Here is a 55,785-nt window from a genome sequence, read left to right as displayed (position 1 = left end):
CGGGTGGCCGCACCGGGGTCGAGCATCGAGCGACCCGAGGCGACGGTCCGGACGGCGGCCACCAGGTCCGTCCCGCTGATCTGCTTCAGCACGTATCCGGCGGCGCCCGCCATCACGGCGTCCAGCAGTGCCTCCTCGTCGTCGAAGGAGGTCAGCATCAGGCAGGCCAGCCCGGGCATCCGGGACCGCAGCTCCCGGCAGACCGACACCCCGTCCCCGTCGCCCAGCCGGACATCCAGCACCGCCACGTCGGGCCGCAGCGCGGGCACCCGGACGAGCGCCTGCTCGGCGGTGGCGGCCTCCCCGACCACCTCCAGGTCCGGTTCGCCGTCCAGCAGGTCGTGCACCCCTCGGCGCACCACCTCGTGGTCGTCCAGCAGGAACACCCGGACCGGCGCCGGCGCTTCGGCGCCCGCCGTCTTGGTCGCCATCACGCGGCTCCACCTTCGTCACCCCCGCACACTCCCGGCGGGGCCCAGCGGCATCATCCCCGGTCACCGGCCCCGGGCCCAGGGCCCAACGACCCCATTCCGGCCCGACGAACGGCCCCCGGGCCGCTCCCGCACCCCGGAGCGCAGCAGCGGCGCGGCTCCCGGAGGAGACGCGCCGCCCGTACCGCAGGACGCCTCAGCGCCGCCGCGCGCTGCCCAGCCCCGCCAGCAGGAAGGCGAGCGCGACCACCGCCCCACAGGCCGCCGCGAGCGCCACCCGGAGGCCCTGGCCGCCCTCGCCCGACAGCAGGATCGCCACCGCGCCCAGCGAGGCGACCGCCGCACCGACGACCAGCCACCCCGCGAGGGCGACGGCGGCGGGACGCCCGGAGCGCGGCGCCGGCCCGGCGTCCAGCGCGGCCCAGTGGACGGCGCACTCCCGCTGCTCCCCGCGCCGTTCCGATCGGGCCCGGACCCGCAGCGCCGCCCCGCCGACCAGCCCGGCGAGGGCGATCTGTGCGGCGGGCCGCCAGTCGGGCTGGGCGAGCAGCAGCCCGCCGGCCAGCGCCAGGGCCGCCCACCAGAGGACGCAGGCGGCCGCGGCCGTACGGGTGGAGCGGGGCCGGTCGGCGCCGGCCTGGAGGTCGGCGATGGCGGGCAGGTACCAGACGCAGCCGCTCGCGGTGAGGGCGGCGGTACCGATGGCGAGGACGGTGTGGGTCATGGGGCCGGCCTTCCGGGTCGCAGGGGTGGAGCCGTCCCCGCCCGACCGGTGACGGGGGCGGCGGGCGGGGACGGCGTTCGGGGTGTGCGGCGTTCGGGGGTGGCGACCGCGTCAGCCGTCCGCGGCGGACCGCGCCCGCTCCGCCCGGGTGCGCGGCCGGTCGTAGGCCGCCGGGGTCACGTCGCCCAGGTGGGTGGCCGGTGCGCCGCTGTTCTCCAGGACGTCCCGCGCCGCGATGTCGGGGTGGTGCAGGTCGAAGGCCGGGGACTCGGAGCGGATCCGCGGCAGCCGGACGAAGTTGTGCCGCGGCGGCGGGCAGGAGGTGGCCCACTCCAGCGAGCGGCCGAAGCCCCACGGGTCGTCGGTCTCGACCTTCTCGCCGTACCTGGCCGTCTTCCAGACGTTGTAGAGGAACGGCAGGATCGACAGCCCGAGCAGGAAGGAGCCGATGGTGGACACGGTGTTGAGGGTGGTGAAGCCGTCCGAGGCGAGGTAGTCGGCGTAGCGGCGCGGCATGCCCTCGGCGCCGAGCCAGTGCTGGACCAGGAAGGTGGCGTGGAAGCCGATGGTGAGGGTCCAGAAGCTGATCCGGCCGAGCCGTTCGTCGAGCTTCCGGCCGGTCATCTTGGGCCACCAGAAGTGGAAGCCCGCCATCATCGCGTAGACCACCGTGCCGAACAGCGTGTAGTGGAAGTGGGCGACGACGAAGTACGAGTCGGAGACGTGGAAGTCGATCGGCGGGGCGGCGAGCAGCACGCCGGTGAGACCGCCGAACAGGAAGGTGACCAGGAAGCCGACGGTCCACAGCATCGGTGTCTCGAAGCTGAGCGAGCCCTTCCACATGGTGCCGACCCAGTTGAAGAACTTGACCCCGGTCGGGACGGCGATCAGGAAGGTCATGAAGGAGAAGAAGGGCAGCAGCACCTGCCCGGTGACGTACATGTGGTGCGCCCACACCGTCACCGACAGGCCCGCGATGGCGACCGTGGCGGCGATCAGCCCCGCGTAGCCGAACATCGGCTTGCGGCTGAACACCGGGATGATCTCCGACACGATCCCGAAGAACGGCAGCGCCAGGATGTACACCTCGGGGTGGCCGAAGAACCAGAACAGGTGCTGCCACAGCATCGCCCCGCCATTGGCCGGGTCGAAGACGTGCGAGCCGAACTTGCGGTCGCATTCGAGGGCGAGCAGCGCGGCGGCCAGGACGGGGAAGACCAGCAGCACCAGCACCGAGGTGAGCAGCACGTTCCAGCAGAAGATGGACATCCGGAACATGGTCAGCCCGGGGGCGCGCATGCAGATGATCGTGGTGATGAAGTTGACCGCGCCGAGGATGCTGCCGAAGCCGGAGAGCGTCACACCCATGATCCACATGTCGGCGCCGACGCCGGGCGAGTGGACGGCGTCGGACAGCGGCGCGTAGAGGAACCAGCCGAAGTCGGCGGCGCCCTGCGGGGTCGCGAAGCCGGCGGCGGCGATCAGCGAGCCGAACATGAACAGCCAGAAGGACAGCATGTTCAGCCGCGGGAAGGCGACGTCCGGGGCGCCGATCTGCAGCGGCATGATCCAGTTGGCGAAGCCGGTGAACAGCGGCATCGCGAAGAGCAGCAGCATCACCGAGCCGTGCATGGTGAAGGCCTGGTTGAACTGCTCGTTGGAGAGGATCTGGGTGCCGGGCCGGGCGAGTTCGGCGCGCATGACCAGCGTCAGGACACCGCCGATCAGGAAGAACCCGAACGCCGACACCAGGTACATGGAGCCGATCGTCTTGTGGTCGGTGGTGGTCAGCAGTCTGACCACGGCCGAACCGGGCCGTCGGGCCCGAACCGACTCCGGTGGTACGGCGGTTGGCGGTGGCGTGGGGTCGCCCTGTGCCGGGGTGGCGCTCAAGGACGCACTCCTTAGGAACGTCGTGCGAATAGCTGGCGATCCATGATCGGGACGCACCGCACCGGCGCCCTAGGGCCGTTCGGCCCGCGCGCCCGGGGCCGCTCGGCCCGCGTTCCGGCGCCCGGACCGGGACCTCCGGTGGCCTCCCGCCGACGCCCCGGTCCCTCGGGCGACGCTCACCCCGTCGACGAGCGCCGCTAGAGAAACACCGGAAGCGCCCCGCGCCCGCGCCCCCGGACCACCCCTGACCGGTAGTCGGCCCGCGCCCCCGCCGCCGGCCCACCGCCGCACCCCGCCGCCCCCGCCCGCCCCGCCCCACCTGCCGCGACACCGCACACCGCGGCGGCCGCCACCCCCTGACGTCCCCTCCCCCGGGTGACCGAAGTGTGCGGGTCGGGTGACCGAACCGGTCCGATTCCGTGCCCTACAGATCGGATCGGCCGTCAAGTAGCCTGCGCCCACGCCGCACCACCGCCGGTCACGCCCCCGCACGCCCCCACCCACGCCCCGGAGGTACGCCGATGCCCCTGGCCCAGCCCGCCGCCCCCGCCCGGCCGCGCTTCTCCGTGCTCGGCCCGCTGACCGGCGAGGTGGACGGCCGGCCGCTCGCCCTCGGCCCGCTCAAGCAGCGGCTGGTGCTCGCCGTCCTGCTGAGCCGCGCCAACACGGCCGTCCCGGTCGACCTGCTCACCGACGCGGTCTGGCCCGAGGAACCGCCGCGCACCGCCCGTAAGAACCTCCAGGTCTACATCTGCACCCTGCGCACCCTGCTCGGCCGCGGCGCCGGCCCCGACCGGCTGGCCCACACCGCCGGAGGCTACCTGCTGCGGGTCGCCGAACCCGAGCTCGACGTCCTGCAGTTCCGCGCCCTCGCCCGGGCCGGCCGGGCCGCCGCCGACGGCGGCGCGCTCGCCCCCGCCGCCCGGCTGCTGCGCCAGGCCCTCGACCTGTGGCAGGGCCCGCCGCTCGCCGACCTGCGCTGCTCGCCCGCCGTCGAGGCGGAGGCCGACCGGCTGGAGGCCCGCTGCCTCGGCGTCCACGAGGACTGGGCGGAGACCGAGTTGGAGCTCGGCAACGCCACGGCCGTCGCCGAGGAACTCGCCGAACTGGCCGAACGCCACCCGCTGCGCGAACGCCTCCAGGCCGCCCGGATGAACGCCCTGCACCTGTCCGGCCGACAGGCCGAGGCACTCGCCGTCTACGACGCCCACCGCCAGCTGCTCGCCCGCGAGTTGGGACTGGAACCCAGCCCCGCCCTGACCACCCGCTACCGGCAGCTGCTCGCCCGCGGTCCCGCCCGGCCCGCCACCTCCGGACCGGCACAGAACGCCGGCCCGAACAGCGCGCTGCTACCCGCCGGCACCGCCGACTTCACCGGTCGCTCCGCCGAACTACGCCACTTGATCGACGAGTTGGGCGAAAGCGGCGAACGCGTCGCGGTACTCTCCGGCCCGGCCGGCATCGGCAAGACCGCCCTGGCCGTGCACGCCGGACACCTGCTCGCCGACCGTTTCCCGGACGGCCGGCTGCTGATCCGGCTGCGCACCGCGGACGGTACCCCGCGCCCGCTCGCCGACGTCCTCGCCGAACTCGCCGTCCTCACCGGCCGGTCGGGCCCCGGCCCGGCCGACCCGGCCCAGGCCGCCGCCCTCTGGCGGGCCGCACTGGCCGGACGCCGGATGCTGCTGATCCTCGACGACGCCCCCGGCGAGGCCGTGGTCCGCGAACTGCTGCCGGGCTTCGGCCCGAGCGCCACCCTCGTCACCTCCCGCAGCCAACTCGCCGGGCTGGCCTCGGTGCACCGGGTCACCGTCCCGCCCTTCGCCCCCGCCGAAGCCCTCGACCTGCTCGGCCGGATCGTCGGCACCGGGCGGATCGGCGCCGACCGCGCGGCGGCCGCCCGGATCGCCGAGGCCTGCGGGCTGCTGCCGCTCGCCGTCCGGGTCGCCGGCACCCGGCTCGCCGTCCTGCGCCACCTGCCGCTCGCCGAGTACGCGGCCCGCCTCGCCGACCCGGCCGGCGCCCTGGACGAACTCGTCGCCGGGGACGTCACCGTCCGCGCCCGCCTCGACTCCGGCTGGCGCGACCTCACCGACCAGGGGCGCCTCGCCCTCGGCCGCCTCGCCGCCCTCCCGCTCTCCCTGCTCTTCACCCTCCCCGAGGCCGCCGCCGCCCTCGGCCGCCCCGAACGCCTCGCCCTGCGCGCCCTGGAGGCCCTCACCGACACCGGCGCCGTCACCTCCCCCACCGGCGAGGTCACCGCCCACGCCGCCCTCTACGCCCTCCCCCGTCTCACCCACCTCCACGCCCGCGAACACGCCACGACCCTCTCCAACACCCTCACCTGAAGCCGGCCCGGCCCACCGCGCCCCTCACCCCAGCGTCAGCACGTCCAGCGACTCCCCGCCCTCCAGCGCCCGCAGGGCCAGCAGCACGCCCGCCGCCCCGGTGTGCAGGTCCGCCGAGAACCGCCGCAGCCGCATCCCCGGGACGAGCAGCCCCTCCGGCCGCGCCACCAGGTGCCACTGCAGCTTCCGCACCTGCCCGAGGACGCTCTCCCGGCTCGCCGCCCCACCCAGCCGGTCCAACGCCAGCAGCAGCCCGGTCCGGCCCCGGAACAGCCCTGGCTCCCGGACGAACCCGGGTGCGCACACCCGCCGCACATCGGCCAGGAACCCGTCGAACCCGCCCGCGCCGAGCGCCTGGTACTCCCGGGCGACCAGCGCGATCCCGCTGCTGCCCCGGTCGAGGTAGGCCAGCCGCCGCCCCCGGTCGAGGACCTGGACGGACCCGTCCGGCACCCGCACGCACTGCGCCATGGCCCGGGCCAGCGCCGCGCGCCCCGAGGCCAGCAGCCAGTCCGCGCCGGTCCGCTGGTACAGCCTCAGCTGCACCAGGGCGATCCCCGCGAGCCCGTACAGCAGTCCGGCCGCCGCCGGCTCGGCGAGCCCGGCGACGGCCTCGCCGCGCAGCACCGCGTCGAGCGCCCGCGCGTCGGCGAGGGCGTCCGCGAGTTCGCGCGGGCTCCCGAGGGTGTCGGCGAGTCGCAGCCGGGCGAGCGCGGTGCCGGCCCGCCCGCCGTACAGGGCGACGGTGGGCGCGGGCCGGGCCTCGCGGACCTGTGCGACCAGCTCGACCGCCTCCTCGGCGCGCCCGATCCGGGCCAGGACCGCCGCCACCCCGAGCGGCCCGTCGTACAGGCCGCCCGCGCCCGGCCGGGGGCCGCGCCGCCGCATCGCCGCGACCAGCCAGTCCGTGTACTCCTCCGGGCAGGGCGCCCCGGCCCGGTGCAGCGCGTACAGCACGCCGGCCGCGCCGTGCGCGACGCCGGTGCCGCCGTCGGCGAATCCGGCCGGGTCGCCGGGAAAGAGCCGGTCGGGCCGGTCGGGTGTGGCCCCGGCGTGGATCCCGGCGACGAGTTCGCCGCCGACCGCGTCGAGTGCGGGCCCGGCGAGCAGGTCCCGCACCCGCCGCTCGGCGACCGATTCCACCAGCGCCACGGCACCCGGCCGCACCGGCCCCTCCTCCGGCCCGAGCCCGAACCAGTCCCGGGCCCGCCGTTCCAGTCCGGCCAGCTTGCCGGGGTCGCGCTCGGCCAGTTCCGTCACCGGCATCAGCAGCATCAGCCAGGTGGCCCAGAGCATGTAGCGGTCGGCGTCGGCACCGTCGAGCCCGGGCGGGGGCTGGAGTCCGCCCGCGCCGGCCAGCGGCACCCGGCGGCCGGTGAGCTCGTCCGCGTACTCGAAGTCGACGAGCACCACCGAGCCGTCCGGCCGGACGATGACATTGGCCGGGTGCAGGTCCCCGAACCGGACGCCGCGCTCGTGCAGGGCGCCGAGCGCCTTCTCCAGCCCGGCGACGACCCCGGCCACCCACCCGGCGTACTCGGCCCGCTGCTCGGCGGTGCAGTTCTGGTGCACCAGCGGATAGCGCCGGATCGCCTCGGCGTACAGCTGGACGCCCTCGATATGCTCCTGGACGAGGAAGGTGTGCTCCCAGACGGTGCGGACCTCGTGCAGCCGGGGCACGCAGTCCAGGCCGGCGAGCCGTTCCAGCGCCCGGCGCTCACGCCGCAGGCGGGTCACGGCATCGTCCCCGGCGGCGTCCAGCCCGGCGTACGGGCGGGCCTCGCGCAGCACCACCCGCTCCCCGGTGCTCCGGTGCTCGCCGAGGTAGATCCCGCCGGCGCTGGAGAACTGCAGCACCTCGACGATCCGGTACGGGAGGTCACCGCCGGCCGCTTCCCGGGCGGCCAGGTGCGGGCGCAGCGCCTCGGGCGGCTCGACCCAGGCGGGCAGCCGGAACACCGGGTCGCGCCGATCGGGGACGAGCGCGCCGGACGGGTCGCGCAGCGCGGGGACGGGCCGCCCGTCGCCGTCCTGGCACCACAGCTCGACGAAGGCGCCGTAGCGCACGTACACCGGGGCCGTCCCGATCCGCAGGTCGGTGAGCACGTACGGCCCTCGGCGGCCCGCCAGCACCTCGGCCAACTCCCCGGCCACCGCGAGGAATTCCGCCTCCGACCCCGGGTAGACGGTGACGAACTTGCCGCTACTCCCGCGCCCCGTGTACTTGCCGTTCGCGACCCGCAGCGCCGCGTCGCCGCGCAGGAACTTGAAGGTCGTCCGGCGTGCCGTGCAGATCCGCGCGACGGCCGCCAGCGTCTCCGCGGCCTCCTCCGGAACGGCCGAGACGTGGATCTTCCAGCCCTGCTCCGGCAGCCGGGCGCCGTCCGGCCGCAGCACCGCCCACAGCCCGCGCTGCTCGCGCCGCCAGCCGGCGGGCGGCGCGCCGAGCCCCAGCGGGTACCGGTCGCCCCGGTCGCGGAGCCGGCCGGGGGTGTCGTAGTACGTCGGGTCGGCGAGACAGTACAGCTGGGTCTCCTGGGCGCCGGCCATGGCACGCCTCCTCTTCCGGGTCGCTGGACGGTTCAGACCGCCTGGCACATGGTGAGCGGCGTCGCGGCGTTGGGGCACGCACCTCGCCGCGTTGTCGTCAGTCGCCGCAGCTCCGCTGCTACTCCCTCCTCCGCCTTGCGATGCACGCACCCCAACGCCGCTCCTTCACCCACCCACCATGTGCCAGGCGGTCTCAGACGGCGGGCACCGGCGCCGGGCCGCGCCGGACCGGCGGCGCCCAGGTGACCACGGCCGCGCAGAGCGCGATGCCGAGCGCCAGCAGGGCGAAGGTCCTGGTGCCGCCGAGGGTGCCGAGCAGCGCGCCGCCCGCCAGCGGGCCGAACGGCTGGACCAGGGTGGAGAGGAAGCCGGCGGCGCTCTGCACCCGGCCGATCCGGTCGGGCGGCGCGGCGAGCAGCATGCCCGAGACGAAGCCGATGCTGGCGACCGTGGACAGGCACATGCACACCGCGCAGAGCAGCCCGATCAACACCGGCACCCGGGTGAGCACCAGCACGCCCGCGGTGGCGGCGGCCGCCCAGCAGCTGAGCGCCACCAGGCTGCCGTCGCGCGCCCTGGCGTCCAGCTTCGGGGCGAGCAGCGCGCCTGCGAGGGCACCGGCCGCGGTGCAGGAGACCACGGTGCCGCCGCCGACGCCGGAGCGGCCGCCGTCGGAGGCGACGGCCAGGGTGGCGAACATCAGCGCGCTGAACGCGAAGTTCATCCCGAGCCCGAAGATCAGCAGCAGGGTGCGCAGGTAGGGCTGGCGCCAGATGAAGGTCAGCCCGGCGGTCAGCTCGCTGCGGCTGAACACCGCCCCGCTCCTGGCGGCGGGCACCGAGCGGGTGCGCATCAGCGCCACGCAGATGGTGGAGAGCAGCAGCCCGACGCCCTCCGCGAGGAAGGGCAGCACCGGGTGCCAGGCGAACAGCGCGCCGCCGCCGAGCGGCCCGATCAGCCGGGCGGCGGCGCCGCGCGCCTGCATCCGGGAGGAGGCCGCGCGGACTTGTTCGCGCGGCACCGCCGCCCGCAGCAGGCCACCGGCGGCGGGCCCGTAGGTGCTGGCGATCAGCGCCCCGGCGGCGGCCACCAGCAGGACCAGCGGCAGCGGGGTGTGGCCCCGCAGGACGGCGATCACCAGTGCGGTGACGGCGAGCAGGCTGCCGACGTCGCACACCCGCATCAGCCGGCGTCGCTCGATCCGGTCGGCGAGGACGCCGCCGGGCAGCATGGTGAGCAGCAGTGCGCCGACCGACACGGTGCCGATGGCGCCCGCCTGGGCGGCCGATCCGGTCTCCCGCAGGACCAGCAGGGGCAGGGCGATCGAGGCGAGTTGGGAGCCGAGCGAGGCCAGCAGGCCGCCGACCCAGAGCAGTCGGAAGTCCCGGTTACGGGAGAGCGGGGTGGGCTCCATGGCCGTCCTCCGGCGTGGGGGGGTGGTGGAATCGGGCCGGGGCGGTCCCGCGTCGGCCGGACCGCCCCGGAACGCCTTGCGCCGCCCGGCGGTCGGGGGCGGCGGTGCGACCGCCCCCGTGCCGGACACCGCTGACCTGCCGCCGGTCAGGAGGCGGACGTCTCGGCGGAGTTGACGTAGCTGATCAGGCTGAAGCAGTTGCCGTCGGAGGCGTCCTGAAGGACCTTCATCGCCTGCAGGTCCAGGACGTTGGCGGTGTGCGCCTCGACCTCGGGGGTCTCCTCGCCGTCCTCGCCGACGGTCTGGTCGATGTTCTCGGCCATGGCTGAACTCCCTTCACTGGGTTGATCGGTAGGGGTTCGACGGAGGGTGGTCCGCCGTGCTGAAGACGGTAGGGACATGGGGCTGCGCACGGCCTGGGAACCGGTACGGCGGCGGTATGGCCGCAGGTCACGGCGCCGTCGACGGCCCCCGTCAGCCCCACGGGCCCGCCCGGCGGGCCCCCGCACCCGCTCCGAGCTGCGGCCATACCGCCCGCAAGCCGGCTGCGAACCGGGCCCGAAGCCGGCCCGGGGAGCCTGGCCCGGCACGCCCGCACGCCCGGACCCGCCCCGCGCTCCCCGCACCGCGAAGGACTAGCGAAGGACTGCCGCCATGCCCTGCCCACTCTGCGCCCAACTCGCGAGCACGAACGACCAGTTCTGCCCCTCCTGCGGCACCTCCCGGGCCGCCGCCCTCGACCTGGCCGCCGAGGAGCGCAAGCTGGTCACGGTGGTCTTCTGCGACCTGGTCGACTCCACCGCCCTGTCCGGCGCGCTCGACCCGGAGACCCTGCGCGAGGTGATCCTGCGCTACTTCGAGCGGATGCACCGTCAGATCGAGGCGCACGGCGGCACCTTGGAGAAGTTCATCGGGGACGCGGTGATGGCGGTGTTCGGCGTCCCGGTGATCCGCGAGGACGACGCCCACCGGGCGCTGGCCGCCGCGCTCGCCATGCTGGAGGACCTGGAGGACCTCAACACCGAGCTGGACGCCACCCTCGGGGTCCGCCTGGACGTCCGGATCGGCGTCAACACCGGCCAGGTGGTGGCGGGTTCGGACGCCTCGGCGCGCCAGGCCCTGATCTCCGGCGAGACGGTGAACATCGCCGCCCGGCTGCAGACCCAGGCCGCGCCCGGCCAGGTGCTGATCGGCCCGCAGACCCTGCGCGCGGCCGGGCCGGCCGCCCAGGTGCACGAGGTCGGCCCGCTGCGGCTCAAGGGCAAGACCGAGCCGGTCACCGCCTACCGCCTGGTCGGGCTGGACGAGGACGACCCCGAGCTGCTGCGCCGCTTCGACGTCCCGCTGGTCGGCCGCGAGCGCGAACTCGCCCAGTTGGACGCTGCGTTGGCCCGGACGGCCGGCGGCCACGGCGCCGAGCTGCTGCTGGTCGTCGGCGAGGCCGGGATCGGCAAGACCCGGCTGGTGCGCGAGTGGCAGGAGCGGGTGGGGCGGCACAGCGCGCGCTGCGGCACCGGCCGCTGCCGCAGCTACGGCGAGCAGGGCGTCCTGGCCCCACTGGCGGACGCCGTCCGGGCCCTGCTGGGCGACCGGGGGGCGACCGCGCCCGTCGAGGCGCTGGCCCGGCTGGACGCGGCCACCGCCCCGGGGGTGGGCGCCGAGGAGTCCCTGGACCGGCTGGCCGCGATCCTGCGCGGGCGCACCGTCGAGCGCCCGGCCGTGCTCGTCCTGGACGACTGCCAGTGGGCCGGCCCGGTGCTGCTGGACGCCGCCGAGCGGCTGGTCGCCGCACTCGGCCCGGCCCCGGTGCTGCTGCTCTGCCTGACCCGCCCCGAGCTCCCGGCCTCCCGCCCGGAGCTGCCGGCGCTGCCGGTCGGCGGCCTGTCCTGGGACGAGTCGGCCCTGCTGGCCGCCCAGTTGACCGAGCTGAGCGCCCACCAGGACGCGGTGCCGACCCGCCTCCTGGAGCGCGCCGAGGGCAACCCGCTGCACCTGGAGGAACTGCTGGCCGCCCTCACCGAGGCGGACGGCCCCACCCTCGCCGACGAACTCCCGCCCACCGGCCGGGCGCTGCTCAGCGCCCGGATCGACGACCTGGAGCGGGACGAGCGCACCACCCTGGACCTCGCCGCCGTCCTCGGCCGTGCCTTCACCGCCGCCGAACTCGCCGAACTCGCCCACGGCGGCGCCGACCAGGACGTCTTCGCCGACCCCGAGGACGACGTCTTCACCGGCCCGATCGACGGCCTCCCCGGCCTGCCCGAGACCGGCGACGCCACCCCGCCGCGGTTGCACGCCGCGCTCGCCCGGCTGGCCGAGCGCCGCCTGGTCGAACCGGCCGGCACCAGCTTCCGGTTCAGCAGCGGCCTGGTCCAGGAGTCGGTCTACCAGTCGATGTCCAAGCGCGCCCGCGCCGAGCGCCACGAGCGCGCCGCCGATCTGCCGGCCGTCCGCGCCGCCGGGGACGCCGCCGTCGGCGGCCACCTGGAGCGCGCCCACCGCTACCGGCTCGAACTCGGCCTGCTGGACGCCCGGACGGACTCCCTGCGCACCCGCGCGGCGGCCGCGCTCGGCCTGGCCGGCGCGCAGGCCCTCGGCCACGCCGACCTGCCCGCCGCCACCGACCTGCTGGAGCGCGCCGTCCGGCTGCACTACCCGAACGAGCGCACCGCCGGCCCCACCCTGCGCCGCCTCGGCGAGGCCCGGCTGGCGCTCGGCCGCGCCGAGGAGGCCCTGCCCGTCCTGGCGCAGGTCCGCGATTCGGCCGCCGACCCGCTGGACGCCGCGCACGCCCGGCTCGCCCTGGCCGCCCGCGGTCTGCCGCCCGGCCCGGAGCAGCCCGCCGCCACCGCCCGCGCCGTCCTGCCGCTGTTCACCGACCTCGGGGACGACCTCGGCCAGGCCCGCGCCCGGCTGCGGCTGGCCGAGGAGCACCTGCTGGCGGGTCGGCACACCGAGGCGGAGCGGCTGCTGGACGACGCCCTCGGCCACGCCGCCCGCACCGACGCCGAGTTGGACCGGGCCGCCGTGCTGGCCGCCCTGGCCGCCTCGCTGCTGGCGGGCCCCGAGCCCGTGCCGAACGCCGTCTTCCGGCTGCGGGCCCTGCTCGCCGGGCACGGCGCCGGCCACCGGACCGTCCGGGTCGCGCTGAACGGCCCGCTGGCCGTCCTGCTCGCCCTGCGCGACCGGCCCGGCGAGGCCGAGCTGCTGCTGGCCGAGGCCAACGGCCTGGCGGGCGAGCTGTCGCTGGCCGACGCGATGATCTCGCTGCCGGCCCTGACCGCCCAGGCCGCGGCAGCCACCGGCCAGACCGGGCAGGCCCTGGACCTGCTCGCCGACGCCGCCGAGGTCGCCCGCCGGCTGGGCGCCGCCGCCCCGCTGCCCCGGCTCGCCCTCACCACCGCCCGCGTCCTGCTGGACACCGACCGCCCGGGCCCGGCCGCCCGCCACCTGGACGGTGTCGACGCCGCGACCGCGCTGCCGCCGGTGCTGGCGATCGAGCTGGACGCGCTGCGCGGCCGGCTCGCCGCCGCCGGGGGCGAGGCCGAGCCGGCACTGGAGCTGACCGGGTCCGCCGTCCGGGCCGCCGAGGCCACCGAGTCGCTGCTGCTGCAGGCGCTCACCACGCTGGACCGCGCCCACGCGCTGCTGCTGCTCGACCGGCCCGCGGAGGCCGCCGTGGCGGCCGCCACCGCCCGGGACCGGTTCGCCGCCAAGGGCCACCTGCCGGGTGTGCGCCGGGCCGAGCGCCTCGGGGGCACCCGGTGAGCGGCCCGGCCGGCCTCACCTGGAGCCTGCGTGGCCGGGCCGCCGCGGACCTCCCGGTGCTCGCCGACACCGCCGCCCCGGACGGCGGGAGCACCGGCAAGGGGGTGCGGGTCTGCGTCGTGGACTCCGGCATCGAGCCGGACCACCCGCTGGTCGGCCCGCTGGACGGCTCCTGGGCGGTGGTCAAGGACCCGACCACCCGGGAGCTGGTGATCCGCCCCGACCGCACCGGCGACACCTGCGGCCACGGCACCGCCTGCGCGGGCATCATCCGCCGCACCGCCCCGGACTGCGAGCTCTACAGCGTCCGGGTGCTGGGCGAGCGCTTCACCGGCACCGGCGACATGCTGATCGCCGGGCTGCGCTGGGCCGTCGAGCAGGGCTTCGACGTCGTCAACCTCAGCCTCTCCACCACCCGGACCCGCTTCCTGGAGGAGCTGCACGCGATCGCCGACGACGCGTTCTTCGCCCGCACCGCGATCGTCGCCTCCGCCCACAACACCCCGGTGGAGAGCTACCCCTGGCGGTTCTCCTCGGTCATCTCGGTCGGCAGCCACCAGGAGGACGACCCGGCCCTGCACCTGTACAACCCGGCGCCGCCGGTCGAGTTCTTCGCCCCCGGCCAGAACGTCCGGGTGCCCTGGCTCGGCGGCGCCACCATCCGTACCACCGGCAACAGCTTCGCCACCCCGTACGTCGCCGGGCTGTGCGCCCGCATCCTGTCCGGCCGCCCGAGGCTGACGACGTTCCAGCTGAAGAGCGCGCTCTACCTCACCGCGGCCAACGTCCAGGTCGGCGGCGGCACCCGCCCGTCCACCCCCACCACGTAGGCGCCCGATGACCCTCAGCACTGATCCCGCCGTCGACCCGCTGGCCCGCGAGCTGCTGCAGTCCGTGGTGGACGTGGCCCGCGCGATCTTCGGCGCCGAGGCCGGTTCGGTCTGCCTGCTCGACGAGGCGGCCGGCGAGCTGGTGTTCCAGGCCGTCTCGGGGCGCGGCGAGGAGTCCCTGGTGGGCCGCCGGTTCCCGGCGGGCAGCGGCATCGCGGGCTGGGTCGCCGCCTCGGGCGAGCCGATGGTGGTCGACGACCTGGGCGCCAACCGCACCTTCGACCGGGCGTTCGCCGAGTCCACCGCGTACGTGCCGAACGCGCTGATGGCGGCGCCGCTGACGCACGGCAGCAAGGTGCTGGGCGTCCTGGAGGTGCTGGACCCGGCCCCGCAGGCCCGGGCCAGCCTGCCCGAGCTGGACCTGCTCGCCCTGTTCGCCCGCCAGGCCGCCGCCGCCCTGCGGGTGATCGCCGAGCGCGCGCCCGCCCCGGCGGCGGTGCCCGACCGCGCCGCCGCGCTCGACCTGCTGGCCGATCTGGAGGAGCTGCTGCGCCGTCAGCCGTAGGGCTCGCCCTACGCCGGTGCCAGCCGTACCAGCTCGCCGCGCTCCAGCGCCGCGTACACCGCGCCGTCCGGGCCGAGGGCGATGCCGTGCGGCTCGGCGCCCGGGCCGGGCAGCCGGTAGCCGTCGAGGTGTCCGTCGACGGCGAGCACCCCGATCCGGCCGGCGCCCCACTCGGTGAACCAGAGCCGGCCGTCCGGTCCGCAGGTGATCGCGTGCGGCCGGGCCGCCCGGTCGGCCAGCGGGTACTCGGTGGCCTCGCCGTCCACCGTGATCCGGCCGACCAACCCGCCGCCGATGCCGACGTACCAGAGCGCGCCGTCCGCCCCGGCGGTGATCCCGACCGGGGCGGTGCCCTCGGTGGGCAGCGGGTGGACGGCGACCTCGCCCCCGACGGTGATCCGGGCGACGGCGTTCGCCTGGTTGAGCGTGCACCAGAGCGCGCCGTCCGGGCCCGCCGTGATCAGCGACGGGAAGGACCCGGGCTGCGGCAGCGGGTACTCCGTCACCTCGCCGTCCACGGTGATCCGCCCGATCCGGTCGGCGTTCAGCTCGGTGAACCAGAGCGCCCCGTCGGGCCCGGCGGCGATCCCGTACGGCCCGGCGCCCGCCGTCGGCACGGCGAAGGAGCCCGCCTTCCCGTCGGTGTCGATCCGCCCGATCCGGTGGTCGCGCATCCGGGTGAACCAGAGCGCGCCGTCCGGGCCGGCGGTGATCACCGAGGGCCCGCACTCCGGCGCCCCGAGCCCGTACCGCTCGACCGTGCCGTCCGCCGCCAGCCGCCCGATCTCCCCGGTGTGCACCAGCGTGAACCACACGCCGCCGTCCGGCCCCACCGCGACCCCGTACGGTCCGGCCCCCTCCTCGGCGACCTCGATCAGCTCCATGACCCGTTCCATGCGAACCCCCTCACCGCTATCGCGACTTCCGTCGCATTAGCGATCTTCGCACGCCTGTCCCGGCCCCGGCAACCGGGTTACCTCCGTTGCCCGCACGGCGGGCGGCACGCGGGGCGGGGACGCCGCGCAGGACGGAGACGATGCCCACCCCGGCAGCGCAGACCGGCACGGCGAGCAGGGCCCCGAGGATGCCGGCGATCCCGGAGCCGGCCACCACGGCGACCATGATGGTGGCCGGGTGCAGCTCCACCGTCCGGCTCTGGATGAGGGGTTGGAGGACGTTGCCCTCGATCAGCTGGACCGCCATCACCACGGCGAGCGCCCATGCCGCCGTCCCGAGCCCACCGTCGGCGAGCGCGACCAGCACGGACACCGCCCCGGACAGGAAGGCCCCGACGAACGGGATGTAGGCGCCCATGAACACCAGCGCGCCCAGCCCCGGCGCGCCCGGCACCCCGAGCGCCACCAGACCGATGGTGATGAAGGTGGCGTCGATCAGCGCGATCAGCGTGGTGCCGCGCATGAAGCCGGCCATCGCGTCGAAGGCCCGCTCGGCGCAGGCGGTGACGGTCTCGGCGCTGCGCTCGGGCAGGTAGGAGCGGATCGTGTCGCCGGTGCGGTGGCCGTCCCGGAGGAAGAAGAACACCAGCGCGAGCGCCAGCACCCCGCCGGCGATCAGCTGGGTGGCCAGGCCCAGCCCGGACAGCACGCCGTTGGTGATGGTCGAGACCAGCGAGTTGGTCTCCCCCTTGGCGTTGTCCAGCGCGTGCCGGATCTTCTCGCCGGTCGGGCCGAGCCACTCGGCGAGCCTGCTGCCGGACTGCTGGAGGGACTCGGCGATCTGCGGGGCGCTGTGCACCAGCGCGTTGACCAGCAGCGCGATCACCCCGCAGACGGCCGCGACCAGCAGCACGCAGGTGAGCCCGGCGGCCAGCCCCCGGCTGACGCCCCGCCGGACCATCCACGGCACCGCCGGGTAGAGCAGCGAGGTCCCGAGCAGCGCCAGCACCACCGGCACGGTGGCGGCCCGCAGCTCGACCAGCGCGAAGACCAGCAGCGAGGCGACGGAGAGCAGCAGGATCACCGCCGCCGACCAGGCGGCCGCCTGCCGGACCACCGGCGGCAGCATCAGATACGGCCTGCGGTGGTCCGGCGCGTAGTCCACCGGCTGCTCCGCTCGCGCACGTTCCTCATCCGCACGCTGCTCCGGCACGGCCACCTCCGCCTGGCTCGTCGACGAGTCCGAATCGCCCCATCTCAACAGACCACCCGACATCGCGCCCCTTTTCGCCGGCACCCCTGGCGGGCCCGGGCCGGCACGATGCCCGGCCCACCGCCGGGAGAGGCGCCGCCGGTCAACGGTGCAGCCGATTCAATCCGCCCCCGTACGTCGCGTACAGAGCGATCGGCGCGCCTCACCTCATCGAGCGAGCCGCCCTGACACCGGCCTTCGAGCGCCGGACGTCAGTTCTCCTCCAAGGAGCCGCCGAGGTGGCGGACCACCGCGAGGGGCTCCAGGGTGCTGCGGGTGAGCAGGTGCTGACGGGTCGGCAGGGCACCGCCCGGTTCCCGAGGGGTCAGCACGCTTACCGGCGGCCGTCCAGGACGGCGCGCAGCACGTCGATCCGGTTGCTGGTGATGGAGGCGACCCCGGTGTCGCGCAGCCGGCGCATGGTGCGGCGCAGGTCGGCGGTCCAGGTGGAGACCGCGAGCCCGGCGTCCGCGGCGGCGGCGGTGAACTCGGGGGTGACGAGGCCGAACGGCGGATTGAGGTAGCGCGGGCGCAGGTCGTCGAGCAGGGCGCGGACGGGCAGCCGGGGCCGAGTCCAGGTGAGGGCGATCTCGGTGTCCGGGGTCAGCGCGCGGACGGCGAGCATGGCGGTGGCGGGACCGCAGAAGGCGACCAGCCGTTCGGCGCCCAGGTCGGTGACGACGGACCAGGTGGCGGCGGCGGGGCCGGGGTCGTCGAGGTCGATGAGCAGCCGGGGGCCGTCGGCGGCCGCCACGACCTTGATCGCCTCGGCGAGGGTCGGGACGACGAGCGGCCCCTGGCGCAGCCCGTCGAGCTGCTCGGCGGTCACCCGGCCGATCGACCGCGGGTCGCCCCAGAGGCGTTCCAGGGTGCGGTCGTGCAGCAGGACGGGCACCCGGTCGCGGGTGAGCTGGACGTCCACCTCGACGGCGTCGGCGCCGGCAGCGAGCGCGGACTCGATCGAGGGCAGGGTGTTCTCGCGGTGGCGGTACGGATCGCCGCGGTGGGCGACGGCGAGCACCGGGCGGCGGTCGGCGGGGGCGGTGCGGTCGGCGGCGGTCATCGGATCAGCCCCGCGATCCACGGGGTGAGGTCGCGCATGCCGACGCTCTCGCGGTAGCCGGGCTCACCGGGAACGGTGACGATCATGGTGGTGGACGGCGGGAAGGTCCGCGCCTTGACGTGCACCAGGCCGCTCCAGACCGAGTTGAGGAAGGCGGGCACGCTGTCGCGCCGGACGTCGAAGGCGATGCCGTCGAGCGTGACCACGGCCTCGTCGTGGGTGAACAGGCGGACGGCGATCTCGGGGCGGCCGCCGAACTCCAGCAGTGCCTCGTGCGGGATCGGGGCGGGTTCGCCGTCCCCGCCGTAGTTGCCGACCAGGCCGGCGAAGGTCTGGTCGCGGCCGATGTCGTGCTGGGCGCGGACCTCCCGGCCGTGCCGGGCGGCCAGCTCCTCGACCGCGCGGACGGCGCTCTGGGTGGTCGGCAGGTGCGGGTGGGACATCCCTGGCGGGGCCTCTCGTTCGGAACCGGATCGGGCGGGACTCGGTACGGGCGGGACTCGGTACGGGACTGGGGACTACGGACTAGCGCCGTTCGATCATCACATTGGTGGACTTGATGACCGCCGTGGCGGGTGCACCGGGGACGAGGTTCAGCTCCTCCGCCGACTCCCGGCTGATCAGCGACACCACCCGGAACGGCCCCGCCTGGATCTCCACCTGGGCGGCCACGTCGCCGAGCACCACGTTGGTGACGATCCCGGGAAAGCGGTTGCGGGCCGAGGACGGGCGGCCCTCGGCCTCGACGTTCTCCGGCCGGGCCAGCTCACGGGCGAAGGCGGCGAGGTCGGCGCCGGGGATGATCCGGTGGCCGTGCTCGTCCCGCTCGGCCGCGACCCGCCCGGCGTCCACCCAGCGCCGCAGGGTGTCGGCGCTGACGCCGAGCAGCGCCGCGGCCTCGCCGATGCGGTACGGGTTGACCGGCGCCTCGGGCTGGCCCATGTGCGACTCCTGACACTGACTCTGGCTCTGGCTCTGACTCTGGCTCTGCGGATGACACCGGCCATGGGGCACGGGGACGGCGCACCCGGGGCGGGCCGTCGCCGTCATCCTGCCGTACCGGCGGCCGGGGCCGCCAAGCGAGCCGGGTCAGGGCTCGCCGAAGAGGTCCCGCCGCACCGCGTCCCCGGCGGTGAGGACGGCCCCGGCCAGCACCGCGCCGCCGCCCGCCGTCCCGGCCCGGACCTCGGTGCGCAGCGGGGAGAGCTCGGCCAGCCGCCGTTCGACCCGGCCGGCCAGCTCGGCACCGCCGGCCCGGCCGATCTCGCCGCCGAGCACCACGCAGCCCGGGTCGAGGACGACGCAGATGCCGGCCGCGCCGATGGCGATCCGCTCGGCCAGCGCGTCCAGGAACGGCCCGCCGGGCTCGCCCGGGCCGAGTGCGGTCAGCGCCGCGCGGACGGCCGCCTCGGCGGCGGGGGCGTCCCCGGCCGCGAGGACGTCCCCGGCGGGGAGGGGCAGCGCATGGGCGCGGGCGAGGTCACAGACCGCGGCGCTGCCGGCCAGGCTGTGGAAGCCGCCGTCGCAGCCGGTGGCGCTGGGCAGGCTGCCGGTGCCGGGGACGGGCAGGAAGCCGATCTCGCCGGTACCGCCGGAGAAGCCGCGGCGCAGCCGCCCGTCCAGGACGACGCCGGCGCCGACGCCGTGGCCGAGCCAGAGCAGCACGAAGGTGTCGCGGTCGCGGGCGGCGCCGATCCGGTACTCGGCCCGGCCGGCCAGGTTGACCTCGTTCTCCAGGATCACGTCGGTGCCGGGCAGCCGCCGCAGTTCGGCGAGCAGGTCGGCGTGCCAGGCGGGGAGCTTCCCGGTGCTGTTGAGGCTCCCGGTGGCGGGGTCGACCAGCCCGGGGGCGCCGACCGCGACGGTGTGCAGCCGCTCGACCCCGACGCCGCGCGCGGTGTCCAGCAGGGTGCGCACGAGGCGCCCGGCGAGGTCGGGCGCCTCGCCCTCCTCGACCGGGACCTCGGCGCCGGCCAGGGTGCGCCCGGCGAGGTCGGCGACGACCAGGCTGACGCCGCCGGAGCGCACGTCGAAGGCGGCGATGTGGGCGCGGGAGGCGACCAGCGCGTAGAGCCTGGCGTTGGGGCCGCGGCGCTGCTCGCCCCGTTCGCCGACGAGGGCGACCAGGCCGGTGCGCTGGAGGCGGTCGAGCAGGTCGGCGACGGTCGGCCGGGAGAGGCCGGTGAGGTCGCGCAACTCGGTCGCGGTCAGGGGGCCCTGTTCGAGGAGCAGGTTGAGCGCCAGCCGGTCGTTGATCGCCCGGGCGGTGCTCGGTGTGGCCGAACGCGCGGTGGTCATGGCAGCTCATCCTTCCAGAGTGTTTCTATCAGGGTCCCTTCCTGATAATTTTATCGAACCCTCCGCCGGACGGCTGACTCCGCCGCGCGGACCGAACGGGGTACACGTACACCACCCACAGGGCACCGTCGCGCCCCACCACGCGCGACCCGGGAGGGACCACCGGATGAGCACGACCGCACAGCCACTGGAGCCGCTGACCGCCCCACGCCGGGCCAGGGCGAGCATCGCCCTGGTCTTCGGCGTGCACGGCGCCGTCAGCGGCAGCTTCGTCACCCGCATCCCATGGATCCAGGACCGCCTCGACCTCTCCCCCGGCCAGCTCGGCCTGGCCCTGGTGATGCCCGCCATCGGCTCCTCCCTCGCGATGCCGCTGGCCGGCCGGTTCGTCCACCGCTACGGCGGCCGGGCGGCGGTCCGCGGACTGGTCTCGCTCTGGTGCCTGGCCCTCGCCCTGCCCGCGCTCGCCCCCTCGCTGCCGGTGCTGTGCGCGGCGCTGCTCGCCTACGGCGCCACGGCCGGGATGGCGGACGTCGCGATGAACGCGCAGGGCGTGGAGATCGAGCAACGGCTCGGCCGCTCGATCATGTCCGGGCTGCACGGGATGTGGAGCGCGGGCGGGCTGCTGGCCTCCGGCTTCGGCATCCTCGCCGCCCACCTCGACCTCGACGCCCGGCTCCAGCTGGCCGTCACCGCGCTGGTGCTGCTCGCCCTGGCGCAGCCGATCTGCCGGGGCCTGCCCGACCTGCGGGCGCCGGAGGAGGCGGAGGCGCCGCCACGGTTCGCACTGCCGCCGCGCAGTTCGCTGGTGATCGGCCTGGTCGGCTTCTGCGCCGTCTTCGCCGAGGGCGCCTCGATGGACTGGAGCGGCGTCTACCTGCGGGACGTCACCGGCGCCTCGGCCGCCGTCGCGGCCGCCTCCTACACCGCCTTCTCGCTCACCATGGCCGCCAGCCGCCTCGCCGGGGACGCGGTGATCCGCCGGCTCGGCGCCGTCCGCACCACCCGCCTCGGCGGCGCCGTCGCCACCGCCGGCGGCCTGCTGGTGGTGGCCGCCGACAGCCCGGCGCTCGCCATCCCCGGCTTCGCCCTGATCGGTGTCGGCATCGCGGTCACCGTCCCGCTGGCCTTCGCGGCGGCCGGACGGATCGGCAGCAACCCCAGCCAGTCCATCGCGGGCGTCGCCACCGTCACCTACACCTCCGGCCTGGTCGCCCCGGCGATCATCGGCGCCCTCGCCCAGGCGACCTCGCTGACCGTCTCCTTCGGCCTGGTCACCGCACTCGCCTTCGCCCTGCTGCTGAGCGCCGGAGCCCTGCGCCGGGCCGAGCCGAATTCCACCGACGCCGCCGGGAATGTGACCGCAATGTCACCGGAAAGCACTTCCAATAAAGATCTTTCCGCGATATGATCAGAGAATTCCGGGGAATTCCTCGCTAATATCGCCGACTGCCGGGCGCATCCGCGTCCGGCAGTTTTCGCGATCCGCGGAGGAATCCCCCGTGTGCTACGACCCCGACGCCGCCCCGCCCGCCTTCACCCCCGCGCTCTGGCCCCTGGCCGAGGCCTCGGCACTCACCCTGACCTCGGCGGACGGCACCGAGTTCGCCGCCTTCCTGGCCCGCCCGGAGGTGGCCACCGGGGCCGGCGTCCTGATTCTGCCGGACAACAAGGGGCTTTCCGGCTTCTACCGGCAGACCGCCGCCCGACTCGCCGAACAGGGCCACCCCGCGCTCGTCCTCGACTACTACGGCCGCACCGCCGGAGCCGACCCGGAAAACCGCCCGACGGAATTCGGCGAACTGCCCGGCCTGCTCCCCCACCTGCTCGCGCTCACTCCCGAGGGCCTGGACGCCGACATCGCCGCCGGCCTCGACCGGCTGCGCGCCGCCGGGCCGGCCGAGGTGGTCGCGCTCGGCTTCTGCTTCGGCGGCCGTCAGGCCTTCCGCACCGCCGCGCCCCGCTTCGGGCTGGCCGGCGCGGTCGGCTACTACGGCCACCCCGACACGATCAACGGCGCCCCGGGGCCCACCCAGCTCGCCGCCGGCCTCACCGCGCCGATCCTGGCTTTCTGGGGCGGCGCCGACGAACACATCCCGCGCGCCACCGTCGACGCCTTCGACGCGGCGCTCACCGCGGCCGGCGGGCCGCACGAGTTCGTCACCTACCCGGGCGCGCCGCACAACTTCTTCGAGCTCTCCGCTGTCGAATACTCCGAGGCGGCCCGGGACTCCTGGCAACGCCTGCTGGGATTCCTCGCCGGCCGCACCGCATCCGCGACCCCCCGGAGGACGATCTGATGTTCCCTCGTACCCGGCTCCTCGCCGCCACCGCCGTCCTCGCCACCGCCACGGTGGCGCTCACCGCCCCACCCGCCCCGGCGGCCACCACCGACTTCGGGCCCGCCGAGATCCGCACCGGCATGTACCCGGGCCCGAACGACCTCTGCCTGGAGGTCGCCGACTGGCGCACCGACGACGGCGCCCCGGTCCGGATCTGGACCTGCACCGGCGGCTCCAACCAGCAGTGGACGCAGACCGCCCGCGGCTGGGTGAACCTGAACAGCGGCAAGTGTCTGGACATGCCGGCCTTCAGCACCACCTGGGGCACCCAGGCCGACCAGTGGACCTGCGACGGCGGCGCCAACCAGAGCTGGAGCGACCCTCCGGCCAGCCACCCCGGAACGCCCCGCCGGATCGTGAACGGCTACAGCGGCCTCGTCCTGGACGTCTCGGGCGGCGCCCTGACCAACGGCACCCCGGTGATCCAGTGGGAGTACCACAGCGGCGACAACCAGTTCTGGCACTACAACCCGGAGAAGCCGCCGTACAGCTGATCACGGCGGCGGGACGCGGTCGCCGGCCGCTCCGGGGAACCGGTTAGGCTCGGCCGGTGCCCGCACCCGCAACGCCCCCGCCCGTCGCCGCCGAGCCGCCGCCGTCCGGCCCCGCGCCGCGTTCGCCGTGGTGGCGGTTCGCGCTGCTGGTGGTGCTGCTCGGCGCCGCGGCCGGTTCGCTGCTGCTGTGGAGCCCGACGGCGCTGCTGGACGGTGGGCTCGCCCACCGGATGCCCGGGTACTGGTTCGCCCCGCTGTTCGCCGCCGTGTACGCGCTCGGCACCCTCGCCTTCGTCCCCCGGCCCGCGCTGAACGCCGCCGCCGGACTGCTGCTCGGCATCCAGCAGGGCGTCCTGCTGGCGGTGCTCGGCACCACGCTCGGCGCGGCCATGGCGTTCGGGCTCGGCCGGGGACTCGGCCGCGAGGCGCTGCGCCCGTACCTGCGCGGGCGGGTGCTCGGCACGCTCGACCGGCGGTTCACCGAGCAGGGCTTCCGCAGCGTGCTGGTGCTGCGGCTGCTGCCGGGCATGCCGTTCCAGGCGGCCAACTACGGCGCGGCCTTCTCCGGGGTCCGCTTCCCGCCCTTCCTGTTCGCCACCGCGATCGGCGTGGTGCCGACCACCGCCGTGTACGTGACGGCGGCGGCCAGCGCGGGCGAGCCGGGCTCGGCGGCCTTCCTGGTGTCGGCCGGGGTGATCGCGCTGCTCGTGCTGGGCAGCGTGGTCGGGCTGTGGCGGGCCACGGTGGCCCGTCGCCGCGCACAGGCCGCCTGAGGGGCGCTCGGCAAATCGTTCGCGCCCACCGGTCGTCGGACCCCAGGATGGCCCGCATGACCGAACTCTCCCCGCGGGTCGACCCGCCGATGGCCGCCGACGAGACCGCCATGCTCACCGCCTGGCTCGACTACCACCGCAGCACCCTCGCACTCAAGTGCGAGGGTCTGACCGACGACCAGCTGCGACTGCGCTCCGTCCCGCCGTCCGGCCTCTCGCTGCTCGGCCTCGTCCGGCACATGGCCGAGGTGGAACAGCACTGGTTCCAGGTCATCCTGTGCGGCGAGGAGCTGACCAGCGGCCACTTCTGGACGGAGGCCGACGAGGACGGCGACTTCAACGGGGTGGACACCGCCGACGTCGCGGCCGACTTCGCCGTCTGGCGCGCCGAGGTCGAGGCAGCCCGCCGCGCGAGCGCCGGCCTGTCGCTGGACACCGTCGGCAAGCGGCTGCGCCGCGGCCAGGAAGTGACGCTGCGCTGGATCCTCGTCCACATGATCGAGGAGTACGCGCGACACAACGGCCACGCCGATCTCCTGCGCGAACTGGTGGACGGCGCGACCGGCGAGTGAAATCGTTTCCGCATTGTTGACAAAAGGTCAATTACGCGGCGACCGCGACCGATATGGTCTACGCGCGCAACCGTACGGCGCACCGCCGCGTCGCTGATGTTGCCCGGGTTCGCCCGGGCAACCGGCATGGCGCGACTCGTACGGGGGCCGCGAGCGGGCACGGGACCGGTGAACAGTGCGATACTCGGACAGTTCCGACGAGTGGATGACGTGTCAAAAAGGACACGCACCCCCGGGGGACCAGGACGGGACGAGGCAGGGAGGCGCGGCATGGGAGCACTTCGCGACGAGCACCACAACGGGTGGCTGATGCCCTCGGGGAACTACCCGGCCGCGGTGTACGACGACGAGTGGGTCGAGCAGGAGACGGTGTCGTCCGCTCCCGCACCCGCGAAGATCGTCTCTTTGCGGCCGACCGGTTTCGAGGCGGCACGCACGGTCGGCGAGCACATCCGGGCGAGCATCCCGGTGGTCATGGACCTCACCGAGATGGAGGAGGCCGAGGCCAAGCGGATGGTGGACTTCGCCTCCGGGCTGATCTTCGGCACCCAGGGCGGCATCGAGCGGATCGCCCGCCGGGTGTTCCTGCTCACCCCGGCCGACGTCGAGGTCATGGTGATCGACCGACCGCTCGACGAGACCGGGTTCTACAACCAGAGCTGAGACCAGCAGAGCCGGGACCGGTCGAGCCGAGCCCGACAGAGCTGAACCGGCCGCGCGACCGCGGCACCCCCGACCGGGGACGGCACCCGCCGTCCCCGGTTTTTTGCCGCCCCGACGCTGGCGATCAACGCCTCATCCGAGACTCGTATCGCCATTTTGAGACATCCATGTCTCAGATGACCTACACTCGCATCATGGCCACCGATCGCGACACCGTCCTGGAAGCCGCCGTCGGCGTGCTCTCGCGCCGCCCGACCGCTCACCTGGACGAGATCGCACGTGCCGCCGGGATCAGCCGCGCGACCCTGCACCGGCTCTTCCCCGGCCGCGAGGCCCTGATCCGCGAGGTCGGCCTGCTCGGCCTGCACCGCTTCGCCGCCGCCCTGGACACCGCCGCCGTCGAGGACGGCGACGCCGAGGCCGCGCTGCGCCGGCTCGTCGACGCCGCCGTCCCGGACGCCGCGCTCTGCGCCTTCCTGGCCGGCGAGAACCAGCTCTACGACGACGACGGCGTCAACGACCTCTGGGAGGTCCAGATAGCCCGGCTGCACGCGCTCTTCCTGCGCGGCCAGCAACAGGGCGTGATCCGCATCGAGCTGAGCGCCGCCTGGCTGAGCGAGGCCTTCTTCGACCTGGTCGCCGGCATCGGGTGGGCCATCCAGGACGGCCGCCTCGCCCCGCGCGACGCCGCCTTCTCGCTCGCCGAGCTGTTCCTCGGCGGCGCACTGCGCCGAGCGGACGCCCCCACTCCCCCGCCCACAGCACCTTCGGCCCGCACACCGGAAACCGATACACCATGAGCAGTACCGTCCACACCCCCACCCACAGCACCCCCCGCCAGCGCTGGACCGGCCTGGCCGTCCTCGTCCTGGCCGTCACCGTGGTCGCCCTCGACGCGACCGTCCTCTCCCTCGCCATCCCCTCCATCAGCGAGACGCTGCGCCCCAGCGGCACCCAGCTGCTCTGGATCGGCGACTCCTACTCCTTCGTCCTGGCCGGCCTGCTGGTCAGCATGGGCGCGCTCAGCGACCGGATCGGGCGCAAGAAGCTGCTGCTGATCGGCGCCGCCGCGTTCGGCGCCGCCTCGCTGCTGGCCGCCTACGCCCCCGGCGCGAGCTGGCTGATCGTGGCCCGCGCGCTGCTCGGCGTCGCCGGGGCGACGATCATGCCCTCGACCCTGTCGCTGATCCGCGGCCTCTTCCCGGACGACCGGGAGCGGGCCACCGCGATCGGCATCTGGGGCGCGGCCGCCACCGCCGGCGCCGCACTCGGACCGGTGGTCGGCGGGGTGCTGCTGGAGCACTTCTGGTGGGGCTCGGTGTTCCTGCTGAACATCCCGATCCTGCTCCTGCTGCTGGTGTTCGGCAGCTGGCTGCTGCCGGAGTCCAAGGACCCGAAGCCGGGCCGCTGGGACGTGCTCAGCGTCGCCCTGTCGATGGCCGGGGTGATCGGCACGGTCTACGCGATCAAGGAGGCCGCCGCTCACGGTGTGGCCCGCTGGGACGTCCCGGTCGCGTTCGTGCTGGGCGCCGCCGCGCTGACCGTCTTCGTCCGCCGCCAGCTGCGGCTGGAGACCCCGCTGCTGGACGTGCGGCTGTTCCGCGACCGGCGGTTCACCGCCGCCGTACTGGCCTCGCTGATCGCCCTGATCGGCCTGTCCGGGATGGTCTTCGTGACCTCGCAGTACCTCCAGCTGGTCCGCGGCTACGAGCCGCTGCGAGCGGGCCTGGCGGAGCTGCCCGCCTTCGTCGGCGCGGTGGTCGGCGGCCTGCTGACGGCCCGGCTGGTGCGGCGCACCGGCGCCCGGGCGGCGCTGACCGGCTGCCTGCTGGCCATGGGCCTCGGCGTGGGCGTGCTCGGCTGGCTCCAGCAGGACACCACCTACCTGCTGCTGGCCGCGTCCTTCCTGCTGGTCGGGACGGCCGAGGGGGTGGTCTACACGCTCGGCGCCGACCTGGTGCTGAGCGCCGCGCCCGCCGAGAAGTCCGGCGCCGCCTCGGCGGTCTCGGAGACCGCGTACGAGCTGGGCACCGCGCTCGGCATCGCGCTGGTCGGCTCGGTGGTCGGCTCGATCTACGCGAGCGGGCTCACCGTCCCGGCGGGGACGGACGCAGCGGCCGCGGCGCGGGCCGGCGAGTCGCTGGGCGCGGCGGTGGAGACGGCGCACGGGCTGCCGCAGGGCGTCGCGGAGCCGCTGCTGGCGAGCGCCCAGGAGTCCTTCGTGCACGGCATGAACAGTGCCGGCCTCCTGGCCGCCGTACTGCTGGTCGGCGCGGCCGCGATGGCCTGGCGGCTGCTGCGGGGCCTGGACACCGCGGCCGCCCCGGGCACCCCGGTCGAGGCGCCCGCGCCGGAGAAGGCCGACGCGTAGGCACGTCCGGCCACGCAAAACGCTCGGCTGGGAAACCCCAGCCGAGCGCCTGCATGAACTTCATCACGGCCCGATCAAACCGCCCACGTGGTGCAACGGCCCCGGGAAACCGCCCTCGGAACTGGCCGGACGACGAGGTCCCGCTGGACTCCTAGTACCAGTGGTGGGTCTGCCAGAAGGCCCAGGCGGCGTTCGGGCTGCCGTAGCGGGTGTTCATGTAGTCCAGTGCCCACTTGATCTGGGTGGTCGGGTTGGTCTTCCAGTCCGCGCCCGCGGAGGCCATCTTGGAGGCCGGCAGCGCCTGGCCCAGTCCGTAGGAGCCCGAGCTCGGGTTGGTCGCGGTCACGCTCCAGCCCGACTCGTGGGAGACGATCTGGCTGAACGAAGCGAGCTGGTCCGCCGGCACGATCTGAGCGGCGATGGCCTGCGGGGAGGCGTCCGCGGCCGAGGCGACGGCGGGGACCGCGGCCGCACCCAGGGCGGTCAGACCGGCGGCGCCGGCCAGAACAGCGGCGGAAGTACGCATACGAAGCTTGAAAGTGGGCATGTAGGGCTAGACCTCAATCGGGTTGAGCCGGGTCACGCCCCGTTCAGACCATGGCCGGACAGGGGCCGAATTGGTCACAAGGAGCGACTTGGCAGTGAGCCACATCCGGCGGGACAGGAGCCGGTGTGGCTTGATGCAGCAATTGTTGCCAGGTGGCATCGGTCGCCGACAAGACCCCCTTGTTACGATCCACCGTCGTACGTCCCGGGTGGCGACGTCGATTCACAGAGCGGGCTGCGCGGCCGGCCAACGCGCTGAGCTGCACAGATGTCGCGGTCGGGAGTGGCGGGCGGCGCCGGGAGCGGCCACTATCGCCCGTCGTGGACCTTTTTCGGTGTGAGCGGGCTCACGGTTTATGTCATGGTTTGTCCGATTTGCGAGTCACTGACCGAACTGCTGCCGCTGCTCTGAGTGCAGACGATCTTCCCGGACCGAGACCCGCGTCACACTCGGATGTGTGAACCGCACACGCCGCCGACCGCGCAAGGGGGCGCCGTCCCCGGGCAGGGGTTCCGATCAGGGGAGACAAGGACTCCGCCGACCGGTGATCGAGGTGGCCGCTCCCCGCCGGAGCGGCGATTCCGGCGGGGAGCGGTGCGGCTCGACGAGGGTCTGGCACCAACGCGCCCTCGGAGCCAACCGGCAGGGGGGAAGAAGGGGCCCCGCCGGCGCCCGTTCGCCACCACCACGGTGACGAACAGGCGTTGAATCCCGCCGCCGCAGGGGGAATGAGCACTCACTGTGGCAGCGGGGGCTTGTCAGTCCGGTCCGCGGTTCGACCACAGGCCGGAGGCGAGGTCGCCCTCCCAGCCGTCCCGGCAGCGGCGCGGCAGCCGTTGACCACGGCGGTCCGGTTCGGCCCGCAACTCCCGGTGGCCGCTTCGCACGAATCCCTCGGCGCCGCCGTTGGCGGCCGGCATCATCGCGAACTCAGCGTCCAGCGCCCCTTGGGCCGAGCTCGTACGAGCTTTGGGGCGGCATCACGGTGATCAACTCGTCCCCCACCTCGGGCACGTTCGGTCCCGTCGTCCGCGCCATGGCGGCAAAGCCCCCCGCCGCCAACGAGCTGACGTGCAGCCCGGCGAGCAGCATCTCCCCCGAGGTCACACCGGCTCCGGAAACATCGGCCGGCGCTGCGAGTTGCTCCCGGTGCCCGGCGCGATCTCCCTGGGGTCGCACTGGCGCAGCTCGTCGGGCCTGGTCGTCCACTCACGGCCCCCGCCGAGCGGCCTCAGAAAGGCCGCCCCGCAGAGGATTTCCATGAAGACCCCCTCCCTCGGCTTGCCGTCGGCGTCACGGTGTTTCAGGTCCCGCACCACCTCGTTGGGGACGAGGTCGGGCAGCACTGATTTCGGGTCTTCGGACATGGGGGTCTCCGTAGCGCTTCGCTCTTGGCTTGTCACTTGGTGTAGCCATGGTGGCGCGACAGCCTCTACGATCGGAAGGGTCTTACCTTTGACAGCAATGTCGCGTGAAGGAGCCGAAGGATCATGGCTGAAGCCGAGGTTGACGCCCAAGCATCACCGCAGGTGCGCTTTGGCCAGGAACTTCGCAGTTCACGACGGGCAAGGCGCTGGTCGCAGGCCGCAACTGCCAAGCGTCTGGGGTATTCAGGCGCGCACATCTCATATGTCGAGAACGGGAAGCGTTCCCCAACACGGTCGTTGGCGGTTAAGGCCGATGAGGTGTTCGAGTCAGGCCAACGGTTCTACGAGTTGTGGCGACGATTCAGCCGCGCAGCGCTTCTTGAAGGCTTCGCCGAGTTCGCCGACGCCGAAGCCCGGTGCCGGCGGCTGAGAACGGTCGGCCTGATCATCGTCCCTGGACTGTTCCAAACCCCTGCCTACGCAAGGGCGCTGGCACAGGCAGCCGTCAGGCGCGGCACGATCACCGCCGCTGAGGCCGACGAACGCACCGACTATCTGTCGCTACGTCAGGAGATCCTCACCCGGAAGACTCCCCCGATGTTTCACGCAGTGCTCGAAGAGGGCGTTCTCCTCCGCCCCGTCGGCGGTCCGCAGGTCATGGCCGAACAGCTCCACCACCTTGAGGAGCTGGCCCAACGCCCGAACGTCACGCTGCAGGTCGCTCCGTTCGGAATCGGCGAAAACCTGGCGTTCAAGCTGCCAATCGTCCTGTTGGACCTGCCAGACCATACGGTCGTGGGGTACGCGGAATCGACGGCGAAGGGCCATCTTGAGCGGTCTCGCACAACGGTTGCAGCATGGGAGAGAGAGTACGATCAGATGCTGGTGGAAGCGCTGCCGCAGGCCGCATCCCAGGCGATGATCCGCAGGGCCCGAGAGGAACTCCAATCATGACCGACCGCGTAGACCTGTCCGGCGCTTCCTGGGTCAAGTCCTCGTACTCCGACAACGGTGGTGACTGCGTAGAGGTCACCGCCGACTTCCCCGCCCTTACTCCCGTCCGTGACTCCAAGGACCCCGAGGGTCCTGCCCTCGTCTTCCCCGCCGACGCCTGGTCGTCGTTCGTCGCCGCCGTCCGGGCCGGCGAGTTCGGCGAGGTCTGACACACCCGCGCTGTCCGAGCCCCACTACCCGCAGCGGGTAGTGGGGGCTCGCGTGTTTCGGCCGGTGACAGTGTTTCAGCCGCGTTCACCGCATGCTCGTCCGTGGTCTTGTGCACCGCGCGGGCGACGACGTTGGATGTACACCATCCACTGACCGGTGGTCGGCCGCTCCACCAGCGGCTGGGACGCCACCTCCGGCAGCTACAGCTCGACCACCCCCGAGGACGGCAGGGTGACCCTGCTCAGCAAGTGGCCGATCCTGCGCAAGGAGCAGTACGTCTTCAAGGACGCCTGCGGTTCGGACTACTGGTCGAACAAGGGCTTCGTCTACGCCGTGCTGGACGTGAACGGCCTGCGCACCCACGTGGTCGGCACCCACCTGCAGTCCACCGACTCGGGCTGCTCCAGCGGCCAGCCGGCCGCCGTCCGCGCCAGGCAGCTCACCGCCATGCGCGACTTCCTGGACGCCAAGCGGATCCCGGCGAACGAGCCGATCGTGCTCGCCGGCGACCTCAACATCGACTCGCACGGCTCCGAGTGCCAGGCCCTGCTCGACAACGCCAACCTGGCCCCGGCCTCCGCCCGCACCGGCTGGCCGTACTCCTTCGACACGGCCGACAACTCCATCGCCGCCTACCGCTACCCGGGCGAGCCCGAGGAGGACCTGGACTACGTGCTCTACCGGGCCGACCACGCCCGCCCGCAGCAGTACGCCAACCAGGTCCTGCGCACGCACAGCGCGCCGTCGACGGTGAGCAGTTGGGGCAAGAGCTACACCTACACCGACCTGTCCGACCACTACCCGCTCGTCGCACGCTGACCCGCCCGACGGACAGGCCCTAGCCTGCCCCGAAGGGCAGTTCCAGCTCGGCCCAGACCACCTTGCCGTCCCTGGTCAGCCGGCTGCCCCAGCGCTGGGCCAGCTCGCTGACCAGGAACATGCCGCGCCCGCCCTCGTCCTGTTCGGCGAAGGGGCGCAGCTGCGGGGTCGGCCCGCCGGCGTCGGCGACCTCCAGGGTGAGCACCCGGTCGCGGAACAGCCGCAGCCGCCGCGGCGCCTCGGCGTGCAGCAGGGCGTTCGTGACCAGCTCGCTGACCAGCAGCTCGGCGTAGTCGGCGAGGGCGGACAGGCCCCAGGCGTCCAGGGTGGCGCGGGTGAAGCGGCGGGCCTTGCCGGGCAGGCGGCCGCCGCCGGTGAGCGGGAGGGTGGCGACCCGGTCGGCGGGCAGTGGCAGCACCCTGGCCATGATCATCGCGATGTCGTCGTCGGTGCCGTCGGTGACGAGCGCCCGGAGGACGGCGTCGCAGCTCTCCTCCAGCGTCCGGCCGGGCCCGGAGAGGGTGCGGGCCAGCACGTCGATGCCCTCGTCGAGGTCGCGGCCGCGCCGCTCGACCAGCCCGTCGGTGTAGAGGGTGACCATGCCGCCCTCGGGAAGGGTGAACTCGATCGACTCGAAGGCCACCCCACCGACGCCCAGCGGCACGCCGGGCGGCACCTCGATCCTGCTGGCGGTGCCGTCGGGGGCGACCCAGACCGGCGGCAGGTGGCCGGCCGCGGCGATCTGGACGGTGCGCTCCAGCGGGTCGTAGACCGCGCATATACAGGTGGCGAACTGGCCCTCGCCGATACCCGACGCGGTCTCGTCCAGCCGGGTGAGGACCTGCTCGGGCGGCATGTCGAGAGTGGCGAGCGTCCGGGCGACGGTGCGCAGCTGGCCCATCGTGGCGGCGGCCCGGATGCCGTGGCCCATCACGTCGCCGACCACCAGGGCGACCCGGCCGCAGGACAGCGGCACCACGTCGAACCAGTCGCCGCCGACCTCGCTGACCACGCTGCTGGGCAGGTAGCGGTAAGCGATCTCCAGGCCCAGGGTGCGGTGGATCTCCTGCGGCAGCAGGCTGCGCTGCAGGGTGAGCGCGGTCTCCCGCTCGCGCCGGTAGAGCCGGGCGTTGTCGATGGCCAGGGCGGTGCGGGCGACGAGTTCCTCGGCGAGCGCCACATCGGCGTCGCTGAACGGCTCGGGGTTGCGCATCCGGATGAACTCGGAGCCGCCGAGCACCATGCCCCGGGCGGTGAGCGGCACCATCAGGTACGAGTGGATGCCGGCTGCTATGCCGGGGGCGACCCGGTCCTCGCTGGCGACCAGGCCGCGCAGCACCTCGGCGTCCACGTGGGAGCGCAGCAGGGGACGGCCGCTGCGCAGGCACTGGGTGTAGCTGCGGTCGGGGGCGTACTCGGAGGCCTCGCCGACGGTGTCCACGGCGTGCGCGAGGCCCGACTCGTAGGACTCGCCGACGGCGACGGCACGCAGCGTGATCGTCCGGTCGGCGGGGATCGCGGTGGGCTCGGCCCCGCGCAGCACCGGCTCCAGCAGGTCCACGGTGGCGAAGTCGGCGAACCGGGGGACGACGGCCTCGATCAGCTCCTCGGCGGTGCGCTGGAGGTCGAGGGTGGTGCCGATCCGGGCGGTGGCCTCGGCGATGGTGGCGAGCCGCTCCTGGGCGCGGGCGGCGCGGGCCTCGGCCTGGAAGCGCTCGGTGACGTCGATGATCGACGAACAGACCCCGAAGACCTGGCCGGTGGAGTCCTCCAGCCGGAAGTAGGAGGCGGACCAGGCGCGGTCGTGTGTCGGGTCGCCGGGTACCCGGCCGTGCGAGCGGGCGTCCACCACGGGCTTGCCGGTCTTGAGCACCTGTCTCATGATCTGCTCGATCTCGACGCTGTTGATGCCCGGCAGCACCACCGATAGCCGGCGGCCGAGGTGGCCGGCGACCGTGACGCCGTTCATCCGGGCCAGCGCCTCGTTGAGCCGGACGAAGCGCAGCTCGGTGTCGTAGACGGCCATGCCGATCGGCGAGCGGCCGAAGACGCCGTCCAGGACCGCGAGGTCGGCCTCGATCGCGTGCAGGGCACGGGTGTCGGAGGCGGTGGCGAGCAGCAGCAGGGTGCCGGCGGGTCCGGCGATCGGGTAGGTGCGGCACTCCAGCTCGACCCGGTGGCCGTCGCGGTGGCGGACCGGGAAGACGCCGGACCAGCCGGTGCCGGCCATGATGTCGGCGAACAGGGCCAGCACCTCGGGGCGGTCGGTGCCGTCGGTGAGCAGCTGGGCGGCGTAACTGCCGACGGCCTCCTCGGCGGAGTATCCGAGCAGCGCCTCGGCGTCCTCGCTCCAGTGCAGGATCAGGCCGTCGTCCTGGAGCAGGGCCGTCGCGAGCGGGACGATCCGATGGCCATCGGGGCGTACGGGGGCGCCGCCAGGTACGGTGCCGGCGGCGTCGGTCGCGTCCCACTCGTGTCCGTGCATGATCAGGCAGCACCCCGGTTCGGCTCGTGCCCGGCCGGGTGGGACTCGCGGTCCGTGTCGGCCGGGGTTCTTCTCCAGACTGCACGGACATCGGCCGCCCGGCGACCCCTTGGTCAGGGGCCGTCCGGTCGCTCCGGTTGTACGGGCGTCATGGGCGTACCGGCCGCAGCGTACTCTCCAGAACGCCGGTCCACTGCCGGATCACCCCGGATCGTCGGACGCTGTCGTCGGTGAGCAGGTTGGCCAGGCCGAGCCCGCGGGCGAGGTCGAGGGTGGCCTGCACGGATTCGCGTACGCCCGGCCGGGTCTCGTCGGCGTCCAGGAACTCGACGGCGGCCCGGTGGGCCTCGCGCCCGACGTGCCCTTCCAGGGCGATGATCCGCTCGCGCAGCGGCTCCTCGGTGGCGGCGGCCGTCCACAGGTGCAGCGCGGCGCGGAACAGCGGGCCGGTGTAGAGGCGGACGATCATGTCCACGACGGCCCGGGTGCGGTCGGGGCCGGCGGCCGGCAGGTCGTCCGCGTGGGCGCGGACGGCTGCCAGCCGCTCGGCGGTGACGTGCTCGACGGCCGCGGTGAACAGGTCCTCGCGGGTCGGGAAGTGGTGCTGGGCGGCGCCACGGGAGACCCCGGCGCGTTCGGCGACCACGGTGACGGTGGAGCCGTGCCAGCCGAGCTCGGCCAGGCAGTCCACGGCCGCCGCGAGCAGCCGGGCCCGGGTCGCGCGGCTGCGGTCCTGCTGGGGGGTGCGGACGGCGGGGTGGCTGGTCATGGCTGGCGGCGGTTCCTGTTCCGGTGAGGGCTCGGCGGGCCGGTCCTGCCCGGTGGGCCCGTCCTGCTCGGCGGGTCGATCTTCACAGACGGGCGCCGGTCTTCGCCCGCCGGGGCCCCGGCCGGTCAGCGGGCGGCCTCGGACGCGGCGGCGTGGCGCTCGGCCTCGCGGGCGCGCAGCTCGCGGCGGAGGATCTTGCCGGCCGCGGACTTGGGGACGGCGTCGACGAACTCGACCGCGCGGACCTTCTTGTACGGGGCCACCTGCCCGGCCACGTACGCGGTGACCTCCTCCGCGGTCAGGCCGCTGCCCGGGACCCGGACCACGAACGCCTTGGGACACTCGGTGCCGTCGGCGTCCGGGACGCCGATCACGGCGGCGTCGGCGATCTGCGGATGGCCGAGCAGCACGGCCTCCAGTTCGGCGGGGGCCACCTGGTAGCCCTTGTACTTGATCAGCTCCTTCACCCGGTCGACGATGTACAGGTAGCCGCGGTCGTCGACGAAGCCGACGTCGCCGGTGTGCAGCCAGCCGTCGGCGTCGATCATGGCGGCGGTGTCGGAGGGGCGGCCGAAGTAGCCCTTCATCACCTGCGGGCCGCGGATCAGCAGCTCGCCCCGCTCGCCGGGCCCGAGGTCGTCGCCGGCACCGTCCAGGGCGGTGACCCGCAGCTCGGTCGAGGCGATCATCCGGCCCACCGACCCGGGCGAGGGGTCGCGCTCCAGCGGGGAGACCACGTGGGAGACCGGGGACAGCTCGGTCATGCCGTAGCCCTGGAGCAGGTGCGGCAGACCCAGGCGGCGGGCACAGGCGGCGGCGAGCTCCGGATCCAGCGGGGCGGCGGCGCACAGCAGGTACTCGACGGAGGAGAGGTCGAAGCGCTCCACGGCCGGGTGCTTGGCGAGGGCGAGCGCGATCGGCGGGGCGACCACCAGCGCCTGCACCCGCTGCTCCTCGATGGTGCGGCAGAACTGCTCCAGGTCGAAGCGGGGCAGCACCACCACGGTGGCGCCGCAGCGCAGCGGCTGGTTGAGCAGCGCGGCCAGGCCGTAGATGTGGAAGAACGGCAGGACGGCGAGCACCCGCTCGCCCTCGGCGGGCCGGTAGACGGAGTCGACCTGGGCGAGGTTGGTGGCGATCGAGCGGTGGGTGAGCATCACGCCCTTGGGCAGGCCGGTGGTGCCGCTGGAGTAGGGCAGCACCGCGATGTCCTCGCCGGGGTCGACGGCGACCTCGGGGGCGGGGGCGGTGGCGGCCAGCAGGTCGGCGAGCGAGCGGTGGCCCTCGGCGCCGTCCAGGACGAGGATCTCGGCCAGCGGGCGGCCCTGCTCGGCGAGCAGGTCGGCGGCCTTGCGGGCGGTCGGCAGGAACGGGGAGACGGTCACCAGCCAGCGGGCGCCGCTGTCGCCGAGCTGGCCGGCCAGTTCGGCGGGCGTGGCCAGCGAGGACACCGTGGTCACGGTGGCGCCGGCCCGGGTGGCGCCGTAGAACGCCATCGGGTAGCCGATCGTGTTGGGGCTGAACAGGGCCAGTACGTCGCCGTGGCGCACCCCGGCCTCGGCCAGCCCGGCGGCGACCCGCTCGACGGCGGCGGCGAGCCGCGCGTAGCTCACGCACTCCCCGCTGACGCCGTCGATCAGGGCCGGCCGGTCGCCGTGGCGCGCGGCGCCGCCGAGCACCGCGTCATGGATCGGCAGATCGACCACGGGGACATCGGGAAACTCGCTACGGAACACCAAGTTGTGCCTCCACAAAGGTAGTTGACGCATGAACGGACCCGATGGCGGGTCGACCGAGGGCGTGAACAGGAGCATACGGACCGTAAAGTCCAGCACTGCAAAGTTCGCCGAGATATCCCTCTGGTGACCCACCCGGAGCCCGTCCGGCACTCCCTGATGGGACAGGACCTTCGGCCGGTCTCAGTACGACTTCGGCAGGCCGAGGGTGTGCTGGGCGACGTAGTTGAGCACCATCTCGCGGCTGACCGGGGCGACCCGGCCGACCCGGGTGGCGGCCAGCAGTGCGCCCAGCCCGTACTCCTGGGTGAGGCCGTTGCCACCGAGGGTCTGCACCGCCTGGTCGACCGTCCGGGCGGCGGCCTCGCCGGCCGCGTACTTGGCCATGTTGGCGGCCTCCCCGGCGGCCACGTCCTCCCCCGCGTCGTAGAGCAGCCCGGCCTTCTGGGTCATCAGCCGGGCCAGCTCGATCTCCACCGCGCACTGAGCCAGCGGGTGGGCCAGTCCCTGGTGGGCGCCGATCGGGGTGGACCAGACGGTACGGGTCTTCGCGTACTCGACGGCCTTGCCGAGCGCCTGGCGGGCCAGGCCCAGGGAGAAGGCCGCGGTCAGGACCCGCTCGGGGTTGAGGCCGGCGAACAGTTGGAGCAGACCGGCGTTCTCGTCGCCGACCAGGGCCTCGGCGGGCAGCCGGACGTCGTCCAGGAAGACCTGGAACTGCTTCTCGGGGGCGACGAGTTCCATCGGGATCGCCCGGTACTCGAAGCCGGGGGTGTCGCGCGGGACGACGAACAGGCAGGGCTTGAGCCGGCCGGTGCGAGCGTCCTCGGTACGGGCGACGAACAGCACGGCGTCGGAGTGGTCGATGCCGGAGACGAAGACCTTGCGGCCGGTCAGCAGCCAGTCCTCGCCGTCGCGGCGGGCGACGGTGGAGATCCGGTGCGTGTTGGAGCCGGCGTCCGGTTCGGTGATGCCGAAGGCCATCTTGCGGCTGCCATCGGCCAGTCCGGGCAGCCAGCGCCGCTTCTGCTCCTCGGTACCGTAGCGGGCGATCACGGTGCCGCAGATCGCCGGGGAGACGATGAGCAGCAGCAACGGGCAGCCGGCCGTGCCCAACTCCTCCAGCACGATGGCCAGATCGGTGATGCCGCCGCCTCCGCCGCCGTACTCGGCGGGCAGGTTCACCCCGAGGTAGCCGGCCTTGCCGGCGTCCGCCCACAGTTCGTCGGCGGGCTCACCGGCCCGGGCCTTGGCGAGGTAGTAGGCCGAGCCGTAGCGGCGGCCGAGGTCGCCGACGGCCTGGCGCAGGGCCCGGCGTTCGGGGGTCTCTATGAGCTGACTGCCGATGGTGGACATGCTGGTCCTTCCGGGTCAGGCTGTGGCGGGTTGCACGACGGCGAGCAGGGTGCCGAGTTCGACCTGTCGGCCGGGGACGGCGCGCAGTTCGACCAGGACGCCGTCGGCGGGGGCGGTGACGCGGTGCTCCATCTTCATCGCCTCCAGGACGAGCAGCGGCTGTCCGGCGGTGACGGTGTCGCCGACGGCGGCGGTGGTGCGAACGACGGTGCCGGGCATCGGGGCGAGCAGCGCGCCGGGGTCGATCCGGGTGGCGGGGTCGGGGAAGCGCGGCAGGGCGGTGAGCGCGATGCCGCCGTCCGGGGTGTCGACGTACACCCGGTCGCCGTAGCGCGCGACGCGGTGGCCGCGTCGCACGGCGCCCTCGCGCAGCGTGACCTGCCCGGGTGCGGCGTCGACGAGTTCCGCCCCCGGGTGGCCGTCGGCCAGCAGGCCGTCGCGGGTGAGGCGGTAGCGGACCTCCACCTCGGTGCCGTCGTCGGCCCGGTAGCGCTTGGACTGCGACTGGGAGGGCAGGTTGCGCCAGCCGGAGGGCAGGGCGCCGTGCGGCGCGGTGCGGCGGGCGGCGGCGTCGGCGAGGGCGGCGGCCAGGGCGGCGCGCGCGGTCTCCTTGCGGTCCGGGGCGGTGAGGTCGGCCGCGTGCTCGGCCAGGAAGCCGGTGTGCAGGTGTTCGGCCAGGAAGGCCGGGTGCCGCAGCGCGCGAACCAGCGACTCCCGGTTGGTGGCCGGGCCGTGGATCCGGGCGCGGGCGAGCGCGTCGGCCAGGCGGCGGGCGGCGGCGGCGCGGGTCGGCGCCCAGGCGATCACCTTGGCGAGCATCGCGTCGTAGTGCGCGGTGATCTCGCCACCGGCCGCCACACCGGAGTCCAGCCGGACGCCCTGGCCGGTGAACTCCTGGTGCGGCACGGTGAGTTCGAGGCGGTGCAGGGTACCGGTGGCGGGCTGCCAGCCCTTGGCCGGATCCTCGGCGTACAGCCTGGCCTCGATCGCGCAGCCGGTGCTCGGCGGCGGGACCGGCCCGGGCAGCCGCTCCCCCTCGGCGACGGCGAGTTGGAGCGCCACCAGGTCCAGTCCGGTGACCGCCTCGGTGACCGGGTGCTCGACCTGGAGGCGGGTGTTCATCTCCAGGAAGAAGAAGCGGCCGTCCGCGGCGAGCATGAACTCCGCGGTGCCGGCGCCGGTGTAGCCGATCGCCCGGGCGGCGCTGACGGCCGCCGCGTGCAGGGCGGCGCGCACCACATCGGGCAGGCCGGGGGCCGGGGCCTCCTCGATCACCTTCTGGTGGCGCCGCTGCAACGAGCAGTCCCGGTCGCCGACCGCCCAGACCGTACCGTGCGTGTCCGCCAGCAGCTGGACCTCGACGTGCCGCCCGGTGGGCAGGTAGCGCTCGCAGAACACCTCGTCCGAGCCGAAGGCCTTCGCCGCCTCGGCGCGGGCCGCGGCCAGTTCGGCGGGCAGCTCGGCCAGCGTGCGCACCACGCGCATGCCGCGGCCCCCGCCGCCGGCCGCGGCCTTGACCAGCACCGGCAGGTCGGCCTCGGCGGGCTCGGCGAGGGCGGCCAGGACGGGCACCCCGGCCTCGGCCATCAGCCGCTTGGCCGCCGTCTTGGAACCCATCGCGGCGATCGCGGCCGGCGGCGGGCCGACCCAGACCAGCCCGGCGTCCAGCACGGCCTGCGCGAACTCGGCGTTCTCGGACAGGAATCCATACCCGGGGTGGACGGCGTCCGCCCCCGCCTCCAGCGCGGCGCGGACGATCAGGTCGGCGCGCAGGTAGGTGTCGGCGGGCGCGGCGCCGGGCAGCCGGACGGCCGCGTCGGCCTCGTGGACGTGCGGGGCGTCGGCGTCCGGATCGGAGTGGACGGCGGTGGTCGCGATGCCCAGCGCGCGGCAGGTGCGGAAGACCCGGCGGGCGATCTCGCCCCGGTTGGCGACCAGCAGGTTGGTGATCATGTCTCTTCCCTCACAGCTCTGGCTCACATCCGGAAGACGCCGTAGCCGCGCGCGCCCTCGACCGGCGCGTTGTGGATCGCGGACAGGCAGAGGCCGAGCACCGTACGGGTGTCGCGCGGGTCGATCACGCCGTCGTCGTACAGCCGCCCGGACAGGAAGACCGGCAGCGACTCGGCCTCGATCTGCTGCTCGACCATGGCGCGGATCGCCGCGTCCGCGTCCTCGTCGTACGGCTGCCCCTTGGCGGCGGCCGACTGGCGGGCGACGATCGAGAGCACCCCGGCGAGCTGCTGCGGGCCCATCACCGCGGACTTGGCGCTCGGCCAGGCGAACAGGAAGCGCGGCTCGTACGCCCGCCCGCACATGCCGTAGTGGCCGGCGCCGTAGGAGGCGCCGAGCAGCACGGAGAGGTGCGGCACCCGGGAGTTCGCGACGGCGTTGATCATCATCGCGCCGTGCTTGATGATGCCGCCCTGTTCGTAGTCCTTGCCGACCATGTAGCCGGTGGTGTTGTGCAGGAACAGCAGCGGGATGTCCCGCTGGTTCGCCAACTGGATGAACTGGGCGGCTTTCTGGGACTCCGCGCTGAACAGCACGCCCTGCGCGTTGGCCAGGACGCCGACCGGGTAGCCGTGCAGCCGGGCCCAGCCGGTGGCCAGGCTGGCGCCGTAGAGCGGCTTGAACTCGTCGAAGTCGGAGCCGTCGACGATCCGGGCGATCACCTCGCGCGGGTCGAAGGGCACCTTGAGGTCACCCGGGACGATGCCCAGCAGCTCCTCCTCGGCGTACCTCGGCGGCTCGGCGAGCCGATCCGGAGCGGGGCCGGGCTTGCGGTGGTCCAGCCGGGCGACGATCCGCCGGGCCAGGCGCAGCGCGTCCGCCTCGTCCGCCGCGAAGTGGTCGGCCAGGCCGGAGGTGCGGGCGTGCATCTCCGCGCCGCCCAGCGACTCGTCGTCGGCCTCCTCGCCGGTGGCCATCTTGACCAGCGGCGGGCCGCCGAGGAACACCTTGGCCCGCTCCCTGACCAGCACGGTGTGGTCCGACATGCCGGGGACGTAGGCGCCGCCGGCCGTGGAGTTGCCGAACACCACGGCCACGGTGGGGATTCCGGCGGCGGAGAGCCGGGTGAGGTCGCGGAAGAGCGCGCCGCCGGGGATGAAGATCTCCTTCTGGCTGGGCAGGTCGGCGCCGCCGGACTCCACCAGGTTCACCACCGGGAGGCGGTTGTCGAACGCGATCTCGTTGGCGCGCAGGGCCTTGCGCAGGGTCCACGGGTTGCTGGCGCCGCCGCGCACCGTCGGGTCGTTGGCGGTGATCACGCACTCCACGCCCTCGATCACCCCGATACCGGTGACCAGCGCCGCGCCCACCGGGTAGTCGCTGCCCCAGGCGGCCAGCGGGGAGAGCTCCAGGAACGGCGAGTCCGGGTCGACCAGCAGCTCGATCCGCTCGCGCGGCAGCAGCTTGCCGCGGGCGCGGTGGCGGTCCACGTACTTCGGACCGCCACCGGCCAGGGCCTTGGCGTGCTCGGCGTCCAGCTCGGCGAGCTTGCCGAGCATCGCGGCCCGGTACTCGGCGTACTCGGGCCCGACCGGGTCGACGCGGGTGGGCAGCACGGTCACAGCAGGGTCTCCGGGATGTCGAGGTGGCGGGAGCGCAGCCACTCCCCGAGGGCCTTGGCCTGCGGGTCGAAGCGGTGCTGGGCGGCGACGCCCTCGCCGAGCAGGCCGGTGAGGGTGAAGTTGACCGCGCGCAGACTCGGGAGGAGGTGCCGGGTGATCGGCAACTCGGCTGTTTCGGGCAGGAGTTCGCGCAGCTTGTCGACGGTGAGGGTGTGCGCGAGCCAGCGCCAGCCGGCCTCGGAGCGGGCCCAGACGCCGAGGTTGGCGTCGCCGCCCTTGTCGCCGCTGCGGGCGCCGGCCACCAGGCCGAGCGGGGCACGGCGCAGCGGCCCGGCCGGGGGGTCGCCGGGGAGGTCCGGCTCCCCGGCTGCCGGCTCCTCGGTCCGGGCGGGTCGGGCGGTCACCGGCGCCGGCGGGACGGCGATCCGGCGGCCGTCCGGCAGGACGGCGGTGTGCTCGACGGCCTTGGCGTCGACGTACGCGGCGGTGAACACCCCGTACGGCGCGCCGGGGCCGGGCGGGGCGGTGAGGTGGAAGCCCGGGTAGCCGGCCAGGCCCAACTCCACGGCGGCCTTGCCCAGTTCGCGGCCGACCTTGGCCGGGTCCGGGTCGCGGGCGGTCAGCCGGAGCAGCGCGGAGGCGGCCTCCTCGGTCGCGGCGTCCGGGTGGTCGGTCCGGGCGAGCGTCCAGCGCAGTTCGGCGGGCCGGGCGGCGGTCGGCAGGGCGTCGGCGAACTGCCGTTGCACCAGGGCGGCCTTGGCCTCGATGTCCAGGCCGGTGAGGACGAACACCACCTCGTTGCGGTGGCCGCCGAGCCGGTTCAGGCCCACCTTCAGCGTGGGCGGCGGCGCCTCGCCGCGCACCCCGTCGATCCGGACCCGGTCCGGGCCCTGCTCGGTGAGCCGCACCGAGTCCAGCCGGGCAGTGACGTCCGGGCCGAGGTACCGCGCTCCGCCCGTCTCGTAGAGGAGTTGGGCGGTGACGGTGCCGGTGGTGACGGCGCCGCCGGTGCCCGGGTGCTTGGTGATCACGCTGGATCCGTCGGCGTGCAGTTCGGCGATCGGGAAGCCGGGGCGGGTGACGTCGTGCTCGCGGAAGAACGCGTAGTTCCCGCCGGTCGCCTGGGCGCCGCACTCCAGGACGTGCCCGGCGACCACCGCCCCGGCGAGGGCGTCGAGGTCCGCCGCCGTCCAGCCGAAGTGGGCGATCGCCGGCCCGGCCACCAGCGCCGCGTCGGTGACCCGCCCGGTGACCACCACCTCGGCGCCCGCGTCCAGGCAGGCCGCGATACCGAAGCCGCCGAGGTAGGCATGGGCAGCCAACAGCCCCTCGGGCAGGTCGAGTTCGGCGCCGCGCGGCAGCAGGTCATCCCCCTCGACGTGGGCCACGGCCACCGTGAGGCCCTGGCGCTGCGCCAGGTTCCGCAGCTCGGCGGCGAGTCGGGCCGGGTTCAGCCCGCCCGCGTTCACCACGATCCGCACCCCGCGCTCCTGCGCCAGACCGAGGCACTCCTCCATCTGCCGCAGGAACGTTTGGGCGTACCCGAGCGACGGGTCCCTGAGCCGGTCCCGGGCCAGGATGAGCATCGTCAGCTCCGCCAGGTAGTCCCCGGTGAGCACGTCCAACGGCCCGCCGGTGAGCATCTCCCGCACCGCCGCGAAGCGGTCCCCGTAGAAGCCCGAGGCGTTGCCGATCCGCAGTACCGAGCTCGCGCGCGCCAAGACGCCTCCCCTGCCGGTGAGTTGGCGACGCCCCCACACGAGCGCCGTCGGGCAGCAGCGTGGCACCGGGCGGAGAAAAAAGCAATCATGCCTGCTTGTTTAGCGCCACCGGGCCGAGGCTCGGCCGCCCTCGGTTTGTGACCGTCAGCGATTGATGGCGATGGTCAGCGATAGTTGGCGGCTCGCCGTTCCCGTCACGGCGAGTGACTGCGAATTTTCGGTCCTGTCGCACTGAAGCTGGCGGATGCTCACCGCTTCGCGCGCCGAGTGGCGAACATCGCCTGGTTCGGGACCGGGCCCGCCCGATCGCGACGCCGCCCCGCATCCGTCGCCTGCCCGGGGGTGGCGGCACCACCGCATCCGCACCGCAGCAGGGAAATCCAGGTGCCCCGGCCGCCACTCGTCCCTACGCTTCCCGCCATGGACAGCACCGGGGCCGAGCGGCTCCTGAACGTCGTGGATGTCGAAGCCACCTGCTGGGCCCGCGGCCAACCACCGGGCGCGGTCAGCGAGATCATCGAGATCGGGCTGACCGTCGTCGACCTGGCCACCGCGGAGCGCCTCGCCCGGCATCGGATCCTGGTGCGTCCCGCCCGGTCGACGGTCAGCGAGTTCTGCACGGAGTTGACCGGCCTCACACAACACGAGGTGGACGGAGGGGTCAGCTTCGCCGAGGCGTGTCGGCTGCTGGCGGCCGAACACCACGCCGGGTCCCGCCCGTGGGCCAGTTGGGGCGACTACGACCGCAACCAGTTCACCCGGCAGTGCCAGGACACCCGGACGCCCTATCCCTTCGGCCGGCACCACACCAACGCCAAGGCGGCCTTCACCGAGGCATACGGCCTGCGCAAACGCCCTGGCATGGCGCAGGCCCTGGAGATCGCCGGGCGGCGGCTCGAAGGCCGCCACCACCGCGGCGAGGACGACGCCTGGAACATCGCCGCCCTCGTTCTCCACCTGTCCGAGCGGGGCGTGTGGCCGGATCCGTGCTGACCGCGCTTGGCATCCCTCCACACGCAGAGGCTTGACAGCAGATTGGGGCCGGGCGCATCAAGACGGATCTCCGGGACTGGCTCTCAGCCCACGGCATATTCCGCGGAAGCCGGATTCACTGAGAATCCTGCGCCGAATGTTCTCAGCCGACGTGGCAACCCCACAGCTGAGGACGAGATCCAAAGACAAGCTCGCCGAGACAGGACATCGATGGAGGAAGAACCTCCGGTAGAGGGGGTCCTGCGTTCCGAGGACGGTGCGGATCCGTGCGAATCGTCGGCTACCGCCTGCGGAGTGGAGGGGTGCGCGCCGCCTGCACTCGGCCTGCGGGCTCAGGTGAGGGCGGCGGCCAGCAGGGTGAAGGCGGCGATGATGACGGCGACGCGGACGTAGTGGAAGCGGTCCCAGCGGTTCACCTGCTCCTTCCAGTCGGCGGGCCGGTTCTCGGGGGTCCACGTCTTGCTCCGGTTGTTGATCGGGACGAGCAGCAGGATCGACATGATCACGCTGACGATCAGCAGCCCGGCGGCGGTGACGACGAGGCCGGTGCCGGAGTGGTGCCATCCCGCGATGGCCCAGACCGCGGCGAGGACGAGCGACCCGATGTACCAGAACGGCATCACGGCGCCGAGCATCCGGCCCCCGTGGGCGCGGCCGAGTTGGCCACTGTCGTCGGGGAGTGCGTCGAGGATCCGGTTGATGATGAAGGCAACGGAGAACTCCACCCCCACCATCACTCCGACGACCACGGTGGTGACGACCTTGAGTGCGTCGAGCATGATGACCCCTCCTGGGATCTAGCGCCGCTAGATGATGAGGTAACGCTAGTACTGCCGCCGCTCACTTGTCTAGCGATGCTAGGATCGAGTCATGTCGGTACAGGAACGCAAGGAACGCGAACGGGCGAGCCGCGAGCGCCTCATCGTGGCGACGGCCCGCGAACTCGCCGAGCAGCAGGGCTGGGACGCGGTCACCACCCGCCGGCTCGCCGAGCGCATCGAATACAGCCAGCCCGTCCTCTACAGCCACTTCCGCGGCAAGCGCGAGATCATCGGCGCCGTCGCCCTGGAGGGTGCCGCCGAGATGGCCGCGGCACTGCGGGCCGCGACCTCGGCCGCGGACGGCCCTCGCGCCCGGGTCACCGCCCTCGCCCGCGCCTACCTCGACTTCGCCGAACGCAACCCGGCGGTCTACGACGCCATGTTCCAGCTCGACGGCGGCCTGGCCTTCGCGGAGGAGGACACCCCGGAGCCGCTGAAGGACGGCTTCGCCGCCCTGCTGGAGACTCTCGCCGAGGTCGCCGGGGACGGCGTCCATCCGGCACTGTTCACCGAGGTGTTCTGGGCGGCCCTGCACGGGCTGGCCACCCTGACCCGGGCGGGACGGCTTCCGCCGGCGGAGGCCGAGCGGAGGGTGGAGCTGCTGGTGAGCCGGCTCGCCGTGGTCTGACACACCGTCCGGGCGGACGGGCAGCCGGGGCCTTCCGGCCCGGCTGCCGGCGTACGGCATCGCCACGCAAGAGCCACCGCGCCGAGAATCCGCCAGCACGAACGAGACCGAGCGGGAGTCCGACAGCTTCCATGCAACAGGACCGGCGAAGCCAACCGGTTGAGCCGTGACAGGATCGTTGGAACCGCCAAGGCGTGCTGACCTGGCCGTTCTCGGGGTGGGTGACACGCTTGTTGGAACTGATTTGCCAAGCTTCCTGGAACCAAGCGGTCAGTTGTCATTCATGTTGGAACCACTTCCGAAGGTCGCTCTCCTTACGACTACGCCGTCGAGGACTGGCTCGCCAACCGCTGAGCCCGCCAGCAGTTCCCCGCGCCCCTGGACAGTGCCTCAGCTCCAGTCGAAGGTCAGCAGTGCGAGCCGCTCAACGGGCTCGAAGAACAGCAGAATCGAGTCGGCGCCCGAGCGTCGGTAGTGCCAGCCCGGCACCGACGCCACAAAGTGGAACGGGTTTCCGGCCGGACTGACCGGCCACGCGCTGTCGTCGTCGTACTCAACGCGGAACAGCTCGGGCTGGACCCAGTTGTCGTGAGGGTCCGCGTTGCCGCCGAGCTGCTCCAGCAGTGCCATGGCGTTGGACTCGTCATACCGCAGGGACCCGTCGTTGTGACGCATGAGCAGGATGCCCTCACGGCGGAAGGCGTCCCGGTGCGCCAGGTAGCTGCGGCCCTCGGAGTCGCAGTGCTCGTCGAGCCGCGTACGGAACCCAGGCCAGGGGTCGGGCAGTTCCTCGGAGGTCGTCGCCCGCGCGAAGTAGCGCAGGTCGCCGAGTAGGCGGTAGCGGTCGTCCTCCATCGAGAACCCGAGCCAGTTGGTTCTCTGCAGGGGTGAGTGGAATGCCTCGGTGTGGTCGCCGAGGTAACCTTCCGCCGGTTCCAGTGGGCTGACCAGATGGATCCACCCGTGCCAGGCCGGGTCCACTCCGGCGAGATCGATCGAGATCAACGGGTGCAGGTGCTCTGCCAGTTCGACCTGGTCGGTGATGAACACATCCGCGGGATCGGGGTAGACCCGCAACCCTGTCCCGGCCGTCATGACGTCTTCCTGCATCTGGAGCCTCCGTCGTTCTCCCCCGGCGATCGGCCGGGCTGCCAGCACGTGTGATCGATCGACGGACAGTCAACCCCACCCATCGGACACTCGCAGCCGTTCACCTCACGTCAGCCTGCCCCTGTGGCCGGATTCAGGTGAGTCGTCGGGGTAACGGACAGAAGAAGCGGCGGGCGTTGTGGTCGGCTGAAGCCGAAGCCCGGATGACGTCAACGAGTTGGCGCGCGTTCTCGCGGCCGCCCGGGCCGAGGTCGGGGCGTCCGTCGGTGGCAAGACCCTGCGAAAGCTCCTCCTGCGCCAAGGCGACCTTCCAAGAAGATCGGCACTGATGCCGAGGCAAGACCATGGCATTCAATCCCAAGATCGATTCCGGCGCCCCCGGCACGCCGCATGCGGCGGTAGCGGCGGGCGACGGTCGACTCGGAGAGCCCGAGAACCAAGCTCCACGATCTCGCCGAGACCGCCGGCGGCAGGGTGGAGATCGAGACGTTGGACATCAACGAGCCGGAGCCGATCGCGGCGCTGCGCAGGCGCCTGGACGGCCGAGCGCTGGACATCCTGTTCGTCAACGCGGGAATCACCACTCGGGACGAACACATCCCGATCGGCGAGGTCACGACCGAGGAATTCAACGACGTCATGCTCACCAACGCGCTGAGCCCGATGCGCGTCATCGAATCCCTGCAGGACCCTCGTCACCCCGACCGGCTTGATCGGTGCGATGTCGTCCGGCCAGGGCAGCATCGCCAACAACGAGACCGGGCTGCGGGAGGTCTACCGAGGCGGCAAGGCGGCGCTGAACCAGTTCAGGCGAAGCTTCGCAGTCCGCCAGCCCGAACCGGCACGCACGCTGCTGGCCATGGCACCCGGCTGGGTTCGCACGGATCTGGGAGGATCGGACGCCCCTCTCGGCGTCGAGGACAGCATTCCCCGGCTGGTGAACGTCATGCTCGCTCAGTTCGGCACCCCCGGCGTGCAATTCGTCGACTACCGGGGCCGAACCGTTCCCTGGTAGCTACGCGAGTTGATCAGCCGACGGCAATCACCTGAAGGCGAGCTCATGGGGGCTGCCGCCGAGAGCGGACGTACTCGGGGTGGGTGCCAGGGACGGTTGCGGCCTGTCCGGTTGCGGTCAGTCCAGGGGGAGGGCCATCTCCAGGATCCGGGCCTGCGGGTCGAGCCGGTAGGGGGTCTCGCCGCCGGTGTAGGCGAAGCCGCGGCGCAGGTAGAAGGCGGCGGCGCGGGCGTTCTCCTCGTGCACGCCGAGCAGCATCCGCTTGGCGCCGCCCTCGGTGCGGGCCCAGTCGATGACGGCGTCCAGCAGGGCGTCCGGCACGCCGCGCTCGCGGCCGCGGTGGTCCCCCGCCACCCAGACGCCGACCAGGACGACGGTCGCGGCCTGCTCCTCGTCGGGGAAGGAGAGCATCGTCCCGACCCACTCGCCGTCCGCGTCGACCGCGACCAGGCCGACCCTGCCCGGCTCGTTCGCCCGGGACGTCCGGGCCCGCCAGTCGGCCTCGCCGAGGGCCAGCGCCGTCTCATGGGTCTCGCCGAACGCCATGGGGAAGTCCAGGAGTTGGGCCAGCCGCGCCTTCCGCAGACGCTGCCAGTCCTCGACGCCGATCCGCTCGATCCGGTACCGCATACCCGCCGACCCCCGCTGCCGTAGCTGCCTTCGCCGACGGTGATCACCGTCGGCGAAGGCAGCATAGTCCCAGGTCAGGGACGGCTCCCCCCTGCAGCCCCGGCGCCGGTGGGTGCCGGTGGGGTCGCCGGCGGTCGCGCTCGGGCTGGTGCCGGGTCAGGGCTTGATGCGGACGACCTGGGGGTCGTGGTCGCTGGCCTGCTGGGCGAACTCGGCGTTGATGTGCACCACGTCGTACTTGGCGTAGCCGACCTCGGGGCTGACCAGGATGTGGTCCAGCACCTGCGAGTTGCCCTGGTAGACGTAGGAGTACTGCTCGGTCTCCGGCAGCTCGTTCACCAGGTCGCGCAGCACGCCGTCCTTGGTGAGCGCGGCCAGCGCGGGCGAGAACTGGTAGTCGTTGAAGTCGCCGAGCGAGACGACGCGCGCCTCCTTGTCGGCGGCCAGCAGCTTGGCGACGAAGGCCTGCTCGATGGTGGCCTGCTTGACCCGCTGCACCTCGGAGCTGCGGGCCGGGGCCTGGAAGCGGCTGTCGATGCCCTGGTCGCCGCCCTTGCTGTTGAAGTGGTTGGCGATCACGAAGAGCTTCTTGCCCCGGAAGGTGAACTGGCCGACCAGCGGCTTGCGGCTGCTGGTCCACGCCTCGTCGGTCGGGGCGATCCGGCCGGGCGAGGCGGTCAGGACGATGGTGGCGCCGGCGCCGGCGACGTCCACGGCGCTGGTGGCGGTGCCGCCGGGGATGTCGGTGAAGGAGACCCGCTGCGGGTTGAACAGGAACACCTGCCGGATGTTGCCGCCCGGCTCGCCGCCGTCCTTGCCGTCCTGCGGGTCGATCGAACGCCAGTCGTAGGCCGGGCCGCTGGCCGCCTTGATCGCGGCGATGAACTTGGCGACGGTCTGGCTCGCGTCCACCGTGCCGTCGCTCTTGGCGCCGTTGTTGTCCTGGATCTCCTCCAGGGCCACGATGTCGGGCGAGCGCAGGTTGGTGACGATGCCCTGGGCCAGCTCGGCGAACTTGGCGTCCGGGTTGCCCGGGGCCAGGTTCTCCACGTTGTAGGTGGCGATGGCGAGTTCACGGTCGGTGGCCTTCGCCGTCACCTCGCGCTGGAGGTGGTTGTCCTGCAGCGTGCCCATGGTGCCGGCGACGAGCGTGTAGCCGCCGAACTGGTTGTAGTCCAGCGGGCCGGTGGTGGTGCCGGTCAGTACGTCGCCCACGTTGGCCACCGGGAAGGGCTGCTGGGAGACCGGCGCCTGCTGCTGCACCATCAGGCGGCCCACGTTGGGCTCCGCGTACGACTCGTACAACACGCCGCCGCGCTTGCTGCGCTGGTCCTGCCGGTCGGCGGCGACCCACAGCTCGTTGTACTTGTCCGTCGCCTGTATCACCCGGACGTCCTTGACCTGGACGAGCATGCCCTCCAGCGACTCGTAGAAGTCCAGGGCGTACTTCTCCGGGTTGAGCGGCACCGAGTCGACGGTGCCGTCGGGCCCCGCCGGCGGGGTGTAGGTGCCGGGGATGTTGCGGGTGTCCACGACCACCGGGGCGGGCAGCGGGTTGCCGGAGGAGAGCACGGTGACGGCGGGGCCGGTGATCTCGGTGACGGACTGCGAGCCGCCGGAGAGGTTCGGGTAGTACTCGGTGACCTTGCCGCTGACCAGGACCGAGTCGCCGGCCTTCACGGTCGGGTTGCCGCCGGTGTAGACGAAGATGCCCTCGCTGGTGGCCGGGTCGGCGTCCGGGTTCGGGTCCTGCATCCAGAAGCCCTTGGAACTGCCGTACGCGCGCACGCCGGTGACGACGCCGGGCACGCCGGTGACGGGCTTTCCGGCTTGCGGGGAGATCCGGGTGGTGCCCTGGATGTCGTGGATGCGCAGCGGTCCGGCCTCGGTCGGCCCGGCCGGGGCGGCGGCGGGCGCGGCGCTCGCGGCCGGCAGCGGGACGAGCACCAGGGAGGCGGCCAGGCCGGCCGGGAGGATCGCGGCGCGCAGCAGCGCCCGGCGGAGGCGGGGGGCGGGGGCGGTGGTCACCGGGACATGACTCCTAGCTCCGCCGTGCGGCACGGTCGTGACACGGCGGTCGAGGGTGAGGGCGGGGCGTCGAGCGTCCACCCGGCGGGTCTGGGGCCGCCGGGCCGTGACGAGCGGTCAGGCGGCGCGCCTACCGCACGCGCTACCCGCGTAGAGGAAGCGGAAGCCGGTCACCCGCCCCCCGCAGCGCCCCCAAGATACGCGCGTAGAAAATGACGCGACAAGACCCCGTCAGTGAACTCTTGGTTCCGCTCCCCCGGCGGCCGCCCCCGCGATGCGCCCCGGCCGCCGCCCGGGCCGCCGCCACCCGCAGCGGCCCGGTGGCATCCCTCAGGCGGACTCGATCCGCTCCACGATGAGTTCGCAGAGCTCGTGGGTGCGCAGGGCGTCGTGGGCGTCAACGGTCTTGCCGGTGCGGACGGCGTCGAGGAAGGCGAGGACGACCTGCTCGATGCCGCGCTGGCGGGCGACGGGCACCCAGTCGCCGCGCCGGCGGACGGTGGGCTGGCCACGGTGGTCGATCACCTCGGCCAGGTTGTGGACCTCGCGCTTGGAGTCGGCGCCGGAGACCTGGAGAATCTCCTCGGTGGAGCCGGACACCCGGTTCATGATGCCCAGCGCCGTGAAACCCTCCCCGGCGAGGGTGAGGACGAGGTGCTCCACGAGGCCGTCACGCACCCGGGAGCGGACGTCCACGTGCTCGACCTCACCGGGAGCCAGGAAACGAAGCACATCCACAACATGGACAAAATCGTCGAAAACCATCGGCCTCGGCGCCTCCGGCAGGCCCTCCCGGTTCTTCTGCAGCACGATCAGGTCACGCGGCCGCTCCTTCGCCTGAACATAACCCGGCGCATAACGGCGGTTGAAACCCACCATCAGCGAACAACCCGTACGGTCCGCGAGGTCGACCAGCCGACGGGAACCCTCCAGCGTGTAGGCCAGCGGCTTGTCCACGTACACGTCGACGCCCGCGGTGAGCAGCCGCTCCACAATCGGAACGTGCTGGTCGGTGGCCGCGTGCACGAACGCGGCCCGGATCCCGCTGCCGACCAGCTCACCGAGATCGGTGAACCGCTTGCCCGGATCGACGCGGTAGCTGTCGCCGATCCGGTCGAGCTTGGCCCGATCCCGGGTCATCAACCGCAGATCCAGACCCGGCAGAGCCGCCAGGACCGGCAGATACGCCTTCTGCGCGATGTCGCCGAGACCGATCACCCCGACCGGCAGCAGGGCATCGGGGACAAGGATCGGACTCATCGGCTCTCCTGTGGGCATAGGTGATCATCGGCCGCACCCACCCTATTCGCCAGGCACCGCACACCACACAGCACCGCCCACGCCACAGGGCGACCAGCACCATCGGCTGCGAGCCTTCGTCGAACTCCACCACCCCGGCAGCGGCGACGAGCACACCACAGCTCAGCTGGGGCCGAGTCTCGCATCACCTGCCGACAGTGGTCGCGTCGGTTTGCCGGCTGCTCAGAAGCCATCAGCCGGCAACTGGGCCGTCTACGCCGCGAACCGGCCGTCCCGGGCGCCCTGATGCGGCAGGCATTCGGACACTTCCAATACCCGACTCCATCATTAAAGACCCTCTCAGTCACCGCCGAGCGGGAGTTCCTGCGCTACAAGAAGGTCACCGCGGACGGCAGGACAGCCGCTGTCGACCCGAGCGACCTCTACGACCTCCTCCACCTGGACCAGCGCGCCGACCGCGTTCTCCCCAACGGCTGGTGCATGCTGCCACCCAAGCAGATCTGTTCCAAGGGCAACGCCTGCCTGGCCTGCGACAAGTTCGTCACCGACGCCAGTCACCACGACGAGCTCCAGCGCCAACTCGCCCAGACCGAAACCCTGATCACCCGCCGCCAGGCACGGTTCACCGCCCGCCACAGCGAGCCCATGGGCGAGGAAAACGTCTGGCTCGCCGGCCGCCTCTCTGAGACGCGGGCCCTGAGCAAGGTGCTGGTCGCGCTCGACCAGATCGGCGTTCACGACGACGGACAACTCCGTGCAGTCCGGGGGGCTGGTACGAGTGACCGGCCGGAGCTTCCTGCCGCGCAACCGAAGGAGCCAACCGCATGAGCCCGCTGCCGGAGCACCTGCAACAGGCCACCCGGTCGCGCACCGAGAAGGCGGAGAAGCGCGCCCGCGCCGCCCTCTCCCAGCTGACCAAAGCCGGAGAGCCCGTCGCTTTCACCGCGGTTGCCCGCAAAGCGGCGGTGAGCACCGACTTCCTCTACAAGCATCCGGAGCTCCTCCTCCTGATCGAACGGCACCGCACCAAGGGAGGTCACATTCCCGGCACGCGTCCTGTAGAGGCCAAGCCGCCGTCAGCCTCAGCGGCTGTGCGGGCCCTGAGCGCACGCCTGTCTCAGCGGCAACAGGCTCACCGGGAGGAGATCGCACGCCTTCGGAAGGCGTTGCAGATCGCCCAGGGTGAGAACTTGGAACTTCGTCGGCGCCTGGCCCAATTCGCCCCAACCTGACAGCGGCCGGTGCGTCCGGGCCATGGGCTATGCTCGCGACTCGAACACCCTCTGACGTGAGAAGAAGACCCGGTGGACGACAGGATCGCCCGGATCCAGGCCAAGCTCGCCGCCCTACCGCCAACGGAGAAGGCTTCTCTCGGCCCCGTGCTCACCGAGCCGCAGGTCTCGGAGTTCGAGGACGCCCACGGTGTCCGACTTCCCGAGGAATTCCGCCAGTTCGTCACCCGAATCGGCCATGGCGGATACGGTCCGACCTACGGCCTCTTGCCGATGAAACGGTGGGTGACCGGGGCCGCGAGGGCCAAGAGCGGAATGCCTGGCGAGCCGTTCCCGATCGTTCCTGACCTGGAGATCTCCACTCAACCGGACGCGCGGAGCTGCCTCACACACTCCTTCCCAGGCACCATCACGGTCGTCTACCGGGGCTGCAGCGACTTGACTCTGCTCGTCGTCACAGGGCCAGGCCGCGGGCGTCTGGTAGAGGTCAACTCCGAAGGCTTCTTCCCCCCTCGCTTCCACGCCGACTCGGACTTCCTCTCCTGGTACGAGCGATGGCTGGACTTCGTACTGGCCGGACATCGTGATCTGACCTGGTTCGCGGACCAGATGGCCGGCGACGAGGGGGAACTGGTGGCCACGCTCTTGAACGACGCTCTCGCGACACGGCGTCGCGCCGCCGCATACACCTTCATCACCTACCCGAGTCCGAGCAGATCGCTCCCAGACGTACTGACGCGAGCACTGGCAACGGAAGCTCTCCCAGCCGTGAGGGAAACAATTCTTCGTTCCCTTGCCGCCCAAGGAGAGTACGGCTGCAACCTCCTGGCCACCGCGTTCACAGACCCAGCCCCGGACGTCCGTTCCCTCGCGGCCATCCTCATGACCACGCCCACAGCGCTGGGCCGCCAACTGAGCACACCGCTACGGCAGGCTCTCAGCAATCAGCTGGCGATCGAGCAGGACCACTCAGTGCGCGAGACGATCCAGAGGGCCCTCAACCATTCACGCTGACCCCGCGGAGCCGGACATCTACTGCCCGTCAACGACATGCCGCTCGCGGCTTCAACTGCAGGCAAAGCTCCCTATGTTGTCGCAGCTACGGATACCATGTGGTCGATGTCGGGTGCCTTGGCGTCGGTGAATGTCTTGTCGTCGTAGGGGCTGGTCCACACACCGGACACGGCGCGACAGAGTTCGTCCTGGACGACGTTCTGGCCGTCGCGGGCGAGGACGACCTCGCGGGTGTCGCACTGCCCGTACTGCTTGATCCAGTGCGGGAACTTCTCCCGGGTGTACCCCTCCATGGAGTGCGGGGCCTCCACGACGAGCTGGTTGAGTTCGGCACGGGCCTGCTCGGCCGGAGGCGGCTCGGTCAGCTCACGGTGCTGAGCGACAATGAAAGCTGCGGGAGCGGCCGGCGACACTGCGGCGGCGGCCGGAGCGGCGGCGGGGATCAGCGCGAGGGCAAGTGCGGCGGCAGTGGTGGCGCCTCGGCGCCACCAGACAGAAGTGATCATGCAGCAAGGGCTACCGGCCCCGGGACGGACGGCTGGCGTACCGTCACCCGGAGGTCGGCGTGGCGCCGGTCTGGTTGACGCGGGCCGCCGCGGATTCGGGCTGTCCCGCGGTCCGGCTGGAGGTCCAGGCTTGGAGGTAGGCGGTCCAGTCAGTGGCCGCGCGGGAGCGCCACCGCGTGACGGTGTTGAGGTGGAGGCCGAGCATGGGGGCGAGGCGGTGGGCAGCGCAGCGATCCGGGACCGCCGGGGTGGGAAGGCCGGGGGCGCAATATCGTTCGAGTGAACGTCGAGGGTGCCCCGCAGTGCCCGTGGATCACGTGGTTCATCGACTGTGCGACGAAGGCGGTTACCGGCGTTGCGGTCACGCCACACCAGCCGTCAAGGGATGCGGTGCTGGCCGCGCTGCGCATCGGGATCAGCCGCGAGGAGCCCTTCCCGTTCGGCGGCTTGCCGTCGCTGGTGCGCATCGACCGTGGCAAGGAGTTCCTGTGCCGAACGGTGACCCAGGCGCTGGGCGCCTTCGCAGTGCCGCTCCAGGACCTGCCTGCCTACACCCCGCACCTGAAGGGCACGATCGAGCAGCTTGAACGACGCGGTGGAGGAGATGCTGCTGGTGTCGTTGCCCGGCTACACCCGCCGCGCTCGCCCGCTCCGGGTACGCGCCGTGCTGATCTGCGCCGACGACGACGCGATCCTGCACGGCCGGCGGGCCCACGCCGACAACCACGATCTACACGTCGCCTGGAGCCCGGACGGCCGGCCCACACTCGTCCTGCCCTGGGACGAACCCCACGACGACCACGCGGCCGTCTCCATGGAAAACCGGCCTTCCCGGTCCCCCACCATGGAGGGATGGACAGACACCCGATCGACGTTCCGGGCGTCCTGGACGTCGGACCGACACCCCGGACAGCGCTTGCCTGGCTGCCGCCGGCGGAACTGTGGCAGGCCGTCCAGCGGATCCGGGAGGAACACGATCCGCAGATCCGCCGCTGGCCGCCGCACGTCAACGTGCTGTTCGGCTTCGTCTCGGAGTCAGACTTCGGGCCCGCACTCCCGCTGCTGGGCGCCGCCGCGGCCGAGCACGCCCCGTTCACCACGCGTCTGCACGGGGTACGCCACTTCCCCCACCGCCACGACGCCACGGTCTGGCTCGACCCGGCGAGCGACGGCCCCGGCCCGTGGCAGGCGCTCCACGGCTCGCTGGCGGAGCGCTTCCCCCGCTGCCGGGGCCGGGCGGACGACTTCACACCCCACCTGTCCTTGGGACGGACCCGGAACCCACGCCAGCTCGCACCCGAACTGGCCGCCCGCCTGGGCACCACCTCGACACGGGTCACCGAACTCACCCTCCTCTCCCGCCGGGGCGACGGCCCGATGCGGGCCCGGTTCACAGTCGAGCTGGGCACAGGCGAGATCCGACAGCTGCCACAACTGCCGGACCTCGGGCCCGCGTGAGCGCGGGTCTCAGCTCCCCACCGACGCGTTCGAGCTCATCGGCGGCAACCTGGTGCCCAGGATCCCGCCGTTCACCCCGCTGCACGGGCTCCCCCGCGGTTTCGGTCCACGGAAGTCGCCAAGCCCCGACCCGCCCCATGGCCTCCGCACTGTTCGGGTCCCCTGGTGCTGCCCACTCCGACCAAGCGGGAGCTGGTGACCGCGCTGGCGCCTGCCCCGGCCGGGGCTGGAAACGGAGCACCAGCCACCGCGCCAGTTCCCGACCCTACTGAGCCGCGCGAAGGCAACCGGTCAGTCCTGGACC

General features: G+C 73.2%; 50 protein-coding genes and 3 pseudogenes (1 of these 53 only partly in view). 24 read left to right on the top strand and 29 right to left on the bottom strand.

Translation table 11 applies throughout. The features are described from left to right. The 3 genes from P3T27_RS36970 to ctaD all read right to left on the bottom strand — a co-directional run. Positions 1-431, bottom strand: the 5' portion of a protein-coding gene (locus P3T27_RS36970; RefSeq protein ID WP_280685705.1) for a response regulator transcription factor. Its footprint begins 289 nt before the window's first position; 431 of the gene's 720 nt are visible here — the first part of the coding sequence; its start codon is at positions 429-431; its stop codon lies beyond the left edge, outside the window. 196 nt (positions 432-627) lie between these two features. Next, on the bottom strand, positions 628-1,155 hold the full coding sequence (locus P3T27_RS36965) for a hypothetical protein (protein ID WP_280685704.1): 528 nt from the start codon (positions 1,153-1,155) through the stop codon (positions 628-630). Positions 1,156-1,266: 111 nt separating this feature from the next. Beyond that, positions 1,267-3,048, bottom strand: coding sequence for a cytochrome c oxidase subunit I (ctaD, locus tag P3T27_RS36960; RefSeq protein WP_280685703.1), 1,782 nt, complete (start codon positions 3,046-3,048; stop codon positions 1,267-1,269). A 521-nt stretch (positions 3,049-3,569) separates the two neighbouring features. Here ctaD and P3T27_RS36955 point away from each other — a divergent pair. Beyond that, a complete protein-coding gene (locus P3T27_RS36955; protein ID WP_280685702.1) occupies positions 3,570-5,396 on the top strand; it encodes a BTAD domain-containing putative transcriptional regulator in 1,827 nt (608 codons plus the stop codon). Between the two features lie 24 nt (positions 5,397-5,420). Here the strand turns inward: P3T27_RS36955 and lanKC are convergent, their stop codons facing one another. The 3 genes from lanKC to P3T27_RS36940 form a co-directional block, all read right to left on the bottom strand. Then, the gene (gene lanKC, locus P3T27_RS36950) at positions 5,421-7,946 is read right to left on the bottom strand and encodes a class III lanthionine synthetase LanKC (RefSeq protein WP_280685701.1); all 2,526 of its coding nucleotides are present in this window, start codon (positions 7,944-7,946) and stop codon (positions 5,421-5,423) included. 193 nt (positions 7,947-8,139) lie between these two features. Continuing rightward, entirely contained in the window at positions 8,140-9,360 is a 1,221-nt protein-coding gene (locus P3T27_RS36945; protein ID WP_280685700.1) for an MFS transporter, read from the bottom strand. 146 nt (positions 9,361-9,506) lie between these two features. Then, positions 9,507-9,683 carry a hypothetical protein gene (locus P3T27_RS36940; protein WP_280685699.1) on the bottom strand — a complete coding sequence of 59 codons (177 nt, stop codon included), beginning with the start codon at positions 9,681-9,683 and terminating at the stop codon, positions 9,507-9,509. Between the two features lie 331 nt (positions 9,684-10,014). Here P3T27_RS36940 and P3T27_RS36935 point away from each other — a divergent pair, with 331 nt between their 5' ends. From P3T27_RS36935 to P3T27_RS36925, 3 genes are read left to right on the top strand one after another with little or no spacing between them, the layout of a single operon-like run. Then, positions 10,015-13,128: an adenylate/guanylate cyclase domain-containing protein gene (locus tag P3T27_RS36935; RefSeq protein WP_280685698.1), complete on the top strand. Its 3,114-nt coding sequence runs from the start codon at positions 10,015-10,017 to the stop codon at positions 13,126-13,128. Then, a complete protein-coding gene (locus P3T27_RS36930; RefSeq protein ID WP_280685697.1) occupies positions 13,125-13,958 on the top strand; it encodes a S8 family serine peptidase in 834 nt (277 codons plus the stop codon). Before P3T27_RS36935 ends, P3T27_RS36930 begins: the two co-directional genes overlap by 4 nt. Before the next feature lie 7 nt (positions 13,959-13,965). Further along, the gene (locus P3T27_RS36925; protein WP_280685696.1) at positions 13,966-14,523 is read left to right on the top strand and encodes a GAF domain-containing protein; all 558 of its coding nucleotides are present in this window, start codon (positions 13,966-13,968) and stop codon (positions 14,521-14,523) included. 8 nt (positions 14,524-14,531) lie between these two features. Here P3T27_RS36925 and P3T27_RS36920 read toward each other — a convergent pair whose 3' ends face one another. The 6 genes from P3T27_RS36920 to P3T27_RS36895 form a co-directional block, all read right to left on the bottom strand. After that, positions 14,532-15,419: a virginiamycin B lyase gene (locus P3T27_RS36920; protein ID WP_280685695.1), complete on the bottom strand. Its 888-nt coding sequence runs from the start codon at positions 15,417-15,419 to the stop codon at positions 14,532-14,534. Between the two features lie 16 nt (positions 15,420-15,435). Then, the gene (locus P3T27_RS36915; protein WP_280685694.1) at positions 15,436-16,632 is read right to left on the bottom strand and encodes an AI-2E family transporter; all 1,197 of its coding nucleotides are present in this window, start codon (positions 16,630-16,632) and stop codon (positions 15,436-15,438) included. 373 nt (positions 16,633-17,005) lie between these two features. After that, on the bottom strand, positions 17,006-17,734 hold the full coding sequence (locus tag P3T27_RS36910) for a glycerophosphodiester phosphodiesterase (protein WP_280685693.1): 729 nt from the start codon (positions 17,732-17,734) through the stop codon (positions 17,006-17,008). Continuing rightward, a complete protein-coding gene (locus P3T27_RS36905; RefSeq protein WP_280685692.1) occupies positions 17,731-18,177 on the bottom strand; it encodes a hypothetical protein in 447 nt (148 codons plus the stop codon). Before P3T27_RS36905 ends, P3T27_RS36910 begins: the two co-directional genes overlap by 4 nt. Before the next feature lie 82 nt (positions 18,178-18,259). Further along, positions 18,260-18,676: a helix-turn-helix transcriptional regulator gene (locus P3T27_RS36900; RefSeq protein ID WP_280685691.1), complete on the bottom strand. Its 417-nt coding sequence runs from the start codon at positions 18,674-18,676 to the stop codon at positions 18,260-18,262. Between the two features lie 147 nt (positions 18,677-18,823). Then, positions 18,824-20,032, bottom strand: coding sequence for an ROK family transcriptional regulator (locus P3T27_RS36895; RefSeq protein WP_280685690.1), 1,209 nt, complete (start codon positions 20,030-20,032; stop codon positions 18,824-18,826). Between the two features lie 166 nt (positions 20,033-20,198). On the opposite strand from P3T27_RS36895, the gene P3T27_RS36890 reads away from it, so the two are divergent. From P3T27_RS36890 to P3T27_RS36855, 8 genes are all read left to right on the top strand, one after another. After that, on the top strand, positions 20,199-21,443 hold the full coding sequence (locus tag P3T27_RS36890; protein WP_280685689.1) for an MFS transporter: 1,245 nt from the start codon (positions 20,199-20,201) through the stop codon (positions 21,441-21,443). Positions 21,444-21,534: 91 nt separating this feature from the next. Beyond that, the gene (locus tag P3T27_RS36885; RefSeq protein WP_280685688.1) at positions 21,535-22,332 is read left to right on the top strand and encodes a dienelactone hydrolase family protein; all 798 of its coding nucleotides are present in this window, start codon (positions 21,535-21,537) and stop codon (positions 22,330-22,332) included. After that, positions 22,332-22,868 (top strand): RICIN domain-containing protein, encoded by a 537-nt coding sequence (locus tag P3T27_RS36880; RefSeq protein ID WP_280685687.1) that lies wholly within the window; start codon positions 22,332-22,334, stop codon positions 22,866-22,868. The genes P3T27_RS36885 and P3T27_RS36880 overlap by 1 nt, the downstream gene beginning before the upstream one ends. Positions 22,869-22,924: 56 nt before the next feature. Continuing rightward, positions 22,925-23,641, top strand: a complete 717-nt coding sequence (locus P3T27_RS36875; protein ID WP_280685686.1) for a VTT domain-containing protein — start codon at positions 22,925-22,927, stop codon at positions 23,639-23,641. Between the two features lie 56 nt (positions 23,642-23,697). Next, positions 23,698-24,213, top strand: coding sequence for a DinB family protein (locus P3T27_RS36870; RefSeq protein ID WP_280685685.1), 516 nt, complete (start codon positions 23,698-23,700; stop codon positions 24,211-24,213). Between the two features lie 270 nt (positions 24,214-24,483). Then, positions 24,484-24,876 (top strand): cell division protein SepF, encoded by a 393-nt coding sequence (locus P3T27_RS36865; RefSeq protein ID WP_280685684.1) that lies wholly within the window; start codon positions 24,484-24,486, stop codon positions 24,874-24,876. A gap of 194 nt (positions 24,877-25,070) precedes the next feature. After that, positions 25,071-25,676: a helix-turn-helix domain-containing protein gene (locus P3T27_RS36860; protein WP_280685683.1), complete on the top strand. Its 606-nt coding sequence runs from the start codon at positions 25,071-25,073 to the stop codon at positions 25,674-25,676. Continuing rightward, entirely contained in the window at positions 25,673-27,247 is a 1,575-nt protein-coding gene (locus P3T27_RS36855; protein ID WP_280685682.1) for an MFS transporter, read from the top strand. The genes P3T27_RS36860 and P3T27_RS36855 overlap by 4 nt, the downstream gene beginning before the upstream one ends. Before the next feature lie 151 nt (positions 27,248-27,398). Here the strand turns inward: P3T27_RS36855 and P3T27_RS36850 are convergent, their stop codons facing one another. The 3 genes from P3T27_RS36850 to P3T27_RS36840 all read right to left on the bottom strand — a co-directional run bounded on the left by P3T27_RS36850 (position 27,399) and on the right by P3T27_RS36840 (position 29,161). Beyond that, on the bottom strand, positions 27,399-27,773 hold the full coding sequence (locus tag P3T27_RS36850) for a transglycosylase SLT domain-containing protein (protein ID WP_280685681.1): 375 nt from the start codon (positions 27,771-27,773) through the stop codon (positions 27,399-27,401). Positions 27,774-28,552: 779 nt separating this feature from the next. Then, the gene (locus P3T27_RS36845) at positions 28,553-28,717 is read right to left on the bottom strand and encodes a hypothetical protein (protein ID WP_280685680.1); all 165 of its coding nucleotides are present in this window, start codon (positions 28,715-28,717) and stop codon (positions 28,553-28,555) included. Positions 28,718-28,897: 180 nt separating this feature from the next. Beyond that, a complete protein-coding gene (locus P3T27_RS36840) occupies positions 28,898-29,161 on the bottom strand; it encodes a hypothetical protein (protein ID WP_280685679.1) in 264 nt (87 codons plus the stop codon). Positions 29,162-29,284: 123 nt separating this feature from the next. On the opposite strand from P3T27_RS36840, the gene P3T27_RS36835 reads away from it, so the two are divergent. The 3 genes and pseudogenes from P3T27_RS36835 to P3T27_RS36825 all read left to right on the top strand — a co-directional run. After that, positions 29,285-30,115, top strand: coding sequence for a helix-turn-helix transcriptional regulator (locus P3T27_RS36835; protein ID WP_280685678.1), 831 nt, complete (start codon positions 29,285-29,287; stop codon positions 30,113-30,115). After that, the gene (locus P3T27_RS36830) at positions 30,112-30,324 is read left to right on the top strand and encodes a DUF397 domain-containing protein (protein ID WP_280685677.1); all 213 of its coding nucleotides are present in this window, start codon (positions 30,112-30,114) and stop codon (positions 30,322-30,324) included. Before P3T27_RS36835 ends, P3T27_RS36830 begins: the two co-directional genes overlap by 4 nt. A gap of 154 nt (positions 30,325-30,478) precedes the next feature. After that, a pseudogene (locus tag P3T27_RS36825) lies at positions 30,479-31,144 on the top strand (endonuclease/exonuclease/phosphatase family protein); the annotation flags it as partial. Positions 31,145-31,163: 19 nt separating this feature from the next. Here the strand turns inward: P3T27_RS36825 and P3T27_RS36820 are convergent. The 7 genes from P3T27_RS36820 to P3T27_RS36790 form a co-directional block, all read right to left on the bottom strand. Then, a complete protein-coding gene (locus tag P3T27_RS36820; RefSeq protein WP_280685676.1) occupies positions 31,164-33,629 on the bottom strand; it encodes a SpoIIE family protein phosphatase in 2,466 nt (821 codons plus the stop codon). A 148-nt stretch (positions 33,630-33,777) separates the two neighbouring features. Beyond that, positions 33,778-34,398, bottom strand: coding sequence for a TetR/AcrR family transcriptional regulator (locus P3T27_RS36815; protein ID WP_280685675.1), 621 nt, complete (start codon positions 34,396-34,398; stop codon positions 33,778-33,780). Between the two features lie 125 nt (positions 34,399-34,523). Beyond that, positions 34,524-36,137: a 4-coumarate--CoA ligase family protein gene (locus tag P3T27_RS36810; RefSeq protein WP_280685674.1), complete on the bottom strand. Its 1,614-nt coding sequence runs from the start codon at positions 36,135-36,137 to the stop codon at positions 34,524-34,526. Positions 36,138-36,317: 180 nt separating this feature from the next. Beyond that, on the bottom strand, positions 36,318-37,490 hold the full coding sequence (locus tag P3T27_RS36805; RefSeq protein WP_280685673.1) for an acyl-CoA dehydrogenase family protein: 1,173 nt from the start codon (positions 37,488-37,490) through the stop codon (positions 36,318-36,320). Positions 37,491-37,505: 15 nt separating this feature from the next. Then, the gene (locus P3T27_RS36800; protein WP_280685672.1) at positions 37,506-39,443 is read right to left on the bottom strand and encodes a biotin carboxylase N-terminal domain-containing protein; all 1,938 of its coding nucleotides are present in this window, start codon (positions 39,441-39,443) and stop codon (positions 37,506-37,508) included. A 23-nt stretch (positions 39,444-39,466) separates the two neighbouring features. Then, entirely contained in the window at positions 39,467-41,065 is a 1,599-nt protein-coding gene (locus tag P3T27_RS36795) for a carboxyl transferase domain-containing protein (protein ID WP_280685671.1), read from the bottom strand. Then, positions 41,062-42,708 (bottom strand): DUF1446 domain-containing protein, encoded by a 1,647-nt coding sequence (locus P3T27_RS36790; RefSeq protein ID WP_280685714.1) that lies wholly within the window; start codon positions 42,706-42,708, stop codon positions 41,062-41,064. The genes P3T27_RS36795 and P3T27_RS36790 overlap by 4 nt, the downstream gene beginning before the upstream one ends. A gap of 498 nt (positions 42,709-43,206) precedes the next feature. Here P3T27_RS36790 and P3T27_RS36785 point away from each other — a divergent pair, with 498 nt between their 5' ends. Continuing rightward, positions 43,207-43,779 (top strand): 3'-5' exonuclease, encoded by a 573-nt coding sequence (locus P3T27_RS36785; RefSeq protein ID WP_280685670.1) that lies wholly within the window; start codon positions 43,207-43,209, stop codon positions 43,777-43,779. 332 nt (positions 43,780-44,111) lie between these two features. Here the strand turns inward: P3T27_RS36785 and P3T27_RS36780 are convergent, their stop codons facing one another. Continuing rightward, positions 44,112-44,558 carry a DUF1772 domain-containing protein gene (locus tag P3T27_RS36780; protein WP_280685669.1) on the bottom strand — a complete coding sequence of 149 codons (447 nt, stop codon included), beginning with the start codon at positions 44,556-44,558 and terminating at the stop codon, positions 44,112-44,114. A gap of 91 nt (positions 44,559-44,649) precedes the next feature. Here P3T27_RS36780 and P3T27_RS36775 point away from each other — a divergent pair, with 91 nt between their 5' ends. After that, the gene (locus P3T27_RS36775) at positions 44,650-45,228 is read left to right on the top strand and encodes a TetR/AcrR family transcriptional regulator (protein WP_280685668.1); all 579 of its coding nucleotides are present in this window, start codon (positions 44,650-44,652) and stop codon (positions 45,226-45,228) included. A 390-nt stretch (positions 45,229-45,618) separates the two neighbouring features. Here P3T27_RS36775 and P3T27_RS36770 read toward each other — a convergent pair whose 3' ends face one another. Next, positions 45,619-46,338: a hypothetical protein gene (locus P3T27_RS36770; RefSeq protein WP_280685667.1), complete on the bottom strand. Its 720-nt coding sequence runs from the start codon at positions 46,336-46,338 to the stop codon at positions 45,619-45,621. A 474-nt stretch (positions 46,339-46,812) separates the two neighbouring features. Between P3T27_RS36770 and P3T27_RS41115 the strand changes: the two are divergent. Next, positions 46,813-46,962, top strand: a pseudogene (locus P3T27_RS41115) (3-oxoacyl-ACP reductase); the annotation flags it as partial. An 85-nt stretch (positions 46,963-47,047) separates the two neighbouring features. Continuing rightward, positions 47,048-47,353, top strand: a complete 306-nt coding sequence (locus P3T27_RS41110) for a hypothetical protein (protein WP_348534195.1) — start codon at positions 47,048-47,050, stop codon at positions 47,351-47,353. A gap of 117 nt (positions 47,354-47,470) precedes the next feature. Here the strand turns inward: P3T27_RS41110 and P3T27_RS36760 are convergent, their stop codons facing one another. The 3 genes from P3T27_RS36760 to P3T27_RS36750 form a co-directional block, all read right to left on the bottom strand. Further along, positions 47,471-47,983, bottom strand: a complete 513-nt coding sequence (locus P3T27_RS36760) for a GNAT family N-acetyltransferase (RefSeq protein WP_280685666.1) — start codon at positions 47,981-47,983, stop codon at positions 47,471-47,473. Positions 47,984-48,139: 156 nt separating this feature from the next. Beyond that, the gene (locus tag P3T27_RS36755) at positions 48,140-50,011 is read right to left on the bottom strand and encodes an endonuclease/exonuclease/phosphatase family protein (RefSeq protein WP_280685665.1); all 1,872 of its coding nucleotides are present in this window, start codon (positions 50,009-50,011) and stop codon (positions 48,140-48,142) included. Between the two features lie 330 nt (positions 50,012-50,341). Continuing rightward, positions 50,342-51,241, bottom strand: a complete 900-nt coding sequence (locus P3T27_RS36750; RefSeq protein ID WP_280685713.1) for a Gfo/Idh/MocA family oxidoreductase — start codon at positions 51,239-51,241, stop codon at positions 50,342-50,344. Between the two features lie 315 nt (positions 51,242-51,556). On the opposite strand from P3T27_RS36750, the gene P3T27_RS36745 reads away from it, so the two are divergent. The 3 genes from P3T27_RS36745 (at position 51,557) to P3T27_RS36735 (ending at position 53,517) form a co-directional block, all read left to right on the top strand. Beyond that, positions 51,557-52,099, top strand: a complete 543-nt coding sequence (locus tag P3T27_RS36745; protein WP_280685664.1) for a hypothetical protein — start codon at positions 51,557-51,559, stop codon at positions 52,097-52,099. Then, on the top strand, positions 52,096-52,503 hold the full coding sequence (locus P3T27_RS36740) for a DUF6262 family protein (protein ID WP_280685663.1): 408 nt from the start codon (positions 52,096-52,098) through the stop codon (positions 52,501-52,503). The genes P3T27_RS36745 and P3T27_RS36740 overlap by 4 nt, the downstream gene beginning before the upstream one ends. A 72-nt stretch (positions 52,504-52,575) precedes the next feature. After that, positions 52,576-53,517, top strand: coding sequence for a hypothetical protein (locus tag P3T27_RS36735; RefSeq protein ID WP_280685662.1), 942 nt, complete (start codon positions 52,576-52,578; stop codon positions 53,515-53,517). A 71-nt stretch (positions 53,518-53,588) separates the two neighbouring features. Here P3T27_RS36735 and P3T27_RS36730 read toward each other — a convergent pair whose 3' ends face one another. After that, on the bottom strand, positions 53,589-54,023 hold the full coding sequence (locus tag P3T27_RS36730) for a hypothetical protein (protein ID WP_280685661.1): 435 nt from the start codon (positions 54,021-54,023) through the stop codon (positions 53,589-53,591). A 43-nt stretch (positions 54,024-54,066) separates the two neighbouring features. After that, a complete protein-coding gene (locus P3T27_RS36725) occupies positions 54,067-54,228 on the bottom strand; it encodes a hypothetical protein (protein ID WP_280685660.1) in 162 nt (53 codons plus the stop codon). Between the two features lie 101 nt (positions 54,229-54,329). Between P3T27_RS36725 and P3T27_RS36720 the strand changes: the two are divergent. Continuing rightward, positions 54,330-54,657 (top strand): annotated as a pseudogene (locus P3T27_RS36720) (ISNCY family transposase); the annotation flags it as partial. Positions 54,658-54,875: 218 nt separating this feature from the next. Beyond that, on the top strand, positions 54,876-55,481 hold the full coding sequence (locus P3T27_RS36715) for a 2'-5' RNA ligase family protein (protein ID WP_280685659.1): 606 nt from the start codon (positions 54,876-54,878) through the stop codon (positions 55,479-55,481). Positions 55,482-55,785: the final 304 nt, after the last annotated feature.

The organism is Kitasatospora sp. MAA19, from assembly GCF_029894125.1.
In the GTDB taxonomy this organism is placed as follows: Bacteria; Actinomycetota; Actinomycetes; order Streptomycetales; family Streptomycetaceae; genus Kitasatospora.
Note: the sequence above shows the minus strand (reverse complement) of the source record. Positions and strands in the feature narration are given on the sequence as shown.

Excerpts from the sequence above, each read along its gene's own strand:
- P3T27_RS36965 (WP_280685704.1), bottom strand. The coding sequence starts at position 1,155 with ATGACCCACACCGTCCTCGCCATCGGTACCGCCGCCCTCACCGCGAGC.
- P3T27_RS36955 (WP_280685702.1), top strand. The coding sequence starts at position 3,570 with ATGCCCCTGGCCCAGCCCGCCGCCCCCGCCCGGCCGCGCTTCTCCGTG.
- lanKC (WP_280685701.1), bottom strand. The coding sequence starts at position 7,946 with ATGGCCGGCGCCCAGGAGACCCAGCTGTACTGTCTCGCCGACCCGACG.
- P3T27_RS36945 (WP_280685700.1), bottom strand. The coding sequence starts at position 9,360 with ATGGAGCCCACCCCGCTCTCCCGTAACCGGGACTTCCGACTGCTCTGG.
- P3T27_RS36940 (WP_280685699.1), bottom strand. The coding sequence starts at position 9,683 with ATGGCCGAGAACATCGACCAGACCGTCGGCGAGGACGGCGAGGAGACC.
- P3T27_RS36935 (WP_280685698.1), top strand. The coding sequence starts at position 10,015 with ATGCCCTGCCCACTCTGCGCCCAACTCGCGAGCACGAACGACCAGTTC.
- P3T27_RS36925 (WP_280685696.1), top strand. The coding sequence starts at position 13,966 with ATGACCCTCAGCACTGATCCCGCCGTCGACCCGCTGGCCCGCGAGCTG.
- P3T27_RS36920 (WP_280685695.1), bottom strand. The coding sequence starts at position 15,419 with ATGGAACGGGTCATGGAGCTGATCGAGGTCGCCGAGGAGGGGGCCGGA.
- P3T27_RS36910 (WP_280685693.1), bottom strand. The coding sequence starts at position 17,734 with ATGACCGCCGCCGACCGCACCGCCCCCGCCGACCGCCGCCCGGTGCTC.
- P3T27_RS36905 (WP_280685692.1), bottom strand. The coding sequence starts at position 18,177 with ATGTCCCACCCGCACCTGCCGACCACCCAGAGCGCCGTCCGCGCGGTC.
- P3T27_RS36900 (WP_280685691.1), bottom strand. The coding sequence starts at position 18,676 with ATGGGCCAGCCCGAGGCGCCGGTCAACCCGTACCGCATCGGCGAGGCC.
- P3T27_RS36895 (WP_280685690.1), bottom strand. The coding sequence starts at position 20,032 with ATGACCACCGCGCGTTCGGCCACACCGAGCACCGCCCGGGCGATCAAC.
- P3T27_RS36890 (WP_280685689.1), top strand. The coding sequence starts at position 20,199 with ATGAGCACGACCGCACAGCCACTGGAGCCGCTGACCGCCCCACGCCGG.
- P3T27_RS36880 (WP_280685687.1), top strand. The coding sequence starts at position 22,332 with ATGTTCCCTCGTACCCGGCTCCTCGCCGCCACCGCCGTCCTCGCCACC.
- P3T27_RS36870 (WP_280685685.1), top strand. The coding sequence starts at position 23,698 with ATGACCGAACTCTCCCCGCGGGTCGACCCGCCGATGGCCGCCGACGAG.
- P3T27_RS36865 (WP_280685684.1), top strand. The coding sequence starts at position 24,484 with ATGGGAGCACTTCGCGACGAGCACCACAACGGGTGGCTGATGCCCTCG.
- P3T27_RS36860 (WP_280685683.1), top strand. The coding sequence starts at position 25,071 with ATGGCCACCGATCGCGACACCGTCCTGGAAGCCGCCGTCGGCGTGCTC.
- P3T27_RS36855 (WP_280685682.1), top strand. The coding sequence starts at position 25,673 with ATGAGCAGTACCGTCCACACCCCCACCCACAGCACCCCCCGCCAGCGC.
- P3T27_RS36850 (WP_280685681.1), bottom strand. The coding sequence starts at position 27,773 with ATGCGTACTTCCGCCGCTGTTCTGGCCGGCGCCGCCGGTCTGACCGCC.
- P3T27_RS36845 (WP_280685680.1), bottom strand. The coding sequence starts at position 28,717 with ATGATGCCGGCCGCCAACGGCGGCGCCGAGGGATTCGTGCGAAGCGGC.
- P3T27_RS36840 (WP_280685679.1), bottom strand. The coding sequence starts at position 29,161 with ATGTCCGAAGACCCGAAATCAGTGCTGCCCGACCTCGTCCCCAACGAG.
- P3T27_RS36835 (WP_280685678.1), top strand. The coding sequence starts at position 29,285 with ATGGCTGAAGCCGAGGTTGACGCCCAAGCATCACCGCAGGTGCGCTTT.
- P3T27_RS36830 (WP_280685677.1), top strand. The coding sequence starts at position 30,112 with ATGACCGACCGCGTAGACCTGTCCGGCGCTTCCTGGGTCAAGTCCTCG.
- P3T27_RS36820 (WP_280685676.1), bottom strand. The coding sequence starts at position 33,629 with ATGCACGGACACGAGTGGGACGCGACCGACGCCGCCGGCACCGTACCT.
- P3T27_RS36815 (WP_280685675.1), bottom strand. The coding sequence starts at position 34,398 with ATGACCAGCCACCCCGCCGTCCGCACCCCCCAGCAGGACCGCAGCCGC.
- P3T27_RS36805 (WP_280685673.1), bottom strand. The coding sequence starts at position 37,490 with ATGTCCACCATCGGCAGTCAGCTCATAGAGACCCCCGAACGCCGGGCC.
- P3T27_RS36800 (WP_280685672.1), bottom strand. The coding sequence starts at position 39,443 with ATGATCACCAACCTGCTGGTCGCCAACCGGGGCGAGATCGCCCGCCGG.
- P3T27_RS36790 (WP_280685714.1), bottom strand. The coding sequence starts at position 42,708 with ATGCTCACCGGCGGGCCGTTGGACGTGCTCACCGGGGACTACCTGGCG.
- P3T27_RS36785 (WP_280685670.1), top strand. The coding sequence starts at position 43,207 with ATGGACAGCACCGGGGCCGAGCGGCTCCTGAACGTCGTGGATGTCGAA.
- P3T27_RS36780 (WP_280685669.1), bottom strand. The coding sequence starts at position 44,558 with ATGCTCGACGCACTCAAGGTCGTCACCACCGTGGTCGTCGGAGTGATG.
- P3T27_RS36775 (WP_280685668.1), top strand. The coding sequence starts at position 44,650 with ATGTCGGTACAGGAACGCAAGGAACGCGAACGGGCGAGCCGCGAGCGC.
- P3T27_RS36770 (WP_280685667.1), bottom strand. The coding sequence starts at position 46,338 with ATGCAGGAAGACGTCATGACGGCCGGGACAGGGTTGCGGGTCTACCCC.
- P3T27_RS36760 (WP_280685666.1), bottom strand. The coding sequence starts at position 47,983 with ATGCGGTACCGGATCGAGCGGATCGGCGTCGAGGACTGGCAGCGTCTG.
- P3T27_RS36745 (WP_280685664.1), top strand. The coding sequence starts at position 51,557 with ATGCGGCAGGCATTCGGACACTTCCAATACCCGACTCCATCATTAAAG.
- P3T27_RS36740 (WP_280685663.1), top strand. The coding sequence starts at position 52,096 with ATGAGCCCGCTGCCGGAGCACCTGCAACAGGCCACCCGGTCGCGCACC.
- P3T27_RS36730 (WP_280685661.1), bottom strand. The coding sequence starts at position 54,023 with ATGATCACTTCTGTCTGGTGGCGCCGAGGCGCCACCACTGCCGCCGCA.
- P3T27_RS36725 (WP_280685660.1), bottom strand. The coding sequence starts at position 54,228 with ATGCTCGGCCTCCACCTCAACACCGTCACGCGGTGGCGCTCCCGCGCG.
- P3T27_RS36715 (WP_280685659.1), top strand. The coding sequence starts at position 54,876 with ATGGACAGACACCCGATCGACGTTCCGGGCGTCCTGGACGTCGGACCG.